The sequence below is a fragment of the Lysobacter sp. HA18 genome (genome assembly GCF_054057595.1).
The window spans coordinates 870001-925252 of the sequence record NZ_JBSRZL010000001.1 but is presented as its reverse complement, the minus strand read 5'-3'; the positions used below and the strand labels follow the sequence as shown (position 1 = coordinate 925252).

Genomic DNA, 55252 nt, shown 5'->3' with positions numbered 1-55252 from the left:
GTCTGCAGGTCGAGCGTGCACCGCACGACGCGATCGCGTGGGTCGTGCTGGCGGAAGCCGAGCTCGACGCGGGCGATGCGATTGCCGGTGAACGTGCGTCGCGACGAGCGTTGCAGTTGCGACCAGGTCATCCCGAAGCGTTGGCTCGACTCGGTCGTGCGCAGTCGATGCTCGGGCGGATGGACGAAGCGGTCGACAGTCTGCTGCGTGCCGCGCATGCCGCGCCGGGGCATCCGGGTATCGCCGTGTGGCTGGGACACGCGCTCGAGGACGTGCAGCGCGTTGAGGAAGCGGCCGACGCGTTCGCTCATGCATACCGGTTGATGCCGGATGAGCCGATGGTGGCGTCGTACCTGCTCGGGGCGCGTCGTCGGCTGTGCGACTGGCGTGATGTCGATGCCTTGTCGTCGCAGGTACGGAACGCGGTGCGTACGCGCCAGGCGCCTGTCGAGCCGTTTTCATTTCTCAGCGAGGACGCGACGCCGGCCGATCAGCTGCAGTGCGCGCAGCTGCGTGCGTCGATCATCGCGAACACGGTGCATCCGCTTCCGCCGGTGGATCGGGCGACACGTGCAGGCGAACCGCAGCGATTGGGCTTCCTGTCGAACGGCTTCGGCGCACATCCGACCGGATTGTTGACGGTCGCGTTCTTCGAGGCTTTGTCCGGCATCGAAGGCATCGAAACCCATACGTTCGCGTTGACGCCGGACGATTCGAGCCTGATCCGGTCGCGACTCGCCGCCGCCACGCAGCTGCACGATGTTTCGCATCGTTCGCACGGCGACATCGCGCAAACCATTCGCGACGCGCACATCGACGTGCTGTTTGACCTGCGCGGCTGGGGTGGTGGCGGCGTGCCCGAAGTCCTCGCGATGCGGCCTGCCCCCGTGCAGGTGAACTGGCTCGCATATCCCGGCACGTCGGGCGCGCCGTGGATCGACTACGTGATCGCCGATCGCAACGTGCTACCGCGCGAGCTCGTGCCGCACTTCAGCGAGCGCGCCGCATGGATGCCACATGCATTCCAGCCGTCCGACACGACGCGCGAGCCGCTGCCGGCGCCGAGCCGTGCGGAATGCGGACTGCCCGAACACAGCCTCGTGTATGCCTGCTTCAACAACAGCTACAAGCTCAATGCCGCCAGCATGCGCCGCATGTTCGAGGTGCTCCGCGCAGTCGACGGCAGCGTGCTGTGGCTGCTGCGCGGGCCGGGTCGCGCGGACGATCGCCTGCGGGAAGCAGCACGCGCGGCCGGCGTCGATCCATCGCGCCTGGTGTTCATGCCGAAGCAGCCGCAGCCTGCGTATCTCGCGCGTCTCGGCGTCGCGGACCTGTTCGTCGACACCTCGCCGTACAACGCGCACACCACGGCATCCGACGCGCTATGGGCGGGCTGCCCGGTGCTTACGCGTCCGGGAACGACGTTCGCATCGCGGGTCGCCGCGAGCCTGCTGCATACGCTCGGGCTCGACGAATTGGTCGCTTCGGATGACACGCAGTTCGTCGCGACGGCCATCGCGCTTGGTCGTGACGCCGATGCGCGTACGGCATTGCGACGCCGCCTCTACGATGCGCGGCGCACCTCGCCACTATTCGACATGCCACGTTTCGCTCGCGACTTCGCAACGCTCGCATCGCGAATGGCGACCCTGTGGCGCAACGGCAATGCGCCGCAGCCGATCCTCGACTAACCCGCGCCTTCGCGTTCGGCCAGCTTTCGGTTACGCCGGTAGATCAGCTGGCCGACCACGCCGGTGAGCAGCAGCACGGCATTCGTGAACACGAACACGCCGTTGCCGAGCATCCAGCTGTAGATCACGAAGCCGACGCTCGCGCACATCTGCCCGATGAACAGCCAGCGCGACACGCCTTCGGTCGTGCGCTCGCGCCACTGCGTGTAGACCTGTCGAGCGAGCGTGGCGATCAGCACTGCGGACGCGGCCCAGCCGATGGCGTCGGTGAGATTCATGGATGTCGTGGGCGGATTCGCATGCAGCGAGCGTCGCCGGCGCGACGTCGGAACACGGTGAAGCGTACTCAGCCGATCGAAAAGCCGGCGGGCGTGGATGTTGCGTTGAGCGATTCGCGATGCAGTGCTTCGACGCGTGCAAGCGGCGGCCCGTGCGCAAGCCATGCGGCAAGTTCATCGATCGCAGCGTCGTCGCCATGCGCGATCACTTCGACGCGGCCATCAGGCAGATTGCGTGCGTGACCGCTAAGCCCGAGACGCTGGGCTTCGTGCCGCGTACAAGCGCGGAACGCCACGCCCTGCACGCGTCCTTCGACGAAAAAGCGTGCCGCGCTCATCCCTTCGCGTCGGGCTTCGCGGTGACGACTTCGTCGATCGCAGCGATCGTCACCGGGCCGAGCACCTTCTTCGCGACATGCCCGTCCGGCGCGACGATCACAGTCATCGGCAGGCCTTGCGGCGTGTCGAAGTCGCGCGGTGGGCTGAAGGTGTCGAGGATCGCGATCGGATACGTTGGCGCATGCTGCTTGAGGAAGGCCTGCATGTCCGCCTTGGTGATGTCCTCATACGCGAGGCCGAGCACATCGACGTCGCCGCGCTGCGCGAGCTTCGACAGCTCCGGCATCTCCTTCAGGCACGGCCCGCACCACGTCGCCCAGAAGTTGACGACGACCCAGCGCCCGCGATGCTGCGCGAGGTCGTAATGGCCGCCGTCGACGAGGTCGATCTTCAGCTGCGGATGTTCGCGATCAGGCTTCGTTTCGGCGGGCTTGGCGGCTGCGGGTTTCGGCGCGGTGTTCGACGTAGGCGTCGTCGACTGCGGGCTGCATGCAGCCGCGCAAAGCGCGAGCAGCAACGGAAGGATTCGACGGTTCATGGCGCGTCTCCGGACCAGACGGTGTTGACGCGACGCTTGAGCAGGTCGCGGAGCGGGATGCGCAGGTCGTCGATGGTGCGCGTGACCTGCGCGCCGAGCGGGTCGTCGCGGCATGGCAGATGCGCTTCCGCGATCGGGATGCGCAGGTGGCAGGCGTCGTAGAGCTCGGCAAGAGTGAGCTCATCGAGGTCACGCGAGAGCAGCCATTCGCCGTCTTCCGCGCGTCGCACCACGTTGATGGTGCAGAGCTGCGCGAGCATCTGCTGGACGAGCGCGTCGGTCAGCATGGGCTCCATGCGCAGGATGTCGTCGGCATGCAGGCCACGCCCGTTATGACGCGCCTGGTCGAACCGCGCCAGCATGCGCAGCAGACCGTAGATCTCGTAGCCCGGTGGCAGGCGCTGGCTGACGGGCTGGTAGCGGAAGGCCGACAGCGACGCCGCGAACGACGCGCCGAGCAGTATCGCCACCCAGCCCACGTACACCCACAGCAGGAAGATCGGGATGATCGCGAGCTGCTGGTAGATGCGTGCGTAGCTGTTGAAGCTGCCGAGATACCAACCCATGCCCCACTTCGCCATCTCGAAGCCGAACGTGGCGAGGATCGCGCCGGGCAGCGCATGCCGCCATTTGACCGTGCGATGCGGCACGACGCGATACATCGTCGCGAATGCCGCCACTTCCAGCGCGAGCGGCGTGAGCTGCAGCATCACCGACTCGAGCACGTGGCCGGCGCGGGTCGCGAACATCGCCATCGCGAAGAAGCGCGCCGAGATCGCCAGGCTCGCGGCACCGAACAACGCGCCGAGCGTGAGCACCGTCCAGTAGACGAGGAAGCGACCGAACTTCGGCCGCGCCGCCTTGACTCGCCAGATGTTGTTGAACGTGCTTTCGATGCTGGTAAGCGTGACCAGTACCGAGACCACGAGCGCGACCACACCGGTCGACGTGAGCTTTCCGGTGTTCGCCGCGGCGGTTTGCAGCAGGTAGTCCTGCGCGGCGCGCGCGACGCCGGGCACGTAGTTGGCGAACACGTAGTCGGCCAGCCCGCGCGACAGCGGACGCAGCGCGTCGAACGCGGAGAGCACGCCGAACACCACCATCGACAGGGGCACCAGCGCGAACAGCGTGGTGAATGCGAGCGCGCCCGCGGCCTGGAACAGCTCGTCGTCGAGGAAGCGTCGACCGAGGAACCTGAAGAACGCGATCGCCCGCGCACGATCGCGCAGGCGCGGGCTCACGAGACTCAAGAGATAAGGCAGCTCCATCGCGGCGCAGCCTAACCGAACGGCCGGTGGCGCGGCGTCAGGCCGCTGCCGCGCTATCCTCCGCGTCCACCAACGCCACGCCTTCCGATGCCCGACGTCCTGATCGTGTACTACAGCCGCAACGGCTCGGTCGCGCGCCTTGCGCGGCATGTCGCGCGTGGCGTGGAAGAGGTCGAGGGCATGCAGGCGCGGTTGCGCACCGTGCCTCCGGTCGCGGTGGTCACCACCGCAGCTGCGCCGCCAGTACCTGAAGACGGTGCACCGTATGTCGACGCACGCGACCTGCAGGACTGCGCGGGTCTGCTGATCGGCAGCCCGACGCGGTTCGGCAACATGGCCGCGCCGCTGAAACACTGGATTGACGGGCTCGGTGGCGACTGGGCGAGCGGCACGCTGGTCGGCAAGCCCGCGGGCGCATTCACCTCGTCGTCGACGATGCACGGCGGGCAGGAGTCGACACTGCTGTCGATGATGCTTCCGCTGCTGCACCACGGTTGCGTGATCGCCGGTATTCCGTACACCGAGCCGCGCCTGAGTTCGACGCGCAGTGGCGGCACGCCGTACGGCGCGAGCCACGTCGCAGGCGTGCGCGACGATCAGCCGGTTGACGAGGACGAAGCGCATCTTGCGCGCGTGCTCGGGCGTCGCATCGCGATGCTCGCGGCGAAGCTCGCATGAATGCGCGCATGGTGCTGATGGTCGCGCTCGCGGCGCTCGCGCTGCTGTTCGCGGCATGGTTCGGAACGCGCGCCGAATGGGTCGCGCTGGCGGTGTTCGCGATTCCGCCCGTGATGTGCATCGCCGCGCTGATCGCGCGTGGCCGCACCGCGGCGTTCTGGTCGGGCGTGCTGGCGCTGCTCTGGTTCAGCCACGGCGTCATGGTGGCCTGGACGCGCCCGGCCGAGCGCGGCTACGCCTGGGGCGAGGTCGTGCTGTCGCTGGTGATCGTGGCGGCCGCGAGCATTCCGGGCCTGCGCTCGCGCTTCGCGCGGCGGGGCTGAGCGGGCGGCGTCCTATAATTCGCGTCCCCGACGTCTGGACCGCGCCATGGATTCGCTCTGCATCGTCACCACCGGCGGGACGATCGACAAGATCTACTTCGACGACAAGTCGGATTTCCAGGTCGGCGAGCCGCAGATCGGGCGCATCCTCGAGGAACTGGGCGTCGCGTTCCGCTTCAGCGTGATCCCGATCCTGCGCAAGGATTCGCTGCACATCACCGAGGCCGACCGTGAGCTGCTGCGCGCGACGATCGCAGCGCAGCCGTCGCGCCACGTGCTGGTGACACATGGGACGGACAGCATGGTGCAGACCGCGCGCGTGCTGGCGTCGCTGACCGACAAGACCATCGTGCTGACCGGCGCGCTGAATCCGGCGCGCTTCCGTGGCTCGGATGCCGAGTTCAACATCGGTACCGCGGTCGGCGCCGTGCAATGCCTGCCGCCGGGCGTCTACATCGCGATGAACGGGCGCATCTGGGACCCGATGAAGGTGCGCAAGAACGTCGACGCGAACCGGTTCGAATCGATCGATTGATCGCGTGAACAGGCGACATCAAAAACCCGGCCATGTGCCGGGTTTTTTGTGTGCGTCGCGCACGGGCATCCAGCGCACGCTGACTGCAACGCGAGTTCGGTTGCGCTGCGCGAGACGACACGCCGTGTAGTTCACTCATCGCGCCCACAAAAAAGACCCCGGCCGCGAGGCCGGGGTCTTGATGTGCAGCGACGGGGCCGGCCGAAGCCGGCGCCCGGTTACATCAGTTGATGGTGCCCTTCAGCGTGACACCCGAGTACGCAGCGTAGGCGCGGACATTCACGTAGTACGTGCCAGCAGCCGGCGCGTTGATCGTGCAGGTCTCGGCGTTGCCGCTGAGGTACGGACGGCAGGTGTACGACGTGGTCGTCGGGGCGGAACCCGCCTTGACGTACAGGTCGGCATCACCCGTGCCACCCGAGATCGTGAACACGACGCTGGTCTTGCCGGCCGGCACGCTCAGCGTGTAGTTCGACGAGACGCCGCCGGTCGCAACGGACGGCAGGCTCACCGGCACGCCGCTGGTCAGCACCGTGCCGCCACCGCCACCACCACCCGTGGTGTAGCTGCCCTTCAACGTGGCGCCCGAGTAGGCCGCGTAGCCGTGCAGCAGGACGTAGTACGTGCCCGCAGCCGGAGCCGCGATCGTGCAGGTCTCGGCGGTGGTGCTGCCTTCCGACTTGCAGGTGTACGACGTGGTCGTCGGAGCCGAACCGGCCTTGACGTACAGGTCGAGGTCACCCGTGCCACCCGAGGTGGTGAACACCAGGTTGGTCGCACCGCTCGGAACGGCCAGCGAGTAGAACTTGTCGCTGCCGGCCGCGCCGGAGATACCCGTGATCGGCGTGCCGTTGGTCATCGGGGTGGTCGTACCGCCACCACCGCCACCGCCGGCGCAGCTGACGCCCACGACGTTGAACGCCGCGGTGACGTCCGCCTTGTTCAGGCCGAGATCGGTCGCTGCCGTTTCAACACCGCAGGCGCCGGAGTTGAACGTGCTGCTCGCGGTCCAGTACACGGCGTTCGCGCGGGCGAACACCTTGAACGCGGTCGGGACGCTCCAGCCGGCCGTCTTGGCCAGGGTGCAGAACGCCTTGTTGTAGACGCCGGACGAGTAGTGGACGTCGAGGCCGCTGTTGTAGTTCGCAGCGTTGTCGATCGAGCCACCGTCCTGCGTCGGGTTGCACATGTAACGCAGCGCGCCGGTGTTCTTGAAGATTTCGGTGCCGACGTTGAAGTCGGACGAACCCTTCCAGTAGTACTCGGTCGCTTCGCCGCCCATGTCGGAGAAGGCTTCGTTCATGCCGCCCGACTGGCCGGAGTACGTCAGGTTCGAGTGCTGCTCGGTGAAGCCGTGCGAGACCTCGTGACCGGCGACGTCCGCGCTGACCAGCGGATAGAACGTCGTGGCGCCATCACCGAACGACATCGTGGCGCCGTCCCAGAACGCGTTCTCGTAGCTGGACGAGTAGTGCACGCGCATCACGAGCTGGAAGTTCAGCGCGTTGTAGCCGGTGTACGCCGGGTACATGTTGGTGATCACGCCGCCGAAGTAGTGGGCGTCGTTGATCGGCGAGTACGCGCCGTTGATGGCCTTGTAGGTGTTGCGCGGGCAGGTGTACGTGTACGCCGTCGTGCTGGTCGTGCCACCGTTGAGGTTGACCGACTTCACGTTCGTGTTGTTCATCGTGCAGGTCGTGCCCGACTGCGCGACGTCGAGGTAGCCGTAACGGCCGCCCGAACCCCACTCGTACTGGCCGGTCTTGGCGTTGCCGCCAGGGCCCGTGCCGACGAGCGCGGTGGTCAGGCCTTCCCAACGCTTCAGCACCGTGCCGGTGTTGGCGTCGACAATGATGAAGGGACGGGTGGCGTCGCCGCCGGTGCCCGAACGATCGGCGAAGTACGACACGACATACGCGCGGTGCGCGTGGCCGGCGTCGTCGACGTAGATCATCAGGTCCGACTTCTCGTTGCGCGTCGCCATCTTGGCGATGCCCTGGCCGAGGCCGACGCGCTTGCCGACGTCGAGCGCCTGCGCGCTGGAGAGCTTGACCGCACCGGCCGGGATTTCGGCGGCGAGGCCGTCGACCTTGCGGCCGAACATCGACTTGACCGCACCGTTCTGCTCGGAGACCGCGATGTTCTCACCGAACACCGGGATGCCGCGGAACGTCTGCTGGTAGCGGTAGTGCTTGGTGCCGTCGCGATCCTGCACGAGGCCGATCTGGTTGAGCGACGACAGCGAATCCATGCCGATCAGTTCGGCGTGGCGATCCTTTGCAGCAGCGGCGACGCCGAGCGTCGCGGTGGCGGCCTTGTACTGGCCGGCAGCCTTGGCGATCGAAACCTTCTGCAGGTCGATCCGGGTAGCGGCGCCTGCGCTGCCCGCGGCGAGCGCGAGGACCAGCGGGGACAGCGCGAGGAGACAGGAGCGGGAAGTCGAGTGCGACATCGGAGAGAAATCCTTGGACGTGGGAACGCCGGAAGGTGGACGGCGAAGCCCCGGGTCTGACTCATACGAAGCAAACTGGGGCACGGGCGGACGCGATCCGTCTGCGTCCGTCCAGCGAAGGTGGATGCGTCCCCGGCCCTTCACGCAAAAAAGTTTGAAATTTTTTGTCCGGTCCGATGAGCGGTTTACGTTACCGAACGTAACCTGCTGATTTTCAAGACCGTCGCCGCGCCCGTTATGGCTTTGTGAAGCCTTTTGCGCGCCGTTTTATGGCGCGTCGCAGCATGAAATTGCGACAGTAGCGTGTCCGGCGTCCACAAATTTTGCCGTTGTCGTTCCAGATCGGGCGACCGCGCGTCCGGCCGCTCAAGCGTGCTGACGAACGGCTTTATGCGGCCCTTCTGCCTATCCGACGCAAGCCGCGAAAGGCTTTTGGCGACACGGCTACCCCGCCCGCACATCGAGCATGCGCCTTTCGCCCCCGGGAGGGGCCGCCGCAAAACCGAGGGCACAGCCGACGCGTGCAGCGACACACCAGCGCGAATGAATCGCGCCGGTACGTTCGGACATGAATGGATCGCTGCCGGCGTGTCGCCCGGCTCCACTGCCTCAGAGCATCCCGGTCTCGAGACGCGCGACCTCGGACATCATCGAGCGGTTCCACGGCGGGTCGAATACCAGCTCGACGTCCGCGTCGGTCACCGTCGGGATCAGCTCGAGCTTGTCGCGGACGTCGGCGACCAGCACGTCGCCCATGCCGCAGCCCGGCGCGGTCAGCGTCATCTCGACGCGCACAACGCGCTCGCCGGGCTTTTCGTCGTTGCGCTCGACGTCGACGTTGTAGACCAGGCCCAGGTCCACCACGTTGATCGGGATTTCCGGGTCGAAACACGTCCGCAGCTGCTGCCAGACGAGCTTTTCGACCGCTGCGTCGTCGGCGCCTTCCGCGAGTTCCAGCGGGGACGGCGGCTCCTTGCCGATCGCGTCGGCGTCGCGGCCGGCGATGCGGAACAGGTTGCCTTCGACGAACACGGTGAAGCTGCCGCCCAGCGCCTGGGTGATGTAGCCGACGCTGCCGGCCGGCAGGTTCACGGCCTCGCCTTGCGGCACGAGCACGGCGGCGCAGTCGCGCTCGAAGCGGACGGGTTCGCTGGAACGGGAATACATCGGACGTGTCACCTTTTAACTCGGACCATTCTAGTCCACTTTCGCGGCCCTTCCCTGTCCGCCGGCTATCCTGTGCGGCCGCTGTCCACGACGATCCGATGCCCCTGCCCCGCTCCGCCTGGCTCGCCTGGTTCCTGCTTCCGCTCGTCGTGTTCGGCTTCGCCGCGCTGTGGACACTGGCCGCGCTCTATTCCAGCCGCCAGTGCAGCTTCATGGCGGTAGTCGGCGCGGTGGACGTGCTGTGGGTGCTCGGGCTCGCGCCGACGCTGCGGCCGGGCATGCGCGCAGTCGCCGCGACGCTCGCCACCGTCGTGATGGTCGCGCTCGCGAACTGGGCGATCATCGCGATCAACGTGGGCGTGCCGCTGGGCAGCGGCACGATCGAGGCGCTCGGCAAGCTCGGCGTGCATCACGCGCAGACGCTCGCGGGCCTCGCGAACGACTGGCGCGACGCGGTGTGGGTCGTGCTCGCGCTCGCCGTCGCCTGCGCCTGGCCGGCGATCAGTGCCCGCCGCCGTCCAGCGTCTTCAGCTCACTGACAAGCGCCGCCGCCATCTCGGCGCCGTCGCCGAACAGCATTCGTGTGTTGTCCGCATAGAAGAGCGCGTTCTCGATGCCCGCGAAGCCGGTGCCGCGGCCGCGCTTGATCACCACGACGTTCTTCGCATCGATGACATCGAGAATCGGCATGCCGTAGATCGGGCTCGCCGGGTCGGTCTTCGCGACCGGGTTCACCACGTCGTTCGCGCCGATCACCAGCGCGACGTCGGTGTTCTTGAACTCGGGGTTGATGTCGTCCATGTCCGCGATGAGGTCGTACGGCACGCCGGCTTCCGCGAGCAGCACGTTCATGTGGCCCGGCATGCGGCCCGCGACCGGATGGATTGCGAACTTCACCTTGACGCCGCGATCCATGAGCTTCTGCGAGAGCTCCCAGATCTTGTGCTGCGCCTGCGCGACCGCCATGCCGTAGCCCGGCACGATCACAACGCGCTCGGCGAAACCCATCAATGCAGCGACATCGCCGGCTTCGATCGGCTTCTGGCTGCCGGTGATTTCCTGCGCTTCGCCGCCACCGCCGAAGCTGCCGAAGATGACGCCGCTGATCGGGCGATTCATCGCCTTGGCCATCAGTCGCGTCAGCAACATGCCGGCCGCGCCGACCATGGTGCCGGCGATGATCAGCGCTTCGTTGCCGAGCACGTAGCCTTCGAACGCGACGGCAAGACCGGTGAACGCGTTGAACAGCGAGATCACGACGGGCATGTCGGCGCCGCCGATCGGCAACGTCATCAGCACGCCGACCAGCAACGCGCCGACGAAGAACGCGATGATCGGCGCGAGGCCGTACGACGTGCCATCGACGGTATTGCCGAGCCACATCACCGCGAGCACGCCGGCTGCGAGCGTCGCGAGGAACACCAACGCGTTGAACGCCTGCTGGCCCGGGAACGTGTAGCGCTTGTCCATGCGCCCGTCGAGTTTGGCCCACGCGATGACCGAGCCCGACAGCGACACCGCGCCGATCAATGCACCGATGACTGCGAGCACAACCGACGTCATCGACGTCGCCGGCTCACCCGCGTTGAGTCGCAGCAGTTCGACCGCACCGATCGCCGCCGCCGAGCCGCCGCCCATGCCGTTGTAGAGCGCGACCATCTGCGGCATGTCGGTGATCGCCACCTTCTTGCCCGACACCCACGCCGCCAGCGTGCCGATCACCAGCGCCAGCACGATCAGCGGCAGGTTGTGCAGGCCGGGCAGAAGGAACGTGGCCGCCGTGGCGATCAGCATGCCGGCGCCGGCCCAGCGGATGCCGCTGCGCGCGGTCACCGGCGAGGCCATGCGCTGCAGGCCCAGCAGGAACAGCGTGGCGGCGACGAAATAACTTGCGGACGCGAGCAGCACGCGCGGATCCATGGCGCCGCTCATGCGCGACCTCCGGGCTTCCGCGAGGCCTTGAACATGTCGAGCATGCGCTCGGTCACCACGTAACCGCCGGCGGCGTTGCCGGCGCCGAGCAGCACGGCCAGGAAGCCGATGGCTTTCTCCACCGTCGTGTCGGCCTGCCCCAGCACCACGATCGCGCCGATCAGCACGATGCCGTGGATGAAGTTCGACCCCGACATCAGCGGCGTATGCAGGATCACCGGCACCCGCGAGATGATCACGTGGCCCGCGATCGCCGCGAGCATGAAGATGTACAGCGCCACGAACCCGTCGCCCATGCTCCCCTCCACTGCCCCGTTCGTTCCATCATAACGATGGCTGAATTCTTCCGGGCGTTCGTCAACCCGGGTCGAGGCCGGGCGTTTCCGTATGTGCTGCGCGGCACATCACCGGGACGCCGGTCCACGACATGACCAAGGAGAGAACGCCATGAAGAAGATCGTCGCTTATGCCCTGCCCGCGCTGATCGCCGTGCTGCCGGTCGCCCATGCCCAGTCCACCCAGGACCGTGGCGACCGCATCGAACACCGCCTCGACCAGAAGGGCGATCGCATCGAGGACCGCCTGGACGCCCGGGGCGACCGCATCGACCAGCGCTTCGACAACAAGGGTGACCGTGTCGAACAGCGCTTCGACAACCGCGCCGCCAAGGCCGAAGCCGCGGGCCACGAGCAGCGCGCCGCGCGTCTGGAGCGCGAAGGCGACCGCGCCGACGCCCGCCTCGACCGCCGCGGCGACCGCGCCGAGAACCGCCTCGACGCCCGCGGTGACCGCATCGACCACCGCCTCGACCGCAAGGGTGAGCGCATCGACCGCCGCTGGGATCGTCACCACGGATGACGCTCCCGATGGCGCAGGCCCTCGAGGCCGAGGTGGATGGCGGTGAGCCGCAGACGCTCGATGCATTCCTTGCATCGATCTCCGGCCGCGCCTTCCGCTTCGCCGAGATGGGCCTGCGTCATCGCGACGACGCACTGGATGTGGTGCAGGACGCGATGGTGAAGATGCTCGCCTACGCGAACCGGCCGCCGGCGGAATGGACGCCGCTGTTCTGGAGCGTGCTGCGCAGCCGGATCATCGATCTGCAGCGCCGCCGCACGTTCCGCCTGAAGTGGCTCGCGCCACCGCCGGCGGACGACGAAGGACCGATCGACTGGGCGGATCCGGGACCGGATCCGTCACGGGCGAACGATTCGCGCGAGGCGTACGAACGCCTCGTCGAAGCCCTGCAGGGCCTGCCCGCGCGACAGCGCGAAGCATTCACCCTGCGGGTGCTGGAAGAACTGGACGTCGAAACGACGGCACGCGTGATGGGTTGCAGCGATGGCTCGGTCAAGACGCACCTGTCGCGCGCGCGAGACGCCCTGCAAAAGAAACTGGAGGATTTCCGATGAGCATGCACGACAACGCCGGTGACGCTTTCGACGCGCGCGCCCGCAGCGTCCATGCGGCGTCGCTCGACCAACTGTCGGCGCGCGTCAATGCGCAACTCGCGCAGCGTCGCCGCGCCGCGTTGAAGGGCGAGACGCGGCGCAGTTCGCACGGCGTGCTGCGCTGGGCAGGCGTCGCCACTGCGGGCCTCGCGCTCGCGCTGGTCGTGCAGCTGCGTCCGCCGGGGTCCGGTGCGGGCGGCGTGTCGCATCGCCAGGTCGCAGCGACGAACACGCGCGTTGCGGTGAATGCATCGCAGCCGCGCATCGCTGCGGTCACGCCGTCGCCGGCGACGCGCCTGCCGACCGCAACGGACGCGGACGTCGTCGCACCCGACCTCACCGAAGATCCCGAGTTCTACCTGTGGCTGGGCGCCGAGCGCTCGGCGCAAACGGAGTAAGCCATGAAGCGTTTCGCCCTTTCCCTCGCCCCGGTCGCGCTGCTTCTCGCGGCGCTACCGTCGCACGCGCAGAGCACGACGGCCGCACTGCCCGACTGGGATCACCTCACGCAGGCGCAGCGCGACATGCTGATCGCGCCGATGCGCGAGCGCTGGAATGCGAGTCCGGAAACGCGCCAGCGCATGTTCGGCCACGCGCAGCGCTGGAAGACGATGACGCCGGACCAGCGCAAGCAGGCGCGACACGGGCTCGCGAAGTTCCAGGACATGTCGCCCGCCGAGCGCGAGCAGGCGCGCGCCGCGTTCGAGCGCTTCCGCTCGATGTCACCTGAAGACAAGAAGGCGTTGCGCGAAAAACTGCGCGGGATGACGCCGGATCAGCGCAAGACGTGGCTGCAGTCGCAGTCGGCGCAGCACTGATGCATCGCGACGGCTCGATCGTATCGATCCGTCGCTGATCGGACTCAGGCCGCGGCGATCGCGGCCTCGGCGGCGCGTTCCGGCCACACGGTTTTCGCGAGCAGCTCGTCGCTCCAGTCGAACGACATCGCGCCGCCGTCGAGAAACAGGCTGACGAAGTTCAGCACATTGCGTGCGTACATCTCGCTCGCATGCACCGCGCCCATGCTGGCCAGCCCGAGCGGCCCGTCGACGACGACGCCACCGACGTCGACCGTCTGACCGGGCACCGTCGCCTCGCAGTTGCCACCGCTTTCCGCGGGCAGATCGACGATCACGCTGCCGGGCTTCATGCCGGCGACCATCGTCGACGTCACGATCTTCGGCGCGGGTCGGCCCGGGACCGCAGCGGTACAGACCACGACATCGACCGAGCCCAGATGCGCACCGAGCCGCTTCTGCTGCTCGGCGCGTTCCTCGTCGGTGAGCGCACGTGCGTAACCGCCCTCGCCTGCCGCACTGACGCCGAGGTCGAGAAACTTGCCGCCCAGCGATTCGATCTGCTCGCGCGTTTCGGGGCGAACGTCGAAACCTTCGACCTGCGCACCGAGGCGTTTCGCAGTCGCGATCGCTTGCAAACCTGCAACGCCAGCGCCGATCACCAGCACCTTCGCCGGCCGGATCGTGCCCGCGGCGGTGGTCAGCATCGGGAAGAACCGCGGGGCAAGCGTGGCGGCGATCAGCACCGCCTTGTAGCCCGCCATGCCGGCCTGCGAACTCAGCACGTCCATCGCCTGAGCACGCGTGGTGCGCGGCAGGCGCTCCAGTGGGAACGCGACGATGCCGCGATCGCGGATGAGCGTGCCGCGCGATTCCGACGCTTGCGGCGCCAGCAGGCCGACCAGCGTCGCGTCGGGCTTCATCGCGGCGAGTACGTCGTCGCCGGGCGACTGCACCGCGAGCAGCAGGTCGCCGTCGCCGATGATGGATGCAGCGTCCGCGATCGTCGCGCCGGCCTGTACGTAGGCATCGTCGACGAACCCCGCGCTCGCACCGGCAGTCGATTCAATGCGGACCTGCGCGCCGCGTGCGACCAGCTTGCGCACGGTCTCGGGCGTCGCCGCCACGCGTCGTTCGCCGGGCGCGCGCTCGCGCAGGATGCCTACTGTCACTGCCGTCATGCGCATGCTCCGTCGGTGCTTCGACGCATCGTAGCGGGCAATCGCGGCGGGCGGCAGTTCGTTTCCGATCGCCACAAAACGAAAGGGCGGCCGAAGCCGCCCTCCGTACCCCGAACGCCGAGGCTCAGTTGCCGCCGACGGCCTGCAGCTGCTGCTGCAACTGCTCCATCGCGGCTTCGAACGGCGACTGGCCGGTGGCGACCGTCAGGCGGCCTTCGGCGCCAAGCAGCGCGAGTTCCTCGACGCTGGCAGCCAGCACGCGCATGCCGCGACGGTTGACCAGCAGCAGGCGCGAGGTCAGCGGGCTGACCCAGGCGACCTTCGCCGAGATCGGCTCGCCCTGCGCATCGGACATGCGCACCCACGAACCGACTTCGAGCTTGCGGATCTTCGCCACCCACTGCGGATCGGCGCGCAGTGCATCCGTGCCGCCAGCGAGCCAGAGACGCGTTTCCTGCTCGGGCTCGTCACGCACCGGTGCGGGCATGGCGCGCACGCGACGCGAGGCATCGGGATCGGCCAGGCCGCGCACGATGCCGGCAAGGCCGTGGCTCGCGGCGGTGGCGTCGAGACCGGACGATGCGAGGCATTCGGTCAGCGGCTCTTCGAGTTCGAGCAGCTGGCGTACCAGCGCATCGCCATCGGCGCGCGAGGCCAGCATGTCGGCGTGTGCAAGCGCGTCGCCCATCGCGATCGCGTCACGGAAGCGCACGCTGTCCTCGCCGTCGCGCAGAAGCGTCTGCACCAGATGGTGGCGCCACGGCGTGACCAGGAAATCGCCGACCGCCTGCGTCAGCGGCGTCTGAGCAAGACGACGCTGCAGCACGGTGTCGGCACGCGTACGCGCCTGCGCCAGACGCTCGCGGCCGTAGCTCGCCTTCGCTGCGCGCTGCTCCTGCAGCTCGACGCGACGACGCTGCTGCGACAGCAGGTCCTCGAGTTCGGCGTAGGCCATCTCGAAGACCGAGAGGTCCTCGTTGAATTCGACGACGATGCGCTGCGACACGGCCGATGCGCGCTCGAGAAGCTCGCGCTCCTGCGGCGTCGAACCGGTGTTGTCTTCGCAGGCCTCGGTCAGCGCATCGAGCAGTCGACGCGCCGGATGGCCGCGCTCGACAAACATCGAGTCATCGTTGATCGCGACCTTCAGGTACGGCAGCACCAGGCGCGCATAGACGCGACGCGCACGGTCCTGCAGCGCATGCGTGCGGAACAGGGATTCGAACAGCAGCGCGACCATGTCGACCGCGTCCTCGTCCTCCGCGGACAGCGCGGTGTATTCGGGATGCAGGCCCATGCGACGTGCGCCTTCGGCGAGGTAGCTGCGCATTGCATCGGAAAGCTTGCCGGTGACGCCAAGCGCGCGAGCGAACACATCCGGCGGCTCGGCCTGCAGCACCGACGCGATGCTGCTGATCTCGCGCGGCTGGAATTCGCGTAGCGCGGGCGCCGCACCGAAGCCGCCTGCCCCGATGCCTGCGCCAGCACCCGTCGGTGAGAAACCGGGAACGCCGTACTGCAGCCCGACCGGCGCCTGCGCCAGCGTGCGCACGCCGCCATGCTGACGCTCCATGCGCCAGATGCGCAGCTGCTCACGCAGCGGCTCGAGTTCGGTGGCATGGCGATGGCCGCCAAGGCCATCGCCCAGCGCCCGCTGCTGCGGCGCCTGCGAATAGGACGGCGCCTGCGGATGCATCGGCATCTGCGGCGCGTACTGCGGGCTTGCCTGCGGCGCACCGTAAAAAGACGGCTGCGTCTGCTGCGTCTGCTGCGGAGCTTCGACTTCCGGCTCCGGCAGTGGCGCGGGCTTTTCGGCCTCTTCGCGGTCGAACTTCGCCAGCACGGCCGGCGACCACGCCGACATGCCGTAACCGGCGCGCGAAAGCACGGCGCCCAGGTTCGGATAGAGCGCGTCGAGCAGCGGCACGAGCTGCTGCTGGAACTGGCGGAACAGCACGCGGCCGAGCGGTTCGGACACGCCGGCGTTGCTGACGGATGCGATCAGCGTCGAGCACAGCTTGCTTGGCGACACCGGATTGGCGCCGGCCGGCACGCGCATGGCCAGCGCGAGCTCTTCCATCTGCGTGCGCAGCGCCTGCAGAGGCTGCTGATAACGCTTGTCGAGGATTTCGGTGAGCGCCTGCGCCTGGAGGTGCAGGTCGATCATCTCTTCCTCTATCAGGCCGAGCGTGATGCCCGACCGGATGAAGGGATTGCGGAATTCGTCGAACGCCTGCGCGATCTGCTGGCGGAAGTTCATCGTGTCGGACGCACTGCGCGTGCGCAGGACGTTGAGCCCGGCGAGCTCGTGATACGCGTCGGGGCCGGCCTCGGCGAGTTCCTTCTCCGCGGTGACGTAGAGCGCGGTCGGGAAGGTTCCCAGGCGCTCGACCGCAAGCCGCTTCAATGCTTCGAGCACGCGCGCCGGGTCATGGCGCGGATCAATTCCCTGATCGAAAAACGGGCTGGTCACTTTTGCTACTCCAGCAGGTGTCGCCGCTATAACGGGTTCGACTGGATATGCAGGATAGTGGCAATCTGCGTCACTTCCTGACTTCCTTTACCGATCTGTGCGCCATGTCCCAAGCGACCGAAACGACGCCGACAGGCGGTGATTTCCAAGCGTTGAACGTGCTCGACGCGCGACGCTCCGTGCCTGCGATGCAGTTATGTGACCCCGGTCCCGATCATGCGCAGGTGATGCGCATGCTTCGCTCCGCGGTTCGTGTCCCCGATCACGGAAAACGCGTGCCCTGGCGTTTCGTGCGCATCGAAGGCGCGGCGCGCGAAGCGCTGGGCGAGCGCCTGGCCACGCGAAGCCGCGAGCGCGATCCGGGTGCCAGCGATGCGGTGATCGAGAAGGATCGGCAGCGTTTCCTGCATGCGCCCGTGATCATCACCGTCGTCGCCGACCAGGGCGAGGACGCGAAGATTCCGCCCGGTGAGCGTCTGCTCAGCGCGGGCTCCGTATGCTTTGCGTTGTTGCAGGCGGCGCAGGCGCTCGGGTTCGGCGCCGTCTGGCTGACGGGCTGGGCCGCCTACGATCCCGCGATGCGTCGCGTGCTCGGCGTCGCGGACCACGAAGTCGTCGCCGGCTTCATCCATATCGGATCGATCCGCCAGCACGCGCCCGAGCGCGACCGCCCCGACCCCGCGCTTCTGCTCACCGACTGGACACCCTAATGACACCCGCGTCGACGACGCTCCGCACCCTGCATCTCGTCGACGCCAGCGTCTACGTGTTCCGCGCGTGGCATTCGATGCCCAACGAGTTCACCGACTCGGACGGCTGGCCCACCAACGCCGTGCACGGCTTCGCGCGTTTCCTTCTGGAATTGCTCGAACGCACTCGCCCCGAGCATGTCGTGATCGCCTTCGACGAAGCGCTCGACAGCTGTTTCCGCAATCGCGTCTATCCGGCGTACAAGGCGAATCGCGACCCCGCGCCGGACGAACTCAAGCGCCAGTTCGCGGCCTGCAAGTCACTGTGCGTGGCGATGGGCCTGACCATCCTCGGGCACACCGATTACGAAGCGGACGACCTCATCGGTAGCGCGTTGCATGTGGCCCGTGCGCATGGCTTCCGCGGCGTGATCGTGTCGGCGGACAAGGATCTGTCGCAGTTGCTCACCGACGACGATGAGCAATGGGACTTCGCGCGCGCTCAGCGCTGGAGCGCGGCGGGCGTGCCGGCGCGTCACGGGGTTCGCGCCGACCAGATCGCGGACTACCTTGCACTCACCGGCGACGCGATCGACAACATTCCTGGCGTGCCCGGCATCGGCGCGAAATCGGCGGCGATTCTGCTTGGACACTTCGGCACGCTGGACGAACTGCTGCGTCGCGTCGAGGAAGTGCCGTATCTCTCGTCACTACGCGGCGCCGCACGCTGCGCGCAGCAGCTGAAGACGCATCGCGAGCAGGCGTTGCTGTGCCGCGAGCTCACGACCATCGCGCTCGACGCGCCCTGCGAAGGTGCCGATGCGCTGTTCCGTCGCGGCGAGCCGCAACGCGAAGCGCTGCTCGATCTCTGCGAACGCCTGCGCTTCGGCCCGCTCACGCGCCGCCGCATCCACGCCGCCTGCGGCATCGATTTCATACCCGTGGCATCCGAGACCGTCTAGCATCGGCTGCAGGAATCGAAGCCTGCAGACCATGACCGACGATCGCGACGCCCCGCTCGAAACGCTGCACGAAGGCCGCTGGCTGCGACTGGTCAAGCGCGGCCGCTGGGAATACGCCGAGCGCGTGCACGGCCATGGCATGGCGGTGATCATCATCGCGGCGACGCCGGACGACGAGGTGCTGTTCGTCGAACAGTTCCGCATGCCGCTCGGCAAGTCGACCATCGAAATGCCGGCCGGCCTCGTCGGCGACGTGCAGGACGACGACACGTTGATCGACGCCGCACGTCGCGAACTCATCGAGGAAACCGGCTGGGACGCCGCGCATCTCGAAGTGCTGCTGGTCGGCCCCACCACCGCCGGCATGAGCAGCGAGCGCATCGCGTTCGTGCGTGCCACCGGACTTGTTCGCGTGGGCGAAGGCGGCGGCATCGACGACGAAGGCATCACCGTGCACCACGTGCCGCGCACCGAGGCGCCGGCGTGGCTGATGCGAAAGTACGCGGAAGGCTTTGAAATCGACCTCAAGCTCTGGGGCGGGCTGTGGATGCTCGAGCGCAATCCAGACGGCTCGCCGCTCGCGCCTTCGCGGGCTGCTGACGATACCGCCGCCTAGAATCCGCACGCCTCACACGGAAGCGACCATGCACATCCTCGTCTGCGGCGGCGCCGGCTACGTCGGCTCGCACGCCTGCCTCGCGCTCTCGCGCGCCGGGCACGAAGTCACCGTCCTCGACAACATGCTCACCGGCCATCGCGAAGCGGTGCGCTGGGGACGCCTCGTCGATGCCGACATCCTGAAGCCCGAAACGCTCGACGCTGCGTTCGATCGCAAGGTCGATGCCGTCATGCATTTCTGCGCGCGATCGCTGGTCGGCGAATCGGTAATAAACCCGTACGCCTACTACCAGAACAACGTGACCGGCACGATCAACATGCTGGAGGCGATGCGTCGCCATGGCGTCGACCGGCTCGTGTTCTCGTCGACCGCCGCGGTGTTCGGCAACCCCGTCAGCGATGTGATCGACGAGACGCATCCGACGAATCCGATCAACCCGTACGGCGCGTCGAAGCTGATGGTCGAGCGCGTGCTCGCCGACGCCGCGAACGCGTATGGCCTGCGGTCGGTCGCATTGCGTTACTTCAACGCCGCGGGCGCGGCGGCGGACGAAGGCATCGGCGAATCGCATGAGCCGGAAACGCATCTGATCCCGAACGCGCTGAAGGCGGCGAACGGGGAAGGCGCGGGCCTCAAGGTGTTCGGCAATGACTACCCGACGCCCGACGGCACCTGCGTGCGCGACTACGTGCACGTGCTCGACCTCGCCGACGCGCATCTGCGCGCACTCGACTGGATGGCCCGCGAACCCGGCGCGCACCGCTTCAACCTCGGCAACGGCAATGGTTTCTCGGTGCTCGAAGTGATCGAGGCCGCGCGCAAGGTCAGCGGTCGCGACATTCCCTACGAGATCGGCCCGCGCCGCGCGGGTGATCCGCCGGTGCTGGTCGCATCGAGCGCGCAGGCGCGCGAGAAGCTCGGCTGGACGCCGAAGTTCGATCGCATCGAACCGATCATCGAAACCGCATGGGCGTGGCATCGCTCGCCGGCGTACTGATCGAACAAAAAAGGCGAGCTGCGGCTCGCCTTTTTCTTTGCAGCCGCGATGCAGTCGTCAGCTCGCGAAGCGATCCGTGGCGGCGATCAGCGCATCGATGTTCTCGACCTCGAACGCCGAATGCCCCGACGCCGGCGTGATCACCAGCTGCGCGAGTGGCCACGCCTGGTGCAGGTCCCATGCGTTCTGCACGGGGCAGACCACGTCGTAACGGCCGTGCACGATCACGCCGGGAATGTGTGCGATGCGGGGCGTGTCGCGCAGCAGCTGGTCGTCGGTTTCGAAGAAACCGCTGTGCACGAAGTAGTGGTTCTCGATGCGCGCGAACGCGAGCGCGAACTCGGCTTCGTCGTGCGCGGCGGTGAAGTCGGGGTCGTAGTGCAGGAACGATGTCGCGCCTTCCCACACGCTCCATGCGCGCGCAGCGGCGAGGCGCGTCGCCGGATCGTCGCTGGTCAGCCGCCGGTGGTAGGCGCTGATCAGGTCATGGCGTTCGACCGGCGGAATCGCGGCGATGTACTGCTGCCACGCTTCGGGGAACAGTCGCGATGCACCCTGCTGGTAGAACCATTCGAGCTCCCACCGACGCAGCATGAAGATGCCGCGCAGCACGAGCTCGGTCGCGCGATGCGGATGCGTCTGTGCGTACGCGAGTGCGAGGGTCGAACCCCAGGAACCGCCGAACACCTGCCAGCGATCGATGCCGAGCTTCTCGCGCAGCGTTTCGATGTCGGCGACGAGATGCCACGTGGTGTTGTTGATGAGGTCCGCATGCGGTGTCGAACGACCGGAGCCGCGCTGGTCGAACAGCACGATGCGGTACTTCGCGGGGTCGTGGAACTGCCGCATCTTCGGGCTGCATCCGCCGCCGGGGCCGCCGTGCAGGATCACCACGGGCTTGCCGTTCGGATTGCCGCACTGTTCGTAGTACAGCGTGTGGCGGTCGTCGACCTGCAGCATGCCGCTGTCGAAGGGTTCGATCTCGGGATACAGGCTGCGCATGGCGATCTGTCTCGGAGGAGTCCGGCAGTCTAGGCGCCCGCATTACGCGGCGGCATGTGCCGTCCGGGCTACGTTGCTCGGCCCAGCGTGACGCGATCGCGATGTTCGAGGTCCTGCGCGGTGTGCACCTCGACGAGGCCTGCGTCGACGAATATCCCGCGCACGGCGTCCCCCTGGTCACAGCCGTGTTCGACGAGCAGCCAGCCGTCCGCGACGAGATGCGCATGCGCACCGCCCGCGATCACACGGACGTCGTCGAGGCCATCGCGGCCCGACGCGAGCGCGGACGCGGGTTCGTGTCGCAGGTCGCCCTGCTGCAGATGCGGATCACCGTCGGCGATGTAGGGCGGGTTGCTGGCAATGACATTGAAGCGCTCGCCCGCCAGCGGTGCATACCAGCCGCCGTGGCGGAAATCGATGCGGTCGAGCTGCAGACGCATTGCATTGCGACGCGCGACGTCGAGTGCATCGGCGCTCGCGTCGGTGGCGATGACTGTCGCGCCCGGTCGCTCGCTCGCCAGCGCAAGCGCGATCGCGCCGCTGCCGGTGCCGAGGTCGACGATGCGCGCGTTCGACGCCGCATGTTCGAGTGCAAGTTCGACGAGACGTTCGGTTTCCGGGCGCGGGATCAGCGTCGCTGGCGTGACATCGAGATCGAACGTCCAGAAGCCGCGTCGACCGACGAGGTAGGCAACGGGTTCGCCGGCGACGCGTCGCTCGACCAGATGCATGAAGGCGTCGCGCTTCGCGTCATCGATGTCGTCGTCGCCGTGGGCGAACAGCCATGAGGCGGGACGGTCGAGCACGTGCGCCATCAGGTGCTCGGCTTCGCCGGCGTCGAGCCGCGTGCGTGCGTCGCGCAGCAGGGCGTCGATGCGCATGCGGCGGCTCCGGAAAAACGGGCGCTTATGGTACGTCGAGCACCACACCGTTCGCGGCGCCCGCGATCGCCGCGGCCTGCGCGGCCGACATCGCGACCACGCGGTTCCGTCCCTCGTCCTTGGCGCGATAGAGCGCGGCGTCGGCGCGACGCATCGCCGCCTCCCAGTCCTCGTGGCCGCGGACCAGCTCGGACACACCGAAGCTCGCGGTAACGGCGCGACCGATCGCGGGGATCGGCGTTTCGCAGATTGCGCGACGCAGGCGTTGTGCTACCGCGACCGCATCGTCGAGCGAGGTCGACGGCAGCAGCAGCAGGAATTCCTCGCCACCGAGGCGGAACGCGGTATCGACGTCACGCAAACCGCACGCGACACGCACGGCGGTTTCGCAGATGACGTCGTCACCTGCGGCATGGCCGTAGGTGTCGTTGACCGACTTGAATGCGTCGATGTCGACCATCACCAGCGCCAGCGGGGTGCCGTAGCGTTCGCTGCGGGCCTGCTCGCGCTGTGCGTAGTCGAACAGCGAACGTCGATTGAAGAGACCCGTCAGCGGATCGGAATGCACGAGGCGGCGCAGTTCCAGCTCCTTCGAACGGAACATCAGCAGCGCCAGGCCCATCGTCAGCACGGCGATGAAGACCAGGCCGAGCACGAAGACCAGCGTCTGGAACGGATCGCGGTCGAAGATGCCTACCGGCGTGCGGTAGACCAGCGCGTGCACGATGCGCATCGCGAGCACCGCGCTGTTGAACAGGAAGGACGCCGCGGCGAGGTTCTGGAAGCGCTCGCCATGCGAGGTGCCGGCGCGCCAGAGCATCAAGCCAGCCACGAGGTCGAGCGCAAGGTAGATCGGCGCCAGCACCAGCACGCGATTGGAGAGGACGGTCCACTCCTGCGGTGCGATGTAGCCAGCGCTTCCGGTCGCGATGGCGAGCAGCGCGAGTGGGAACCAGTACGAGCGCTTGCCGAGGAACACGCGCACGCCGGCGAGCAGCGAGACATGCACCAGCGTCACCAGTGCATTGGCGACGGCCAGCGATTCGCGGCGCGGCAACTGGATGTGGAAGCCGAGCGTCAGGTGGGCGAGCAGATGGGCGATGCCCGCGGCCAGGCCGGCGATGCCCCAGAACACCAGCGCGTCGTTGCGCATGCCGGCGGTGCGGATGCCGGCCATGGTCGCGGCGAGCAACAGCCCGGCCAGCCCCGTGACGAAGGCGAGCGTCGCGCTGTCGAGTTGGCCGATCAGGTCCATCCGGCTCCTTGGTTCCCGCCGGATGCGATGCAATGTTTGTGCCGAACGGCTGCTTGACGCGCCATCTGGCACCTCCGAACCGCCAAACGACGACGGGCGACCCGAAGGCCGCCCGTCGCGGGACAACTTGCCGGCGATCAGCGCGTCGCGAAGTCCAGCGGCATGCCGTTGCGGGCCTTCGCCTGGGCGGCGCAGAGGCGGATGCCTTCGACCGTCTGCTCCAGTTCGCGCGGGCCGCCTTCGACCTGCGCCATGCGCGGCGTGAACTTCGCCTGCAGGGCGTCGGCATCGGCATCGCTGCACATGCCGGCCGAGTACAGACGGACCAGCGACGCACCCGCCGGGGCGAGGCGCGCCTCGAGTTCGGCGAAATGCGCGTCGACCCAGTCACGCAGCGCGGTGCGCGTCGCCACCGTATCGGTCTGCCCGCCGACGATCGGGAAGATCTCGTTGCGACGCAGCAGGCCCTTCTCGAACACCAGCGCGCGGGCACGGTCGTCGAGCGCCGGCACGTGCGTCGCGCCCATCGCGGTCAACAGCTCGCTGCGCAGCACCGCGTCCTGACTGGCGCGGAAGTACTTCTCCGCGGCATCGAACGCGGGGGCGCCGCCTTCCTGCAGCGCGACGACGAGCGCGGTGTCGCGCAGGTCGCGTGCGGCAGCGTCGGCATGAAGCTGGCCGTCACCGTCGAGGCCCAGCACCTGCCGACCAACGCGGTTCATTTCCTTGCGCACCGCCGGGTCCTTCAGGTTGAGCGCGAAGAAGTCGACCAGCGAGCTGCGCAGCAACGCGTCGTCTTCCGCCTCACCGGGCTTCGGCGTCAGGCCGAGGCGTTCCAGGCGCGGGCGGTAGATCGCCGCGACTTTGGTATGGAACGCATCGCGCGCCTTGTCGTCGCCGAGCAGGCGTTCGCTCATCCATTCCGTCGACCCCATGCCGGCGGTCGCGGTCTGGCGCACGTTCGCGTTCGCGAAGCGCGGCAGTGCGGCGAGCAGCTGCGACGGCGTGAGCGTGCCCGCGCCGTACGCGGCGACGGCGGAGTCGGCGACCATGCGCTGCTCGCGTTCGTCGAGCGTGGCGAAGGCATCGTTGAGCGACGCCTGCAGCTTCGGCGAGAGCGCGAAGCGGTAGTAACCCGCGCCGTAACCGTTCGGCATCACCCACTTCGGGCAGCTCGTGGCTTCGGCGAGTTCCACACGCGACTGCGCGCCGGTGACCAGCGACTTCTGCTCGCGCACGGTCGTGCCGTCGGCGTAGCGGATGGTCATCGGGATGCCCCACTCGCCGGTCGCGCTGGCGGTCGAGCCGATCGGCAGGTAGCGCTGCTGCGTGATCGACAGTGCCGGCTTCGCGCCCGAGCAGTCGAGGTCGACCTTCACGTACGGCACGCCGGGCTGGTCGATGAAGCCGAAGAACGCCTTCGATACCGCGGCCGGATCGTTGCTCTGCGCAGCGACGGCGCTGATGAGGTCCGCGCTCGTCCCGTTGCCGCGCGCATGCGCCTTCAGGTAGTTGCGGATGCCTTCGCGGAACTTGTCCTCGCCGATATAGCGCTCGAACATCGCGAGCGTCGCGCCGCCCTTCTGGTAGGTGATGCCGTCGAACGCGGATTCGATGTCGCGGTAGTCGCGGATCGGCTCATGCACGCGGCGCGTCGACGCCAGGCTGTCCGCGCCCATCGCGCCGATCGCACCTTCCAGCAGGCCGCGGTCGGTATGCGCCTGCGGCTGCAGTTGGCCGTGGATCTTGTTGCCCATCCACGTCGCGAAACCTTCGTTGAGCCAGATGTCGTCCCACCAGCGCGTGGTGACGAGGTCGCCGAACCACTGGTGAGCAAGTTCGTGCGAGCTGGTGCCCCAGAAACTCTGGCGACGACCGACCGACGAGGTTTCGTCCGGGAACATCAGCGAATCGCGATAGACGATGAGGCCCGCGTTCTCCATCGCGCCCGCCCAGAAATCCGGCGCCGCGAGGTTGTCGAGCTTATCGAACGGATACGGGATGCCGAAGTAGTTCTCGAGCTCGGTGACGATCTCCGGCGTATGCGCGAGCGTGTACTTCATCTTGCCGCCCTGCCCGTTCGCGGCGACGCCGCGCAGGTGGACGGGCGTGGTGCGATCACCGTTCGGCGCGATATCCGGGCCGGGCACGACATCCCACGGGCCGACCGCGAACGCGACGAGATAACTCGGCAGCGCCTGCGTGCGCTTGAACGTCACCTTCTTCCAGCCGCCGGGCAGCGCCTCGGTCTTCGTTTCCGGGCCATTGGCGACGGCAACGTCGTCCTGCGGAACGATCAGCGTCATGTCCCAGGGCTGCTTGAAGCTGGGTTCGTCGAACGACGGAAACGCGGTGCGCGCGCCGAGCGGCTCCATCTGCGTCATCACGTAGTCGCGGCCGTCCGGCTTGACCTTGTACGCGCCCTGCAGTTCGCCGAACGGCGCGTCGAAGGCGATGTCGAAGGTCGCCTTGCCGGCGGGAAGTGGCGTCTTGGAAACGAGCTTCAGCACGCCCGACGGATCGGCCTCGGTCACCGTCAGCGGATACGCCTTCTTGCCGACATGCGCCTGCGCGCTGGCGATCTTCAGGCCGCGCCCATGCATCCACACCGTGTCGGTCGCTTCCGCGATGTCCGCATCGATATGCGTGCTGCCGCTGAAGTTCGCCTGCTTGGGATCGATCTTCAGTTCGAGCTGCACCAGCGTCGGCACGACGGTGCGCGGCAGCGGGCCAGTAGGGACGGTCGTATCGGCCGCCTGCGCGGCGCCACAGGTGGCGAGTGCGAGGGCGATGGCAAGGGCATGGCGGCGCGGTCGGTGCATCGGTGGTGCTCCCCGGAGATGAACTCCCGAGCGTACGGGGCCGCGCCCACCGGCCGCGTAGGTCGAAAGTCCCGGTTTCGCGGCGGCGGTCACGCTTCGAGCGGGCTCATCCATTGCCCCTGCCTATCGGCCGTATCGGATCAATCGATTTGATCGACCATCCGGTGGCCGATACGATGCTCGTCGGTCCATTTCCCCCATCCACAGGAAGTCGCATGTCCCTGATCAACAAGAAGGTTCCGGAGTTCAAGACCCAGGCGTTCCACAACGGCAAGTTCATCGAAGTCAGCGACAAGAGCCTGCAGGGTCACTGGTCGGTGGTCGTGTTCATGCCCGCCGCCTTCACCTTCAACTGCCCGACCGAGGTCGAGGACGCCGCCGAGAACTACGCCGAGTTCCAGGCGAACGGCGCCGAGGTCTACATCGTCACCACCGACACGCACTTCTCGCACAAGGTCTGGCACGAAACCTCGCCGGCCGTGGGCAAGGCGACGTTTCCGCTGGTCGGCGATCCGACGCACCAGCTCACCCGCGCGTTCGACGTGCATATCGACGAGGAAGGCCTCGCGCTGCGCGGCACGTTCATCGTCAACCCGGAAGGCGTGATCAAGGCCTACGAGGTGCACGACAACGCGATCGCCCGTGACATGAAGGAAGCGCTGCGCAAGCTCAAGGCCGCCAAGTACGTGGCCGAGCATCCGGGCGAGGTCTGCCCGGCCAAGTGGCAGCAGGGCGCCAACACGATCAAGCCGTCGCTCGACCTCGTCGGCAAGATCTGACTCATCGGGGACGCCGCGCGCAGGTCGCGCGGCGTCCATCGACGGCTGACGGCAGCGGCGTCGCACCGACGACACTGCCGCCAGCGTTCGAATCCTCCGCCATCCGCCGACGTCGCCTTGCGCGCCGTTGTGGCGAAGTGCGTCCTGCATTTTCCCGTTCGCCATGGAGTACACCCATGCTCGACGACAGCCTTAAGTCCCAACTCGCCGCGTATCTCGAGCGCCTGCAGCAGCCGATCCGCCTGGAAGCGTCGCTCGACGATTCCGACGCCTCGCGCGAGCTCGAAGGCCTGCTGCGCGACATCGCCACGCTGTCCGATAAGGTCGAATACGACCGCACCGACGACTGCGAGCGTCGACCGTCGTTCGCCATCGTTCGCGACGGCACCGATGTCGACGTGCGCTTCGCCGGCATTCCGCTCGGCCACGAGTTCACTTCGCTGGTGCTCGCGCTGCTGTGGGTGGGCGGCCATCCGCCGAAGATCGAAGACGACGTCGCGCACCAGGTGCGCCAGCTCGAAGGCGAGTTCCGCTTCGAAACCTACATGTCGCTCTCGTGCCAGAGCTGCCCAGACACGGTGCAGGCGCTGAGCCTGATGAGCGTGCTGAATCCGAACATCCATCACGTCGCGATCGACGGCGCGCTGTTCCAGGACGAAGTCGAAGCGCGCGGCATCATGTCGGTGCCGACCATCCTGCTCAACGGCCAACCGTTCGACCAGGGCCGCATGACGGTCGAACAGGTGCTCGCGAAGCTCGACACCGGCGCGGCATCGCGCGCGGCCGAATCGATCGCGACCAAGGACGCATTCGACGTGCTCGTCGTCGGTGGCGGCCCCGCAGGCGCGGCGTCTGCCATCTACGCGGCGCGCAAGGGCATCCGCACCGGCGTCGCCGCCGAACGCTTCGGCGGCCAGGTGCTCGACACCATGGCGATCGAGAACTTTGTGTCGATGTCGTACACCGAGGGCCCGAAGCTCGCGACCGCGCTCGAACAGCACGTGCGCGACTACGAAGTCGACGTGATGAACCTGCAGCGCGCGACGAAGCTCGTGCCCGCCTCGCAGCCCGGCGGTCTGATCACCGTCGAGCTGGAGAACGGCGCATCGCTGCAGTCGAAGTCGGTGATCGTCACCACCGGCGCGCGCTGGCGGCAGATGGGCGTGCCCGGCGAAGACCAGTACCGCAACAAGGGCGTGGCGTACTGCCCGCACTGCGACGGCCCGCTGTTCAAGGGCAAGCGCGTGGCGGTGATCGGCGGCGGCAATTCGGGTGTGGAAGCGGCGATCGACCTGGCCGGCATCGTCGCGCACGTCACGCTGGTCGAGTTCGATTCGAAGCTTCGCGCGGACGACGTGTTGCAGCGCAAGCTGCGCAGCCTGCCGAACGTCGAGGTGATCGTGAGCGGCCAGACCACCGAAGTGATCGGCGACGGCGCGAAGGTGACCGGCCTGGTGATGAAGGATCGCGCATCGGGCGGTGCACGCACGATCGAACTCGAAGGCGTGTTCGTGCAGATCGGCCTGCTACCCAACACCGAATGGCTGAAAGGCACCGTCGAACTCACCCCACGCGGCGAAATCGTCATCGACGACCGCGGCGCGACGAGCATCCCCGGCGTGTTCGCTGCGGGTGACGCGACAACGGTGCCGTTCAAGCAGATCGTGATCGCGATGGGTGCAGGTGCAACGGCAGCGCTGAGCGCGTTCGATCATCTGATCCGGACGTCGGCGCCGGCGGAGCAGTCGCAGGCGCAGTCGCAAGCGGCGTGAAATTGCGCTTGCGATAGCGCCGCCGCGCGCGACGCGCTTGGAAAGCTACGTAGCCCGGGTAAGCAAAGCGCACCCGGGATCGGTTGCGGGTTGGCGCCGCGCGCGCGGACGGCCCCCGGGTGCGCTTCGCTTACCCGGGCTACGCGCTTGCTTAGCCACAACAGTCGAACCAATCGTGAGACCCGAAGGGCGGCGCGCAGGACGCGCGCCGTCCGCACCCGAGCCAGGATGGCGAGTGTGCGGATCGCCGAAGACTGACCCGGTCGCGAGCTGTAGATCCGTCGGGGAAGGTGCTTTCTTTGGTTACTTTCTTTGCACCAGCAAAGAAAGTGACTCGGGCGCGACAGCGCACGAAACGCCTGTGCCCTGACCCGCCAAGCGACATCGCGCCGCATGCCGCCTATCGATGCAATGAATCGATCCACCGCTTTCGATGGAAACCCGCCCCCACCGGCCCTACCATCAAGCAATGAACCTGCGTGACCTGAAATACCTCGTCGCCCTCGCCGACCACCGCCATTTCGGCCGCGCCGCGCAGGCGAGCTTCGTCAGCCAGCCCACCCTCTCCACCCAGATCCGCAAGCTCGAAGACGAGCTCGGCGTCTCGCTGGTCGAACGCGCGCCCCGCCGCGTCATGCTCACGCCCATAGGCCGGGAAGTCGCCGAACGCGCCCGCGGCGTGATCGCCGAAGTCGACCAGATGATCGAACTCGCGCGTCGCAGCCGCGATCCGGAAGCCGGCAGCGTACGACTCGGCCTATTCCCCACGCTCGGCCCCTACCTGTTGCCGCACGTGCTGCCCGGCGTTCGTGCGCGCTTCCCGCGCCTTGAGTTGTTGCTGGTCGAAGAGAAGACCGACCAGATCCTGCAGCGACTGCGCGACGGCCGCCTCGACGCCGCCATCCTCGCGTTGCCGCTGCACGACGACCAGCTGCGTATCGAGCCGCTGTTCGACGAACCCTTCGTGCTCGCCGCGCCGCGCACGCATCCGATCGCCTCGCGCGGCACGCTGCATGGCGACGACCTGCGCGATGCGGATCTTCTCCTGCTCGAAGAAGGCCATTGCCTGCGCGACCAGGCGCTGGACGTCTGCCGCCTTGCCGGCGCGGGCGAGCGCCACGGTTTCCGCGCTACATCGCTCGAAACACTCCGGCAAATGGTTGCAGCCGGCGTCGGCATGACGCTGCTGCCGATGCTCGCCGTGCAGCCGCCGGTGCCACCGTCGCCGGACCTAGTGCTATTGCCGTTTTCCGGTGACGTGCCACATCGGCGCATTGCCATGGTGTGGCGACGCAGTTCCGCGATGAGTACGTTCCTTGAGCAGCTCGCGGCGGAATTCCGTCGGTTGCCGGACGGGCTGCTCACGCCACCCGCGGCGAAGCCCGCGCCGCGACGTCGCAAGAGCTGACGCATGCGTCGCAGCCTCGCCATCGCACTTGCGGTCGTCGCAGTCGGCTGGTGGTTCTCGCCGATCGGACCGAGCCATCATCGTGCGCGCGCTGCGGAAGCGGTGGGCGCAGTCAGTTGCCCGATGCCGCCGAGCGTCACGGCATTCGGCGAGCCGCTGCAGAGTGAGGTTCACTCCGGTGTCGGCCCGTTCCGCTTGCGCGCGGCCACGCTGCAACCGCTCGCGGGTTTCAGCGTCGATGCGCGCGTGCTGTCTCGCGAGGATTATTCGATGGGTCGCGAGTCGGACCTGTCGCCTACCGATCTCGCGCTCGGCTGGGGACGGATGCGCGATGACTCCGTACTCAAAGGCTTGGACATCTCGCAGTCGGGGCGTTGGTACATGTATCGCTGGCGCGGCGATCCGCCGATTCCGGCCGACGAGATCGTGCGGTCGAGCGCGAACATGCACATGATTCCGGCGAATCTCGATGCGGCGTCTGCCTTAGCCGACGTGCATGCCGGGGATCGCGTACGTATCGACGGGTGGCTGGTCGAGGCGGATGCGCCTGATGGGTGGACGTGGCGGAGTTCGATGTCGCGGGATGACAGTGGGGATGGGGCGTGTGAGGTGATTTACGTTTGTTCGTTGCGGACGGTTTCGCGGTGACTGCGCGCCGGTCGACGTGTGACGTCGAAGATTGAGCAAAGGCTTTCGTTCGCTTCGCGACCGAGTCACTTTTCTTTGCGGGCGCAAAGAAAAGTGACCAAAAGAAAGCGCCTTCCCCGACGGATCTACAGCCTGCGATCGGGTTCGCCTGACGCGATCCGCACACTCGCCATCCTGGCTCGGGTGCGGACGGCGCGCGTCCTGCGCGCCGCCCTTCGGGTCTCACGATTGTTGTTGGCGGTTGTAGGGTTTGATGGACTGCAAAACGCAGTCGCGTTCGGATTCGCACGAACGGATGCGGGGAGCGACTACGCGTGTTGCATCACCGCTGCATTCGCATCTCGTCAGCCCGCCTCCACACCCGAACCAATCGGACAACTCACACCCGTCCCGCCCAGGCCGCAGTACCCGTTCGGAATCTTCGACAGGTATTGCTGGTGGTCGTCTTCCGCGTAGTAGAACTCGGGCGCGGGGTAGCGGATTTCGGTGGTGATGTCGGCCAGCCCGGCGTCGCGCAGTTTCGCGGCATAGGCGTCGCGGCTGGCGATGGCGGCGTCGTATTGGGCCTGCGTGGTGCAGTAGATGGCGGAGCGGTACTGCGTGCCGGTGTCGTTGCCCTGGCGCATGCCCTGCGTGGGGTCGTGGCCTTCCCAGAACGCCTTGAGCAGTGCGTCGAAGGTGACCTGCTTGGGGTCGTAGACGACGAGCACGGCTTCGGTGTGGCCGGTCTGGCCGCTGCAGACTTCGCGGTAGGTCGGGTTCGGCGTTTCGCCGCCCGCGTAGCCGACCGCCGTCGTATGCACGCCGGGGATCTTCCAGAACAGCCGCTCGGCGCCCCAGAAGCAGCCGAGGCCGAACTGCACCTGCTCGAAGCCGGCGAAGTCGCCTTGGATCGGGCGGCCGTGGACGTGGTGCGCGTTGTGCACCGGCATCGCGGTATCGCGGCCGGGCAGCGCTTCGCCGGCGCGTGGCAGGCGCTGCTTGTGCGCGCCGATTCCGAGCAGTTTCTCGAGCATGTGGACTCCTTCGACCGGCTCCGCCGGCAATGTGGACAGCGCAGCACCCGCGATGCGAATGCGGCGTCGATGGATACGTCGCGCGGGTGGCGACGGATGCGTCACATCGGCGCGAGGCCGGCGTCCCAGTCGGGCTCGGCGTCGACATCGGGCGGCGTTCCGAAATCGAGCGCACGCACCACGGCGTCGGCTTGCGGCCACGCCATCTCCGGCACGCAGACCTGCACGACGCCGTACAGCGGCAGTTCGCCCATGCCGCCCGTGAGCGCTTCGCCGCGGATGAACACCGGGATGCCCGCGTCCTCGAGCGCATGGCGCACGAGATGGGCGTCGATGAGGTTCGCTGCGTCGTAGACGGGCTTCATGCGGGTCTCCCGCCGGGCCGGAGCGGCCTGCTCCGTTAAACTGCGGGCTTCCCCACGTGGTTGCAAGCCCGCATGTCCGCATCGCCCGAGAACGCCGCGCCCGAAACCGGCGTCAAGAACGACTTCATCCGCCAGATCGTCCGCGAGGACCTCGCGGCCGGGAAGCACCAGGCGATCCGCACGCGGTTCCCGCCGGAGCCCAACGGCTACCTGCACATCGGGCATGCGAAGGCGATCTGCCTGGACTTCGGCGTCGCGGCCGAGTTCGGTGGCGTCTGCAATCTGCGCCTGGACGACACCAACCCGGCGAAGGAAGACTCCGAGTACGTGCGCGCCATCCAGGACGACGTGCGCTGGCTGGGCTTCGAGTGGCATTCGCTGCGCCACGCGTCCGACTACTTCGAGGTGTTCTACCTCGCCGCCGAGAAGCTGATCGCGCAGGGCGATGCCTATGTCGACGACCTCACCGCTGACGAAGTTCGTGCGTATCGCGGCTCGCTGACCGAGCCGGGCCGCCCGTCGCCGTTCCGCGATCGCAGCGTCGACGAGAACCTCGACCTGTTCCGCCGCATGCGCGCGGGCGAATTCGCCGACGGCGCACGCACGCTGCGCGCGAAGATCGACATGTCCAGCGGCAACATCAACCTGCGCGACCCCGCGCTGTACCGCATCAAGCACGTCGAGCACCAGAACACCGGCAACGCGTGGTGCATCTATCCGATGTACGACTTCGCGCATTCGCTCAGCGACTCGATCGAAGGCATCACGCATTCGCTGTGCACGCTGGAGTTCGAGGACCACCGCCCGCTGTACGACTGGTGCGTCGACAAGGTCGACCTCGTCAATTACGCCGAACTGCTGAAGCCGCTGCTCGACAAGGGCTTCCCGCGCGAAGCCGCCAAGCCGCGGCAGATCGAGTTCTCGCGCCTGAACTTCAACTACCTCGTGATGAGCAAGCGCAAGCTGCTCGCGATGGTGAACGACGGCTTGGTCGACGGCTGGGACGATCCGCGCATGCCGACGCTGCAGGGCATCCGTCGTCGTGGCTATACGCCGGGCGCGCTGAAGCTGATGGTCGATCGCGTCGGCATCTCGAAGCAGAACTCTCTGCTCGACATCTCGATCCTCGAAGGAGCGTTGCGCGATGACCTCGACGCCGCGGCGCAGCGCCGCATGGGCGTGGTCGATCCGCTGAAGCTGGTGTTGACGAATCTGCCCGACGGCCACGAGGAATCGCTGACGTTCTCCAATCATCCGAAGGACGAATCCGCCGGCGAGCGGCGCGTGCCGTTCTCGAACGTGCTGTGGATCGAGCGCGAGGATTTCGAGGAAGTCCCGCCGAAGGGTTTCAAGCGCCTCACCGTCGGCGGCGACGTGCGCCTGCGTGGCGCCGGCATCGTGCGCTGCGACGAGGTGGTCAAGGATGCGGACGGCCGCGTCGTCGAAGTCCGTTGCACGCTCGATCCCGAATCGCGCCCCGGCATGGAAGGTGCGAACCGCAAGGTGAAGGGCACGATCCACTGGGTCAGTGCGAAGCACGCGGTCGAAGCGGAGATCCGCCTGTACGACCGCCTGTTCACCGTGCCGGACCCGGACGTCGACGAAGACGGGAAGACCTATCGCGACTATCTGAATCCGGAATCGCGTCGCGTGGTGACGGGCTATGTCGAGCCGTCCGCCGCGCAGGCTGCGCCGGAGACGAGCTTCCAGTTCGAGCGCATGGGTTATTTCGTTGCCGACCGCTATGACCATCGAGCCGATCGCCCGGTGTTCAACCGCAGCGTCACGCTGCGTGACACGTGGTCGGGCAAGGCTTGAGCATTCCCCACCGGAGCATCGCCATGCGCCTGTCGACGTTCGTTCCGATCCTGTGCGCGCTCTTGCTCGCCGCAGGTTGCGCACGTCCGCAAACGGCGAGCGGTGCCCCGGAGGCGATGACGTCGAACGATGCATCGCTTGCATCGCACGATGCGCCACCCGCGCAGTCGACACCCGCAAGCGCGGCGCAGAACACGGCGCCGGCACATCACCCAATCAAGAGCACGGGCCTGCCGCCCCAACGCGTCGAGATGCACGGCGCGCCGAAGCTGGTGACGAGCTGCGCGAGCAATTCGGATTGCACGGTCAAGAACGTCGGCAGTTGCTGCGGTGCGATGCCGGCCTGCGTCAACAAGAACTCGCCGGTCGATCCGGCGGCGGTACAGGCCGACTGCGCGCGACAGGGCATGTCGTCGACCTGCGGCTTCAAGGACATCCAGAGCTGCAGCTGCGTCGCCGGCACGTGCCGCGATTCGGGCAGCAGCTCCACACCGGTGGCTCAATGACGATGATGCTGTACGCACAGGTGCACCTCACGCTTCCCGCGTGGGTGCATGACGCGGTGGATACCGCACGCGCTTACGAAGGGGACGACGCGAAGGTCGCACTGGCGATCGAACTCTCGCGTCGCAATGTCGATGCACGCAGCGGCGGGCCGTTCGGTGCCGCTGTGTTCGGCCCGGACGATCGCGTCATCGCGGTTGGCGTGAATCGCGTGCTGCCGCATACGTGTTCGGTCGCGCATGCGGAAACGATGGCCTACATGCTGGCGCAGCAGCGCACGCAGCGGCCGCGACTCAACGAGAACGGCACCGGCCAGCGCGTCGGCCCAATCACGCTCGCGACATCCGCGCAGCCGTGCTGCCAGTGCTACGGCGCGACGGTCTGGGCAGGCATCGATCGGCTTCTGATCGGCGCGCGCAGCGAAGACGTGGAAGCGTTGACGGAATTCGACGAAGGCCCGCTGCCGGCGGACTGGGTCGGTGAACTCGAACGCCGCGGCATCGCGGTGCTGCGCGACGTGCAGCGCGACGCCGCCTGCGACGTGCTCCGCCACTATTCGTCGTCCGGCGGCGCGCGCTACTGACGCCGCCATGGCCGCCTCCAACACGACCGCTATTGCGCAGCCCGCACTGCTCGGCTACTGCCGCGCAGGCTTCGAGCCGGAACTTGCAGCGGAGCTCAGCGAACGCGCCGGCATGCTCGGCTTCGCGGGTTATGCGCGCACCGAGCGCGGCGCCGGCTTCGTCCGTTTCGTCTGCGAGGATGCCGAAGCGCTGTCGGAAGCATTGCCGCTGCGCGACCTGATCTTCGCGCGACAGAAGCTCGTCGCGTTCGCCGAATTGCCGACGCTGGGTGCGCGACCGGGCGTCAAACCCGATCGCGTCGGCGCGATCATCGATGCGATGGCCGCGACACTCGGCACGCCGGAGCTTCACTTCGGCGAAGTGCATGTTGAACATCCCGACAGCGACGAAGGCAAGCCGCTGGCCGCACTCGCGCGCGCCCTCGGCAATGCGCTGCGCCCCGCGCTGCGCGAAGCCGGCTGGCTCACCCACATCGATTCGCCCGATCGTCCGCACCTGCACGTGCTGCTCCAGTCGGGCGACCACGCGCATCTCGCGGTGACCGCGCCGAAGGATCGCAGCAGCTTTCCGATGGGCATCCCCCGCCTGCGCATGAATCCGCAGGCGCCAAGCCGCTCCGCACTCAAGCTCGAAGAAGCGCTTCTGACGTTGCTCGATGCGGAAGAACGCGAAGCGTGGTTGCGCGACAACATGCACGCAGCCGATCTGGGCGCCGCGCCAGGCGGCTGGAGCTGGGTGCTGATGCGCAGCGGCGTCCGCGTGGTCAGTGTCGACAACGGCCCGCTAGCGCAGCACCTTCTCGACAGCGGTTACGTTGAACACGTGCGCGCGGATGGTTTCGTCTGGCAACCGCGACGCACGCTCGACTGGATGGTCTGCGACATGGTCGAGCAGCCGCGACGCGTCGCCGAACGCATGGCCACGTGGCTGCGCGAAGGCTGGTGCCGCCGCACGATTTTCAACCTCAAGCTGCCGATGAAGAAGCGCTGGGACGAGACGCGGCAGTGCCTCGAACTGTTCGAACGCGAGGTCGGTCGACCGGTCGAATGGCGCGCCAAGCAGCTTTATCACGACCGCGAAGAGATCACGGTATTCGCGCGTCTACACAGCTGACACAACCCTGTCCGGCCGCTGAGGAAGCGACAGCAACGCGCTGGTAAAATGACGTCGAGTTGATCAACGCACGTCTAGCGTCGTCGTGATCCCACCGCGTAGGGCACGACCATGAGCACTCTCCGCAGCAGCACCCTTACTCTCGCGCTTGCGGCGTCACTTGGACTCGCCGGTCCGGCGATGGCCCAGCGTGTAGACCACGCGGCCGCCACTGTGCAGGCCGATGCCGCCACACAGCGCGCCAACGACGCCGCAAAGACTGCACGCGCTGCGTCCGACAACGCCAAGGTAGCCGCCAAGACCGCCGCACAGACCGGCGATGCAGCATCGGCGCAGGCAGCGCATCAGGCATCGGTAGCAGCCGAACATGCAAAGAATGACGCCGTGCAGGCTGCGCATGATGCAACCGGTATGGCCAGCGGCGCGGGGTCCAGCGTTGCGCCGATCGACACTGCGGCTGAAGCGACCGTTGCCGCCCGTGCGAGCGAACAAGCGAGCGCGCGGGCCGACGTGAACAGCCAAGCGGCTACTGACGCCGCCACGCCACCCGCACCGGTGACTACGACGACGCCGTCGATGCCTTCGCCGATGGCATCCGGCACCGCGACGGTCGCAACGTCCGCACCGGGCGCGGTCGCCGACATGCATTCGCCGACGCGCTTCAGCATCGACACGGCAGTGCTCGACGCGAACCACGACGGCTACCTGAGCCGCGAGGAAGCCGCGGGCAACCTCACGCTCAACACCGACTTCGCGACCATCGACACCAATGCCGACGGGCGCATCGGTACCGACGAGCTCCGCACGTGGATCAGCGCGGGCGGCCTGGCGAAGAACTCGCTTCCGGTACACGACATGCTGTCGGGCGTGGGCTCCGCGTCGGCGTTCCAGATGCTCGACGTCAATGGCGACGGCCGCATCAGCAGCAAGGAAGCGGGCGCGCAGGCCAGCCTGAAGTCGCGCTTCCGCACGCTCGACACCAACCACGACGGCATCCTGTCGCAGTCGGAATACGACGCAGCGGGCGCACGCAAGCCATAACGGTTTTCGTTCGATCGAACGACGCCCCGCTTCGGCGGGGCGTTTTCGTTAGAGGCCCGCAGCCTCGCGCCACAGCGCGTGCTGCAGCGGTGGGATGCGACCCGCGATGCCCAGCAACGAGCCTCGCAACATCGTTGGCACCGGGGCATCGTTCGAGAACACGCGATTGATCGCTTCAAAGGCGTACGCGGCGCGCGCGCTCGCGCTGCGTCGTTCGCGTGCCCATCGTGCGAGCCGCGACGTCGCAGGATCCGCATCACGGCCGGTGCGCGGCAATGCCGCACGCAGCGCCGCGATATCGCGCAGCCCGAGGTTCACGCCCTGCCCCGCCAGCGGATGCACGACATGTGCGGCGTCGCCGACCAGCAGCAGGCGACCTTCCCGATAGCGTTCGGCGAGCTGGCGTCGCAGCGGGAAGACGGCGCGCGGCGATGCGGGACGAACACTCCCGAGACGCGCGCCGGATGCATCGGTCAGCGCGACGGCAAGTGCATCGTCGTCGAGATCACGTAATCGCTTCGCCTCATCGATTGGCGCGGACCACACGATCGACGCGCGATGTTCGGCGACCGGCAGGAATGCGAGCGGGCCGGTCGGCAGGAAGCGCTGGTAGCAGGTCGCATGCAGCGGCAACTCGGTTTCGACGTAGGCGACGAGCCCGCCCTGCGCGTAGTCATGCAGCGGCGCGTCGATGTTTGCCAAGGCACGCAGGGATGATGCCGCGCCGTCGGCAGCGACGACCAGCTTCGCCTGCAGGCGACGGCCGTCCTCGAGCCGGAGCGTCGCGCGCGCATCGTCCTGTTCGAAGCCGGCGACCGACGCCGGCACGTGCAACGCCACGTCCTCGCGCTGCAGCGCATTCCACAGGCGGTCGACGAGCAACGCGTGTTCGACGATCCAGCCGAGCTCGCGACGTGCGAAACGGTCGGCATCGAAACGCAGTGCGCCGCCACCCGCGGCGTCCCATACATCCATGCCGCGATACGGATAGGCGCGTGCGGCGCGGATCGACGATCCGACGTCGAGCGTGTCGAACAGCGCCATGCCGTCCGGTGCGAGCGCGTAGACGCGCAGATCGGATTCGTCGTTCCGCCACGGTGGCGGCTCACGCGCTTCCAGCAGCGCGACGCTCCAGCCGTCGCGCGCGAACGCGAGCGCTGCGGCCGCGCCGACCACGCCACCGCCCACGACTGCGATGTCGACCACGTCGCGACGGCTCATGCGCTGCGTCGTCCGTCGTTGCCACGGCACAGCGCTGGCACGTCGCCGCGGTACCCCATTGCGCCGCCGACCAGCCAGGCCTGCAGCCACGACGGATGATCGAGCGACAGCAATGCGAGCGAACGCAGCGGTCGCACGAACACGCCGCGTGCGGTGCCGATGCGCAGCAGCCGGTCGGAAAAAGCGAGCGTGCGACGGCGATCCTCGACGCGACGCTCGGCGTAGCGATGAAGAAGCGCGTCGTTGCCGATCGCGTCGCGGCCGTCGCGCAATGCAGCGCCGACTTCCTCCGCCAGCGTGAGCGCGTCGCGCAGGCCGAGGTTGAAACCTTGGGCACCGAGAGGATGGATCGTCTGCGCGGCATTGCCGATCAAGACCGCGCGCTGTGCGACGGTAGCGTTCGCGATCACGCGATGCGCCGCGTAACGACTACGCGCACCGCAGCCGAGCAGCCGTCCATGGCGCCAGCCCAGGCGCTCCTGCAGGCGGGCGATGAACGCGTCGTCGTCGAGCGCTTCGACAGCGTCCGCGTCGTCATGCGCGACGCCGTGCACGAGCCCGTAATGGCGATCGGCACGCGGCAGCAATGCAGTCGGCCCGTCGTCAGTCAGTCGTTCGTACGCGGTGCCATCCGGCGCGCGCTCGGTACGCAGGCGCGCGACGAACAGGGCATGGCCGTAATCCGTTTCCCTCGTGCCGATGCCCAGCGCCTCGCGCATCGCGCTCGCGGTGCCGTCCGAACCGACGACCAGCGGCGCAGCGAGTTCGACCGCGCCATCCGAACCCTGCAACGTAATGCGACGCATCGCGCCGTCGAGCGACGTCGCCACCAGTCGCGCAGGGCGATAACGCGTGAGTCCGCGCACCGTCTCCAATCGCGCTTCCAACGCATGTCCGAAATCGCGTGCGACCACCACCTGCCCGAACGCGGTGCGTCCGTAGCGTTCGGCGTCGAGTCGCGCCTGTCCGAAATCGCCCTGTCGGCTGACCACGATCCGGCGGATCGGGCCGCCGGCCGCGCGCAGCCTCGGCATGACACCGAGCGCGTCCAGCGCGTTGACGGTCGCCTCGGCAAACGACAGCGAGCGCTCGTCGAACACCGCGGGCATTTCGCCGGCCGGCGTCGCGTCGACCAGCGCGACATCGAGGCCCAGAGGCTCGAGCGCGAGGGCGAGGCTCGCGCCGACCAGGCCGCCTCCGACGATGACGAGGTCGTGCGTGCGCAAGGCGGCGTCGTTCATGCGGCCATGATACGGCCTGCCCGCGCGGGGTCCGTTAGAATGCGGGGCTCGCCGGCTCCGCGCCGGCCCCGTTTTCCCGGAGCGACCGATGACTGCCACCGCCCAGCGCACCCTGATCCTCACGCTGCTCGCCGCGCTGATGGCGGCCACGCGCATCAATCATTTCGCGCCGATCCCGGACGCGTCGTGGGCCGTGTTCTTCATCGGCGGCTTCTACCTGTCGACGTGGACGCGCTGGGCGTTCCCGGCGCTGATGGCGCTGGCCGTCGTCGTCGACTACGCGGTGATCACCCGCAGCGGCCAGAGCTTCTGGCAGGCGTACTGCGTGTCCGCCGCGTACTGGTGCTTGGCGCCGGCATACTTTGCGATGTGGGCGGGCGGCATGTGGCTGCGCCGTCGCAATGTCGCGACCGACGTGCGTTCGCTTGGCCTGCTCGCGGTGTCGGTGGTTGCGTCGTCGATCGTCTGCCAGCTGATCGCGCAGGGCAGCTTCTACTGGGTGTCCGCTTCGGTGTCGTCGCCGTCGTTCGCCGGCTGGTGGCAGAACTACGTGCAGTACCTGTTCCCGTACATGCAGACGGCCGCGATGTACGTCGCCGGCGCGGCGGTGGTGCACGTCGTCGCGACCTCGCTGTCGCGTGACCGCGCGCTCGCCGCGGGCTGATGGGCAACCGCCTTTCGAAGATCTACACGCGCACCGGCGACGACGGCACCACCGGCCTCGGCGACGGTTCGCGCACGGGCAAGGATTCGCCGCGCGTCGATGCGTATGGCACGGTGGACGAGGCGAATTCCTGCATCGGCCTGGTGCTTGCTACGCAACTGCCCGACGACGTCGCGCAACTGCTGACGTCGATCCAGCACCAGATGTTCGACCTCGGCGGCGAGCTGTGCATTCCCGGCCACGCCGCAATTTTCGATGCCGACATCGACCGCCTCGAACGCGAGCTCGACCGCTTCAACGACCCGCTGCCGCCGCTGAAGGATTTCATCCTGCCCGGCGGTGGCGAGGCCGCGGCGCGTTGCCATATCGCGCGTACCGTCGTTCGACGTGCCGAGCGCGAATGCGTGGCGCTGGCCCGCGTGGAAACCGTGCGGCCGGAAGCGGTGCGCTACCTCAATCGCCTGTCCGACCTGCTGTTCGTGCTCGCGCGCGTTCTCGCGCGTGCGAGCGGCCACGGCGAAGTGCTGTGGAATCACGAGCGTCGCCACGGCTGAGCGTTGCTGCATCGACTCCGCGTCTTCCTCAGAGGAACGCCGCCATGGCAGGACCCGCACGCGCCGGATTGGTCGTCTACGCCAAGGATCTCGAACGCGTCGCGTCGTTCTACGAACGGCTGCTCGGGATGACGCGGCTGCATGCGCGCGATGAGATCGTCGTGCTCGATACGCCCGACCTGCAACTGCTGGTGCATCGTATCCCCGACGAATACGCAGCGGACATCGTCATCACCTCGCCGCCCGAGCGTCGCGCTGACACGGCGCTCAAGTTCTTCTTCACGGTCGCCAGCCTCGAAGCCGCCGCATGCACGGCGGCTGACCTGGGCGGCGCGCTGTTCGACGAACGCTGGAGCGGCCCGGGCTTCGTTGCCTGCAATGCGATGGACCCGGAAGGCAACGTGTTCCAGCTTCGCGAAGCCGTGGGCTGAACGGCCCGCGACGCGCGCGAACGTTCGAGCGAGAATCCGCCGATGGCCGACACCCTCCCGCTTCTGCTGCTCACCCACCCCGCCTGCGCCGCGCACGTGCCGCCACCAGGCCACGCCGAGCGTCCCGAGCGGCTCGCGGCCGTCGTCGACGCGATCCGCGACACCTATCCCGACCTGCCCTGGGCGGAGGCACCGCTCGCCACGCGCGAGCAGCTCGCTCGCGTGCACGACGACTCGCTGATTGCGCAGGTGCTCGATAACGCCGTCGCGGAAGGCACGGTCCAGCTCGATCCCGACACCTTCCTCTCGCCGGGCGCTGCCGAGGCCGCGCTGCGCGCCGCGGGTGCGGGCGTCGCCGCGGTCGATGCGGTGATGAGCGGACAGGCACGTCGCGTGTTCTGCGCAGTGCGACCGCCCGGCCACCACGCCACGCGCGACACCGCGATGGGCTTCTGCTTCTTCGATTCGATCGCGGTTGCCGCCGCACACGCGCTCGATGTGTACGGGCTCGAGCGCGTAGCGATCGTCGATTTCGACGTGCACCACGGCAACGGCACACAGGCGATCTTCGAGAACGATCCGCGCGTCGTGTTCTGCAGCTCGCACCAGCTCCCGCTGTATCCGGAAACCGGGCATGCGCATGAGCGCGGCATCGGCAACATATTCAACGCACCGCTGCCGCCGGGTACGAGCAGCGAAGGCTTTCGTCGCGCGTGGAGTGAAACGCTGCTGCCGGCAGTCGATGCGTTCGCGCCGCAGCTGCTGCTGATCTCGGCCGGTTTCGACGCGCATCAGCGCGATCCGCTCGCACAGCTCGAACTCGAAGCGGTCGACTACCTGTGGATCACCGGCCAGCTGCGCGAGATTTCGCGTCGCCACTGCGACGGCCGCATCGTGTCGATGCTCGAAGGCGGTTACGACCTGCAGGCGCTCGCCGAATCGGCCGCCGCGCATGCAGGCGCGCTGGTCGCCGATGGCGCGAGCTGGTGACGCTCAGTCCAGCGGCTTGACGTACTTCAGCCACTCCGGCGCATAGCCGACGCGCTCGTACAGCCGGCGCGCTCCGTCGTTCTCCGGGAGCACATAGAGCTGGATCAGCGCGAAGCCCTGCGCCTTCGCCCAGTCTTCCGCCGTCGCCATCAATGCACGACCGATGCCGCGACCTTCCGCTTGAGGCGCGACGACGACGTCGGACACATGCGCTATGTCCGACTGCGTGTAGTAGTCGCGAATGCGGCGCACGTGGATGAATGCGCCGATCGCGCCATCGAGTTCGGCGACGAAGAATGCGCTGCGCCCGTCGGTTTCTTGCAGAGCTTCGGTAACGGCGGCAATGTCAGCTTTGCGCACCTGTTCGGTATCGCGACCGGCCGGCGTTCCGGTTGCCGCAAGTCGCGGAACCAGCGCGAGGATCGCGTTGTGATCGTGTTCCGTCGCGGCGCGGATCGCGAAATCCATGCGATCAGGCGAGCTTGCGTGCGTCGGCCATGAAGGCTTCGATTTCATCGGCTGAGCGTGCAAGCGCATCGGTCAGCACGCGCGGTGCGGCCTTCGTCACCAGCACGTCGTCTTCGATGCGGATGCCGATGCCACGCCATTTCGCATCGACCGTCGCGTCGTCCGCATCAACGTAGAGACCGGGCTCGATGGTGAACACCATGCCCGGCTCCAGAACGCGCGATTGCCCGTCGACGCGGTAGTCGCCGACGTCGTGCACGTCGAGGCCCAGCCAGTGGCCGGTCTTGTGGCGATAGAAGCGCTTGTAGCTGCCGTCAGCGATCACTTTCTCGAGCTTGCCTTTGAGCAGCCCGAGTCGCAGCAGGCCCTCCGCAAGCGTCGCGACCGCCGCTTCGTGAATCGCATCCCAGGGCGCTCCCGGCATTGCTTTCGCTAACGCGGCGGACTGCGCGTCCCGCACGAGGTCATGCAATGCACGCTGAGGCGGCGTAAAGCGGCCGCTGACGGGGAACGTACGCGTGATGTCCGCGGCATAACCGTCGACTTCCGCGCCCGCATCGATCAGCACGAGGTCGCCGTCGCGCGCACCCCCACGATTCGCGTTGTAGTGCAGCACGCAGGCATTCGCGCCGGCGCCGACGATGCTGTTGTACGCGGGCACTGCCGCATGGCGACGAAAAACGTATTCGACTTCCGCCTGCAGTTCGTATTCGGTGATGCCGGGCCGCGCGGCGCGCATCGCGGCCTGGTGCGCGGCGACGCTGACATCGGCGGCCTTCTGCATCAGCTTCAATTCGCCGGCGTCCTTGAACAGGCGCAGCTCGTCGAGCAGATGGCCGAGTTCGAGGAACTCGTGCGGCGGCTGCGCGCCGCTGCGCACCTGCGCGCGCACGCGGTTGAGCCAGCCGATGAGCTTGAGATCGAACTCGGCGTCGCGACCGAAGTGGTAGTACACGCGCGACCGGCCTTCGAGCAGGCCCGGCAGGATGTCGTCGAGATCGGTGACCGGATACGCGTCGTCGAGGCCGAATGCGTCGACCGCACCATCCGGACCAAAACGCGGGCCGTCCCAGCCTTCGCGCTCGGGATCGCGCTCGCGGCAGAACAGGATCGCCTCGCCGTGCTTGCGGCCCGGAATCAGCGCGAGCACCGCGTCAGGCTCGGGAAAGCCCGTGAGGTACAGCAGGTCGGAGTCCTGCCGGTACGGGAAATGGGTGTCGCGGCTGCGCACGCGTTCCGCGGCAGCGGGCACGATCACGATCGCGTCGTCGCCCGCCATGCGCATCAGCTGGCGACGGCGGCGGGCGAACGGGGACGCGGGCGTTCGCGTCGTCGTACGGGGAGTGGACGGTTTGGCCATCGCGCCGATGGTAGGTCCAGCGCGGCGCGAATGGCTACGCGATCAGTTCAGGCGCTGGCGGTGTTCGCGGGCGAGCACGCAGTCGCCATGCAGCAGCAGCGCGGCGACACGGACGAACTCCTCGATCTCGACCAGCGCTTCCTCGTCCTCTTCGTCGCCCTCGTCCTGCGGCTGCGCAGCGGCGAGCTTGGCGAGGTCGGCGAGCGCTTCGCTGCTTTCGTCGGACAGCGGCGCTTTCGCGCCCGAAGCCAGCCCGAACGCGCTGACGAAGCCGCGGCACCAGTCGAATACCGCACCGCTGCGCTCGATCAGCGGCGCGTCGGAGTCGGGCAGCAGCAGTTCGAACTCGAAGCTGCGATCGGCCAGCTGCGCGGCGGTCGCTTCGCGGAGTCGATCCAGCGGCGAACCCGCGCCGGGCGCCGGCAGCTGCGGGTCGGCGAAGACGGGCGCGAGCCAGGCGCGGTCGTTCTGGCCGCCACCGGCGAGCCAGCCGCAGAGCGCACCATGAAGTTCAAAAGGCGACGTCGCGAGCCCGTAGCGAACGGATTCGGCATCGATGTCGGCAACGGACGGCAGTTCGGATTCGGACACGGGCGAACGAAAGCGCGACGGGGTTCGCGAGTGTAACAACCCCGACCCGTTTGCCGGTTGAGGCTGCGCGCTGGCGACGCCTACATTGGCTCATCCTCCCGGTCGCGAGTGCCGTGCGCACGCCTGTCACCGTTCGGCTCCGGGCTTTCCTCGCTCCGCTGCTCATCGCTGCGCTGCTGGGTGTGCCGCAGGGGCCGGCCGTCGCGGCGACGCGCGAGTTCTACTTCGAACCGATCGGCAGCGACCGCGGCCTGACCCAGAACTCCGTCGGCGCGATCGCGCAGGACCCGCTGGGCTTCGTCTGGGTCGGCACGCAGGGCGGCCTGCATCGATACGACGGCGAGCGCTATCGCGTTTACCGCCACGACCCGCGCGACCCCAAGAGCCTGCCCGACAGCTTCGTCACCGCGCTCGCGGTCGACGAGTCGCCCGCGCTGTGGGTCGGCACGTTCTCGCAGTACGTGGCGCGGCTCGACCTGCGCACCGGGGAGATCCGCCGCTACCTCGGCGTGGTGCCCGATCGTCGCGACGACCGCCAGGTGCTCGCGCTGCAGCCCGATCGCGATGCGCTGTGGATCGGAACGGTCAGCGGTCTGGATCGGCTCGACACCAAGACCGGGACGCGTCGACGCGTGCTGGACCTGCCGCCTCGCAAGCCGAGCGGCGTCCCCAACCAGCGACTCGTGCGCGACCGCGCCGGGCATCTCTGGTACGCGACCGGCGCCGGGCTGTTCCGCATCGACGGCACGCAGGTCATCTCGGTGGCCGGCGCGCAGCCCGCCTATGCCGCGCAGGAAGGCCACGACGGGCGCATCTGGGTCGGCGGCGACAACGGCCTCGACCTCGTCACCCCGGCCGGCCGCACTCACGTCTGGCCCGCCGACAACCAGCCCGCGCAGATCCGCGCCATGGTGCAGACGCCGGATGGTCGTCTCTGGTTGTCGGTCTACCCGCACGGCCTGCGCCGTTTCGACCCCGCCGCCGGCGAGGCGCTCGCGCTCAACGAGGATCGCTCCGTCGCCGGCACGCTTCCGGAGAACAGCGTCAACACGATGCTGGTCGATCGCAGCGGGCTGCTCTGGCTGGGCGGGCAGTTCCGCGGTGCGGCGGTGGGCGATCCGCGCGGCGCCGAGTTCGCGTTCATTACCGACACTACCCCGCGGAACGACGTCAACGCCGCGGCCGACGACAGCGTGCGCTCGGTGATCGGCACGCCTGGCGCGCTCTGGTACAGCACCGACGGCGACCGCCTGGTCCGCTACGACTTCGCCACACGCACGCCGCAGGACATCACCGACCGCCTGCCCGGCGGGCCGACGCGCGTCGCCGCGTTCCTTCGCCAGCCCGACGGCCATCTGCTGCTCGCAGCCGCGAATGGGCTGATGGATCTCGATCCCGCGACCCGGGGCATCCATCGCATCGCTCTGCCGAACGGCGTGCAGTTGGTCGCACGCTCGATCTATCGCGGTGCCGACGGCGTGATCTGGATCGGAACGTCGGGCGACGGCGCGTATCGCTACGACCCCGCGCGCGCAACGGTCGACCACCTCGCACCCGGCGCGCAGCTCTCGCATCCGAACGTGCATGCCCTGCTGGTCGACCACGCAAGCCGCGTGTGGTTCGGCACCGGCGACGGCCTCGACGTGCGCGCAACCGACGGCACAATCCGTCACTACCGCCACGACCCCGATCGCGAGGATTCGCTGCCGAGCAACGTCGTGCGCGCGTTGTACGAGGACGCCGCGGGGCGCATCTGGGTCGGCACGCATGCGGGCCTCAGCCAGGCGGTGCCGGATACCGCGAACGGACTGCTCTTCCGTCGCCCGCTCGACACCGCCCTGCCCGACCGCCGCACCGTCACCATCTTCTCGTTGCGCGAAGCGCCGGCCGGCACGCTGTGGGCGGGCACCGACGCCGGCCTGCTGCGCTTCCGTCCCGACCGCGGCGACGCGCGACTATTCGGGCTCGGCGAAGGCCTTCAGGACCTCGAGTTCAACGGCGGCGCGTCCGGCACGCTCGCCGACGGCCGCCTCGCGTTCGGCGGTGTGCGCGGCATCAACCTCGTCGACCCGCGCCGTCCCGATGCTCCAACCTACGCCGCGCCGCTGCGCCTGCTGTCCGTACGCGTCGGCAATCGCGAAAGCGCGGAAGGCGCGCTATGGCCGCCGACGTCGCTGCACATCGGCGCGGGCGAGGACATCGTGCGCCTCCGCATCGGCGCGCTCGACTTCGCACCATCGACGCGTCCGCGCTACCGCTATCGCATGGACGGTTTCGACGCCGACTGGATCGACAACGGCACGCAGCGCGAGATCACCTATACGCATCTGCCGCCGGGGCACTACACGTTCCGCGCGCAGGGCCACCGACCGCAACGGACGCTGGTCGCCGGGGGAGCTCACGCTGCCGCTCGACGTCGCACGTCCGCTGTGGCGGCACCCGCTGGTCATCGCGTTGGCGTCGTTCCTGCTGCTCGCACCGCTGGTGTTCGCGGCGTGGCAGTGGGTGCAGCGTCGTCGCCGCGAAAGCGTGCACCTCGCCGATCTCCGCGAACGCGAGGAGCGCCTCAAGCTCGCGTTGTGGGCGTCGGGCGAACAGTTCTGGGATTACGACCTCGAACGCGAACTGATGCATCGCACGCAGGCGCGCGTGGGCGACGTCGGCGAAGCGGACATCGGGGTCGACACCATCGAGGAACAGGCGCATCGCATCCATCCCGACGATGCCGAACGCGTGCTCGGCCAGTTGCGTCGACACCTGCGCGGCGAGTTGCCGGTGTTCCAATCGCAGCACCGCGTGATCGGCGAGAACGGCGAATGGGTCTGGGTGCGTGCACGCGGCCGCGTGGTTGAGCGCGACGATACGGGACGCGCGCTGCGCATCGCCGGCACTGCGCGCGACATCACCTCCACACGCCGCGCCGAACGCGATCGCCGCGTCGCCAGCGAAGTGTTGCGCAGCATGGCGGAAGCCGTCGCGGTGTTCGACGACGAGTTCAATTTCATCTCGGTCAATCCGGCGTTCACCCGCATGACGGGCTACACCGAAGCGGAACTCGCGGGACAGAAAACCAGCCTCATCGACAGCCGCCAGCACGACGAAATCGTCTACCGGCAGATGCGCGATGAATTGCAGCGCGAAGGTCGGTGGTCGGGCGAGCTGTGGCAGCGTCGCAAGGACGGCAGCGAGTTCCTGTGCTGGCTGCAGGCGAGCGTGGTGCTCGACAACGCGGGCCAGCGCGGTCACTGGGTTGCAGTGTTGTCCGACATCACCGACCAGAAGCGCGCCGAGCAGGAACTGCGCTACCTCGCGAACTACGACACGTTGACCGGCCTGCCGAATCGCGCGTTGCTGCTCGAACGCCTGTCGCGTGCGATCGCACGCGCCAAGCGCCAGGAGACGCGCATCGCCGTGCTATTCCTCGATCTCGACCGCTTCAAGGACATCAACGATTCGCTCGGCCACGCGGCGGGCGACGCGATTCTTCGAGCCACCGCGGGCCGGCTGCGTCATGCGCTTGGTGGCCGGCATGTGGTCGCGCGACTCGGCGGCGACGAGTTCACCGTGGTGATGGAACACGTCGAGGACGCCGAGGAAGCCGAGACGGTCGCGCGGCAACTGCTCGCCGCATTCGAAGCACCTCTCGACGCCGGCGACCTGCGCGACGTCATCATCTCGCCGTCGATCGGCGTCGCGCTGTACCCGGACGATTCGGACACGCCGTCAGATCTTCTGAAACACGCCGACACCGCGATGTACCAGGCGAAGGCGCTCGGCCGCCGCACCTACATGCGCTACAGCGGCGCAATGGACATGGACATTCGGCGCCGTGCCACGTTGTCCGCGGCGCTGCGCAAGGTGATCGATCGCGAGGAGCTGCATCTCGTCTACCAGCCACGGCTGTCGCTGTCGCAACAGCGCATCGTCGGCGTAGAAGCGCTGCTGCGCTGGAATTCGTCGGAATTCGGCGCGGTGTCGCCGGCGCAATTCATCCCGCTCGCTGAGGAATCGGGCCTGATCCTCGAGATCGGCGAATGGGCGCTGCGCAATGCGTGCGAACAGTTGCAGGCATGGCGCGCGGATGGCCTCGACATCGCAATGGCGGTCAATGTCTCCGCATTGCAGTTGCGCCGCGGGCACCTTGCCGGCGTGATCGAACGCCTGCTTGCCGACACCGGCCTGCCGCCGGACCGCCTGGAACTCGAGCTCACCGAGAGCGTGATCATGGCGGAGGAAACGTGGTCGGCCCTGCAGGCGATTCGCGACCTTGGCGTGCACATGTCGATCGACGACTTCGGTACCGGCTACTCGTCGTTCGCCTACCTCAAGCGCCTGCCGATCAATGCGCTCAAGATCGACCGCGAGTTCATCGGCGATCTCACCCGCGACCCGGACGACGAAGCCATCACCAGCGCAGTCATCGCGATGGGCCATTCGCTGGGCCTTAACGTCGTCGCGGAGGGTGTCGAGACGGACGGCCAGCTCGAATTCCTGCGCCGCCACGGCTGCGACGAGATCCAGGGCTACTGGCTCGCGCGTCCGCTGCTGCCCGACGACTGCGAGCGCTTCATGCGCGAATGGCGCTGGGAAGACGGCGTGCCGCCCGCGCCTTGATTCGGGCGGTCGCGCTGCTATCGTGGCGGCATGGATGACAGGCCCCAGACGCTCGAGCTGATCCACCGGCTGGCCCGGCGCATCGACGAACTCGGCGATCGTCTTCGTCGACTGCAGGACGAGAATCGCAGTCTGCGGCACCAGCAGAACGAACTCGTCGCAGAACGCGCGTCGCTGCTCGCGAAGAACGAACAGGCACGCGTACGCGTCGAAGCGATGATCGCGCGCCTGCGTTCGCTCGAGCAGCACACGTGAGCGACATGAGCACGAACTCGACGACAGAGCCGGTCAACATCCGTGTGCTCGATCGTGAGTACACGGTCGGCTGCACGCCCGAGCAGCGTGAAGGCCTGCTCGCAGCCGCGAAACTGCTCGACAAGCAGATGCGCGAGGTGCGTGGCAGCAACAAGATGGCGGCGGTCGACCGTATTGCAGTACTCGCCGCATTGAACATCGCGCACGAGTTGCTGCAGGTGAAGCAGGACACGCACAGCGAGCGCGATATCGCGCATTCCCTCGGCATGCTGAACCGTCGCCTCGACGACCTGCTCGATCTTCCGGCCGGTTGAGCGACGGTCATTCCGCGCTGCGCCCGCGTTTCACGACGCGACTGAATTACACCCGAGTCGGTACGACGAATGACCGGTTGCACACGACATCGGGCGGTATACTTCTCGCACGTCCTCTGCTGTGTGCGACGGCGTGTGCAAACATTCGCCTTGGCCCTTAAAAACGACACCGGGAACGTGACCGTCATCCGGAGTGCATGCCCGCCCGCGAGCGGGAAGCCCGAAGGTGACCGAGCGTTCCCACTTGAACCCAGGGTTCAAGGTCGTTTCGCACGCATCGGCATGGTGGAGGACACTCTTTTCCGTTCGTCGCGTCGCGCCCTCCTGGGCGCCGCGCGATGACCGTCGCCACCGACGACCTGCGTCGTCTCCGGCGCGACATTCGCTCGCGCCGCGCGGCACTTTCTCCCGCTCATCGCATCGCCGCGGCGCAGCAGGTTGCTGCGCGATTGCGCGCTCTGCCTGCTCATCCGTCGTCGGGTTACGTTGCGGGCTACTGGGCGGTCGACGGCGAAATGCCATTGCATGTGTGGCAGCTCGGTCTGCCGGCCGACTGCGTCTATTGCCTGCCCGTGCTCGGCGAAGACGCGCGGCTGCGTTTCGCGCCGTGGCGTAGTGGCGACGCTTTGGTGTCGAACCGTTTCGGCATCCCGGAGCCCGACGTCGCGCCGTCGTCGCTGCTCGAACCTGCCGACCTTGCACTGATCGCGATGCCGCTGGTCGCGTTCGACACCGCATGCAACCGCCTCGGCATGGGCGGCGGCTGGTACGACCGCAGCCTCGCGGGCCTGCGCGAACGCGCGACGCGGCCTCTGCTGGTCGGCATCGCCTACGAACTCCAGCGCGTCGACGCGCTCACACCCACCGAGTGGGATGTCCCGCTCGATGCCGTCTGCACTGAATCCGACACCTACATGGCGAACGAATGACGACCCGCCGCCGACACTGGCTCATGAAGTCCGAGCCCGACGCTTTTTCGATCGACGATCTTCAGCGTGTTGGCACCGAGCCGTGGACGGGCGTGCGCAATTACCAGGCACGCAACTTCATGCGCAACGGCATGCGCGTTGGCGATGGCGTGCTGTTCTATCACTCGAATTGCAGCCCCCCGGGCATCGTCGGAGTCGCGACGGTCGCGACGAACGCCTATCCCGACCCGACGCAATTCGAGCGCAAGTCGCACTACTTCGATCCGAAGGCCACGCAGGAAGAACCCCGCTGGTTCAACGTCGACGTGAGCTTCGAGCGCAAGCTCTCGCGAATCATTCCGCTCGACGAGATTCGCTCGCACGCCGAAGAACTCGGCGAGGAATTCGAGTTGATCCGTCGCGGCAGCCGCCTGTCCGTCCTGCCGGTCTCCGCCGCGCAGTGGAAACTTCTTCTTTCCCTCGAGTAAGCCCGTGACCGAAGCGAAACGCCTGGCCGCCGAAAAGGCGATGGACTACGTCGAGGACGGCATGATCGTCGGCGTCGGCACCGGCTCGACCGTCGCCTATTTCATCGACGCGCTGGGTCGTGAGCCCGACCGCATCCGTGGCGCAGTTTCGAGCTCCGACCAAAGCACCCAACGCCTGCGATCCCACGGCATCGAAGTGCTGGATCTCAATGCGACTGGCCCGCTCGCGCTCTATGTCGACGGCGCGGACGAATGCGACCCGTCCAAGCGCTTGATCAAGGGTGGCGGCGCAGCGCTGACGCGCGAAAAGATCATCGCCCAGGCGAGCGACCGCTTCGTCTGCATCGTCGACCCGAGTAAGCAGGTCGACGTGCTCGGGCGTTTCCCGTTGCCCGTCGAAGTCATCCCAATGGCACGCAGCCTCGTGGCACGCGCGATCGTCGCGATCACCGGCGGCCAGCCCGTCTGGCGCGACGGCGTCACGACCGACAACGGCAATTGGATCCTGGACGTGCACGGCCTTCGCATCTGTGACCCAGTCGCAATGGAGACGGCGCTGAATCAAACGCCGGGTGTGGTCAGCGTCGGGCTGTTCGCGCGACGGGCGGCGGACATCGTCATCATCGGCGGCGAGACGCCGCGCGTCCTCTGATCTGACACGCTCAGCTCGACCTTGCCCGGCCAGGCTGCTGCACCTGTCCCGGCCTGATGCTGGTTGAAATAGCGCGCCGTTTTAACGCCACTGCATAGTAAATGCTTAGCAAATCGAATATCCGCTAGGCGCCTAGGCGCAATGCGCGACCGGACGCTTGACGTTTGCTCCTTCGTTAGGGCGTCGCAGAGTCATGGACTTTTGGCGCGGTCGTGCATTACCTAGCCCTGACACTCGACATTACTTCTGCCCAACTAGCCGCGGACATTTAGCCGCAAACATTTCCGCCCGCGCAAAGACAAACCCCCGCCTGTTTTCACAGGCGGGGGTTTGCGGGATAAAGACCCTGGCGATGACCTACTCTCGCATGGGCAAATGCCACACTACCATCGGCGCGGGTGCGTTTCACTTCCGAGTTCGGGATGGGATCGGGTGGTTCCACACCGCTATGGTCACCAGGGAGAGGGTGGAGGGTCGCCTTTCGGCGCCACGCTCTCGACGGTTACCGGACAGACCTTGCGGTCTGAGCGGAATAAGTTGGATGTAGCGAGCAGTGAATGTCGTGACGTGTCACGAGGGTAAGGTGCTTTGGTTAACCCAAAGCGTCTTGAGGTTATATGGTCAAGCCGCACGGATCATTAGTACAGGTTAGCTCAACGCATTGCTGCGCTTACACACCCTGCCTATCAACGTCGTAGTCTTCAACGTTCCTTTAGGGGAGTCAAGCTCCCGGGAGATCTCATCTTGAGGCGCGCTTCCCGCTTAGATGCTTTCAGCGGTTATCGCTTCCGAACATAGCTACCCGGCAGTGCCACTGGCGTGACAACCGGAACACCAGAGGTTCGTCCACTCCGGTCCTCTCGTACTAGGAGCAGCCCCTCTCAAATCTCCAACGCCCACGACAGATAGGGACCGAACTGTCTCACGACGTTCTGAACCCAGCTCGCGTACCACTTTAAATGGCGAACAGCCATACCCTTGGGACCGACTACAGCCCCAGGATGTGATGAGCCGACATCGAGGTGCCAAACACCGCCGTCGATATGAACTCTTGGGCGGTATCAGCCTGTTATCCCCGGAGTACCTTTTATCCGTTGAGCGATGGCCCTTCCATACAGAACCACCGGATCACTAAGACCTACTTTCGTACCTGCTTGATCCGTCGATCTTGCAGTCAAGCACGCTTATGCCTTTGCACACAGTGCGCGATGTCCGACCGCGCTGAGCGTACCTTCGTGCTCCTCCGTTACTCTTTGGGAGGAGACCGCCCCAGTCAAACTACCCACCATACACGGTCCCCGCGCCGGATAACGGCGCCAGGTTAGAACGTCAAGCACATCAGGGTGGTATTTCAAGGATGGCTCCACCGAAGCTAGCGCCTCGGTTTCATAGCCTCCCACCTATCCTACACAGACGAACTCAACGTTCAGTGTAAAGCTATAGTAAAGGTTCACGGGGTCTTTCCGTCTTGCCGCGGGAACGCTGCATCTTCACAGCGATTTCAATTTCACTGAGTCTCGGGTGGAGACAGCGCCGCTGTCGTTACGCCATTCGTGCAGGTCGGAACTTACCCGACAAGGAATTTCGCTACCTTAGGACCGTTATAGTTACGGCCGCCGTTTACTGGGGCTTCGATCAAGAGCTTCGCCTTGCGGCTAACCCCATCACTTAACCTTCCAGCACCGGGCAGGCGTCACACCCTATACGTCCACTTTCGTGTTTGCAGAGTGCTGTGTTTTTGATAAACAGTCGCAGCGGCCTGGTCACTGCGGCCCTTCTCAGCTATTAACCAAAAAGGGCGCACCTTCTCCCGAAGTTACGGTGCTATTTTGCCTAGTTCCTTCACCCGAGTTCTCTCAAGCGCCTTAGAATTCTCATCCTGCCCACCTGTGTCGGTTTACGGTACGGTCTGCGTAAGCTGAAGCTTAGGAGCTTTTCCTGGAAGCGTGATATCGGCAGCTTCGCCCTAATGGGCTCGTCCTTAGTCTCAACGTTGCTCCCCCGGATTTGCCAAAGGGAACCGCCTCAACTCTCTCACCCGGACAACCAACGCCGGGCCTGCCTAACCTTCTCCGTCCCTCCATCGCACTTACGCGAGGTGCTGGAATATTAACCAGCTTCCCATCGACTACGCTTTTCAGCCTCGCCTTAGGGGCCGACTCACCCTGCGCCGATTGACGTTGCGCAAGGAAACCTTGGGCTTTCGGCGTGCGGGGTTTTCACCCGCATTATCGTTACTCATGTCAGCATTCGCACTTCCGATACCTCCAGCAACCTTCTCAAGTCACCTTCAACGGCTTACGGAACGCTCCTCTACCGCGCATACAGAAGTATGCACCCCAAGCTTCGGTTCATCGCTTAGCCCCGTTAAATCTTCCGCGCAGACCGACTCGACCAGTGAGCTATTACGCTTTCTTTAAAGGGTGGCTGCTTCTAAGCCAACCTCCTGGCTGTCTGTGCCTTTCCACATCGTTTTCCACTTAGCGATGAATTTGGGACCTTAGCTGTGGGTCTGGGTTGTTTCCCTTTTCACGACGGACGTTAGCACCCGCCGTGTGTCTCCCATACAGTCCGTCTCGGTATTCGGAGTTTGCAATGGTTTGGTAAGTCGCAATGACCCCCTAGCCATAACAGTGCTCTACCCCCGAGAGGATACATATGAGGCGCTACCTAAATAGCTTTCGAGGAGAACCAGCTATCTCCGGGTTCGATTAGCTTTTCACTCCTAATCACACCTCATCCCCTACCTTTGCAACGGGAGTGGGTTCGGGCCTCCAGTCGGTGTTACCCGACCTTCACCCTGGGCATGACTAGATCACCCGGTTTCGGGTCTACTGCCCGCGACTATGCGCCCTTATCAGACTCGGTTTCCCTTCGCCTCCCCTATACGGTTAAGCTCGCCACGAACAGTAAGTCGCTGACCCATTATACAAAAGGTACGCCGTCACCCTTGCGGGCTCCGACTGCTTGTACGCACACGGTTTCAGGATCTATTTCACTCCCTTCACCAGGGTTCTTTTCGCCTTTCCCTCACGGTACTGGTTCACTATCGGTCGGTCAGTAGTATTTAGCCTTGGAGGATGGTCCCCCCATGTTCAGACAGGGTTTCACGTGCCCCGCCTT

The 55252-nt window shown here is 66.9% G+C and carries 54 protein-coding genes, 2 rRNA genes, 1 other RNA gene and 1 pseudogene (2 of these 58 running past the window's edge); 34 read left to right on the top strand and 24 right to left on the bottom strand.

Features of this window, described 5'->3' with window-relative positions; translation table 11 throughout:
- Positions 1 to 1691 carry the 3' portion of an O-linked N-acetylglucosamine transferase family protein gene (locus tag ACVWWW_RS04590; protein ID WP_036141729.1) on the top strand. It extends 22 nt beyond the left edge of the window, so only the last 1691 of its 1713 coding nucleotides appear in the window; its start codon lies off the left edge, out of view; its stop codon occupies positions 1689 to 1691.
- Here ACVWWW_RS04590 and ACVWWW_RS04585 read toward each other — a convergent pair.
- From ACVWWW_RS04585 to ACVWWW_RS04570, 4 genes are all read right to left on the bottom strand, one after another.
- The gene (locus tag ACVWWW_RS04585) at positions 1688 to 1969 is read right to left on the bottom strand and encodes a SemiSWEET family transporter (protein ID WP_027082394.1); all 282 of its coding nucleotides are present in this window, start codon (positions 1967 to 1969) and stop codon (positions 1688 to 1690) included. The two genes, ACVWWW_RS04590 and ACVWWW_RS04585, sit on opposite strands and share 4 nt — an antisense overlap.
- A 68-nt stretch (positions 1970 to 2037) precedes the next feature.
- Positions 2038 to 2307 carry an acylphosphatase gene (gene yccX, locus ACVWWW_RS04580; protein WP_027082393.1) on the bottom strand — a complete coding sequence of 90 codons (270 nt, stop codon included), beginning with the start codon at positions 2305 to 2307 and terminating at the stop codon, positions 2038 to 2040.
- Positions 2304 to 2846 (bottom strand): TlpA disulfide reductase family protein, encoded by a 543-nt coding sequence (locus ACVWWW_RS04575; protein ID WP_027082392.1) that lies wholly within the window; start codon positions 2844 to 2846, stop codon positions 2304 to 2306. Before ACVWWW_RS04575 ends, yccX begins: the two co-directional genes overlap by 4 nt.
- Complete coding sequence (locus tag ACVWWW_RS04570) at positions 2843 to 4114, bottom strand: YihY family inner membrane protein (protein ID WP_027082391.1); 1272 nt, start codon at positions 4112 to 4114, stop codon at positions 2843 to 2845. The genes ACVWWW_RS04575 and ACVWWW_RS04570 overlap by 4 nt, the downstream gene beginning before the upstream one ends.
- Before the next feature lie 87 nt (positions 4115 to 4201).
- Between ACVWWW_RS04570 and wrbA the strand changes: the two genes are divergently transcribed.
- From wrbA to ACVWWW_RS04555, 3 genes are read left to right on the top strand one after another with little or no spacing between them, the layout of a single operon-like run.
- Positions 4202 to 4792 carry an NAD(P)H:quinone oxidoreductase gene (gene wrbA, locus ACVWWW_RS04565; RefSeq protein ID WP_027082390.1) on the top strand — a complete coding sequence of 197 codons (591 nt, stop codon included), beginning with the start codon at positions 4202 to 4204 and terminating at the stop codon, positions 4790 to 4792.
- Entirely contained in the window at positions 4789 to 5115 is a 327-nt protein-coding gene (locus tag ACVWWW_RS04560) for a DUF2069 domain-containing protein (RefSeq protein WP_027082389.1), read from the top strand. Before wrbA ends, ACVWWW_RS04560 begins: the two co-directional genes overlap by 4 nt.
- 46 nt (positions 5116 to 5161) lie before the next feature.
- Complete coding sequence (locus tag ACVWWW_RS04555; protein ID WP_027082388.1) at positions 5162 to 5650, top strand: asparaginase domain-containing protein; 489 nt, start codon at positions 5162 to 5164, stop codon at positions 5648 to 5650.
- Positions 5651 to 5873: 223 nt separating this feature from the next.
- Here the strand turns inward: ACVWWW_RS04555 and ACVWWW_RS04550 are convergent, their stop codons facing one another.
- Positions 5874 to 8102 carry a pre-peptidase C-terminal domain-containing protein gene (locus ACVWWW_RS04550; protein ID WP_081671990.1) on the bottom strand — a complete coding sequence of 743 codons (2229 nt, stop codon included), beginning with the start codon at positions 8100 to 8102 and terminating at the stop codon, positions 5874 to 5876.
- 609 nt (positions 8103 to 8711) lie between these two features.
- Entirely contained in the window at positions 8712 to 9269 is a 558-nt protein-coding gene (sufT, locus tag ACVWWW_RS04545; RefSeq protein ID WP_027082386.1) for a putative Fe-S cluster assembly protein SufT, read from the bottom strand.
- Between the two features lie 98 nt (positions 9270 to 9367).
- On the opposite strand from sufT, the gene ACVWWW_RS04540 reads away from it, so the two are divergent.
- On the top strand, positions 9368 to 9808 hold the full coding sequence (locus tag ACVWWW_RS04540; protein ID WP_051234914.1) for a hypothetical protein: 441 nt from the start codon (positions 9368 to 9370) through the stop codon (positions 9806 to 9808).
- Here the strand turns inward: ACVWWW_RS04540 and ACVWWW_RS04535 are convergent.
- Together ACVWWW_RS04535 and ACVWWW_RS04530 are read right to left on the bottom strand one after the other, a co-directional pair.
- Positions 9771 to 11201 (bottom strand): NAD(P)(+) transhydrogenase (Re/Si-specific) subunit beta, encoded by a 1431-nt coding sequence (locus tag ACVWWW_RS04535; protein WP_155914194.1) that lies wholly within the window; start codon positions 11199 to 11201, stop codon positions 9771 to 9773. The genes ACVWWW_RS04540 and ACVWWW_RS04535 overlap by 38 nt on opposite strands.
- Positions 11198 to 11497 (bottom strand): NAD(P) transhydrogenase subunit alpha, encoded by a 300-nt coding sequence (locus tag ACVWWW_RS04530; RefSeq protein WP_027082384.1) that lies wholly within the window; start codon positions 11495 to 11497, stop codon positions 11198 to 11200. The genes ACVWWW_RS04535 and ACVWWW_RS04530 overlap by 4 nt, the downstream gene beginning before the upstream one ends.
- A 151-nt stretch (positions 11498 to 11648) precedes the next feature.
- Between ACVWWW_RS04530 and ACVWWW_RS04525 the strand changes: the two genes are divergently transcribed.
- From ACVWWW_RS04525 to ACVWWW_RS04510, 4 genes are read left to right on the top strand one after another with little or no spacing between them, the layout of a single operon-like run.
- Positions 11649 to 12059, top strand: coding sequence for a hypothetical protein (locus ACVWWW_RS04525; protein WP_027082383.1), 411 nt, complete (start codon positions 11649 to 11651; stop codon positions 12057 to 12059).
- Between the two features lie 8 nt (positions 12060 to 12067).
- Positions 12068 to 12613 carry an RNA polymerase sigma factor gene (locus tag ACVWWW_RS04520; protein ID WP_456998641.1) on the top strand — a complete coding sequence of 182 codons (546 nt, stop codon included), beginning with the start codon at positions 12068 to 12070 and terminating at the stop codon, positions 12611 to 12613.
- The gene (locus ACVWWW_RS04515) at positions 12610 to 13050 is read left to right on the top strand and encodes a hypothetical protein (RefSeq protein WP_027082382.1); all 441 of its coding nucleotides are present in this window, start codon (positions 12610 to 12612) and stop codon (positions 13048 to 13050) included. The genes ACVWWW_RS04520 and ACVWWW_RS04515 overlap by 4 nt, the downstream gene beginning before the upstream one ends.
- A gap of 3 nt (positions 13051 to 13053) precedes the next feature.
- Positions 13054 to 13470: a DUF3106 domain-containing protein gene (locus ACVWWW_RS04510; protein ID WP_027082381.1), complete on the top strand. Its 417-nt coding sequence runs from the start codon at positions 13054 to 13056 to the stop codon at positions 13468 to 13470.
- A gap of 44 nt (positions 13471 to 13514) precedes the next feature.
- Here ACVWWW_RS04510 and ACVWWW_RS04505 read toward each other — a convergent pair whose 3' ends face one another.
- Positions 13515 to 14630, bottom strand: a complete 1116-nt coding sequence (locus ACVWWW_RS04505; protein ID WP_036142226.1) for an NAD(P) transhydrogenase subunit alpha — start codon at positions 14628 to 14630, stop codon at positions 13515 to 13517.
- Between the two features lie 124 nt (positions 14631 to 14754).
- Positions 14755 to 17103, bottom strand: a complete 2349-nt coding sequence (locus ACVWWW_RS04500; protein WP_027082379.1) for a DUF1631 family protein — start codon at positions 17101 to 17103, stop codon at positions 14755 to 14757.
- Between the two features lie 104 nt (positions 17104 to 17207).
- Between ACVWWW_RS04500 and ACVWWW_RS04495 the strand changes: the two genes are divergently transcribed.
- From ACVWWW_RS04495 to galE, 4 genes are read left to right on the top strand one after another with little or no spacing between them, the layout of a single operon-like run.
- On the top strand, positions 17208 to 17813 hold the full coding sequence (locus ACVWWW_RS04495; protein WP_051234910.1) for a nitroreductase family protein: 606 nt from the start codon (positions 17208 to 17210) through the stop codon (positions 17811 to 17813).
- A complete protein-coding gene (locus ACVWWW_RS04490; protein ID WP_027082377.1) occupies positions 17813 to 18754 on the top strand; it encodes a 5'-3' exonuclease H3TH domain-containing protein in 942 nt (313 codons plus the stop codon). Before ACVWWW_RS04495 ends, ACVWWW_RS04490 begins: the two co-directional genes overlap by 1 nt.
- Positions 18755 to 18785: 31 nt before the next feature.
- The gene (locus tag ACVWWW_RS04485) at positions 18786 to 19370 is read left to right on the top strand and encodes an NUDIX hydrolase (RefSeq protein ID WP_027082376.1); all 585 of its coding nucleotides are present in this window, start codon (positions 18786 to 18788) and stop codon (positions 19368 to 19370) included.
- 28 nt (positions 19371 to 19398) lie between these two features.
- On the top strand, positions 19399 to 20370 hold the full coding sequence (galE, locus tag ACVWWW_RS04480) for a UDP-glucose 4-epimerase GalE (protein ID WP_027082375.1): 972 nt from the start codon (positions 19399 to 19401) through the stop codon (positions 20368 to 20370).
- A gap of 57 nt (positions 20371 to 20427) precedes the next feature.
- On the opposite strand, the gene pip is transcribed toward galE, so the two are convergent.
- From pip to ACVWWW_RS04460, 4 genes are all read right to left on the bottom strand, one after another.
- On the bottom strand, positions 20428 to 21372 hold the full coding sequence (pip, locus tag ACVWWW_RS04475; RefSeq protein WP_027082374.1) for a prolyl aminopeptidase: 945 nt from the start codon (positions 21370 to 21372) through the stop codon (positions 20428 to 20430).
- A 68-nt stretch (positions 21373 to 21440) separates the two neighbouring features.
- Positions 21441 to 22253, bottom strand: coding sequence for a peptide chain release factor N(5)-glutamine methyltransferase (prmC, locus tag ACVWWW_RS04470; RefSeq protein ID WP_027082373.1), 813 nt, complete (start codon positions 22251 to 22253; stop codon positions 21441 to 21443).
- A 25-nt stretch (positions 22254 to 22278) separates the two neighbouring features.
- A complete protein-coding gene (locus ACVWWW_RS04465; protein WP_027082372.1) occupies positions 22279 to 23508 on the bottom strand; it encodes a GGDEF domain-containing protein in 1230 nt (409 codons plus the stop codon).
- Between the two features lie 137 nt (positions 23509 to 23645).
- Entirely contained in the window at positions 23646 to 26330 is a 2685-nt protein-coding gene (locus tag ACVWWW_RS04460; RefSeq protein WP_027082371.1) for a M1 family metallopeptidase, read from the bottom strand.
- A 215-nt stretch (positions 26331 to 26545) separates the two neighbouring features.
- Here ACVWWW_RS04460 and ahpC point away from each other — a divergent pair, with 215 nt between their 5' ends.
- From ahpC to ACVWWW_RS04440, 4 genes are all read left to right on the top strand, one after another.
- Complete coding sequence (ahpC, locus tag ACVWWW_RS04455) at positions 26546 to 27109, top strand: alkyl hydroperoxide reductase subunit C (RefSeq protein ID WP_027082370.1); 564 nt, start codon at positions 26546 to 26548, stop codon at positions 27107 to 27109.
- 176 nt (positions 27110 to 27285) lie between these two features.
- Positions 27286 to 28881, top strand: coding sequence for an alkyl hydroperoxide reductase subunit F (gene ahpF, locus ACVWWW_RS04450; protein ID WP_027082369.1), 1596 nt, complete (start codon positions 27286 to 27288; stop codon positions 28879 to 28881).
- 469 nt (positions 28882 to 29350) lie between these two features.
- A complete protein-coding gene (locus tag ACVWWW_RS04445; RefSeq protein ID WP_027082368.1) occupies positions 29351 to 30289 on the top strand; it encodes a LysR substrate-binding domain-containing protein in 939 nt (312 codons plus the stop codon).
- Positions 30290 to 30292: 3 nt separating this feature from the next.
- The gene (locus ACVWWW_RS04440) at positions 30293 to 30937 is read left to right on the top strand and encodes a hypothetical protein (RefSeq protein ID WP_036141724.1); all 645 of its coding nucleotides are present in this window, start codon (positions 30293 to 30295) and stop codon (positions 30935 to 30937) included.
- A gap of 344 nt (positions 30938 to 31281) precedes the next feature.
- On the opposite strand, the gene msrA is transcribed toward ACVWWW_RS04440, so the two are convergent.
- Together msrA and ACVWWW_RS04430 are read right to left on the bottom strand one after the other, a co-directional pair.
- Positions 31282 to 31941, bottom strand: coding sequence for a peptide-methionine (S)-S-oxide reductase MsrA (gene msrA, locus ACVWWW_RS04435; protein ID WP_027082367.1), 660 nt, complete (start codon positions 31939 to 31941; stop codon positions 31282 to 31284).
- A gap of 113 nt (positions 31942 to 32054) precedes the next feature.
- On the bottom strand, positions 32055 to 32318 hold the full coding sequence (locus ACVWWW_RS04430) for a putative signal transducing protein (RefSeq protein ID WP_027082366.1): 264 nt from the start codon (positions 32316 to 32318) through the stop codon (positions 32055 to 32057).
- A gap of 72 nt (positions 32319 to 32390) precedes the next feature.
- Here ACVWWW_RS04430 and ACVWWW_RS04425 point away from each other — a divergent pair, with 72 nt between their 5' ends.
- Genes ACVWWW_RS04425 through rlmM form a run of 4 tightly spaced genes read left to right on the top strand, consistent with a single transcriptional unit; the run spans position 32391 to position 36337 of the window.
- Positions 32391 to 34136: a glutamine--tRNA ligase/YqeY domain fusion protein gene (locus ACVWWW_RS04425; protein ID WP_027082365.1), complete on the top strand. Its 1746-nt coding sequence runs from the start codon at positions 32391 to 32393 to the stop codon at positions 34134 to 34136.
- 23 nt (positions 34137 to 34159) lie between these two features.
- Positions 34160 to 34642: a hypothetical protein gene (locus tag ACVWWW_RS04420; RefSeq protein WP_051234908.1), complete on the top strand. Its 483-nt coding sequence runs from the start codon at positions 34160 to 34162 to the stop codon at positions 34640 to 34642.
- Between the two features lie 5 nt (positions 34643 to 34647).
- Positions 34648 to 35223 carry a nucleoside deaminase gene (locus tag ACVWWW_RS04415; RefSeq protein ID WP_027082364.1) on the top strand — a complete coding sequence of 192 codons (576 nt, stop codon included), beginning with the start codon at positions 34648 to 34650 and terminating at the stop codon, positions 35221 to 35223.
- A gap of 7 nt (positions 35224 to 35230) precedes the next feature.
- Positions 35231 to 36337, top strand: coding sequence for a 23S rRNA (cytidine(2498)-2'-O)-methyltransferase RlmM (gene rlmM, locus ACVWWW_RS04410; protein ID WP_051234906.1), 1107 nt, complete (start codon positions 35231 to 35233; stop codon positions 36335 to 36337).
- Positions 36338 to 36493: 156 nt separating this feature from the next.
- Here the strand turns inward: rlmM and ACVWWW_RS04405 are convergent, their stop codons facing one another.
- Positions 36494 to 36736 (bottom strand): hypothetical protein, encoded by a 243-nt coding sequence (locus ACVWWW_RS04405; protein ID WP_196804336.1) that lies wholly within the window; start codon positions 36734 to 36736, stop codon positions 36494 to 36496.
- Between the two features lie 177 nt (positions 36737 to 36913).
- Here ACVWWW_RS04405 and ACVWWW_RS04400 point away from each other — a divergent pair, with 177 nt between their 5' ends.
- The gene (locus ACVWWW_RS04400; protein WP_196804335.1) at positions 36914 to 37378 is read left to right on the top strand and encodes an EF-hand domain-containing protein; all 465 of its coding nucleotides are present in this window, start codon (positions 36914 to 36916) and stop codon (positions 37376 to 37378) included.
- Between the two features lie 48 nt (positions 37379 to 37426).
- On the opposite strand, the gene ACVWWW_RS04395 is transcribed toward ACVWWW_RS04400, so the two are convergent.
- Complete coding sequence (locus ACVWWW_RS04395; protein ID WP_027082362.1) at positions 37427 to 38599, bottom strand: FAD-dependent oxidoreductase; 1173 nt, start codon at positions 38597 to 38599, stop codon at positions 37427 to 37429.
- Entirely contained in the window at positions 38596 to 39840 is a 1245-nt protein-coding gene (ubiH, locus tag ACVWWW_RS04390) for a 2-octaprenyl-6-methoxyphenyl hydroxylase (RefSeq protein ID WP_027082361.1), read from the bottom strand. The genes ACVWWW_RS04395 and ubiH overlap by 4 nt, the downstream gene beginning before the upstream one ends.
- Before the next feature lie 88 nt (positions 39841 to 39928).
- Here ubiH and ACVWWW_RS04385 point away from each other — a divergent pair, with 88 nt between their 5' ends.
- From ACVWWW_RS04385 to ACVWWW_RS04370, 4 genes are read left to right on the top strand one after another with little or no spacing between them, the layout of a single operon-like run.
- Positions 39929 to 40504 carry a hypothetical protein gene (locus tag ACVWWW_RS04385; protein ID WP_027082360.1) on the top strand — a complete coding sequence of 192 codons (576 nt, stop codon included), beginning with the start codon at positions 39929 to 39931 and terminating at the stop codon, positions 40502 to 40504.
- Positions 40504 to 41058: a cob(I)yrinic acid a,c-diamide adenosyltransferase gene (locus ACVWWW_RS04380; protein WP_027082359.1), complete on the top strand. Its 555-nt coding sequence runs from the start codon at positions 40504 to 40506 to the stop codon at positions 41056 to 41058. The genes ACVWWW_RS04385 and ACVWWW_RS04380 overlap by 1 nt, the downstream gene beginning before the upstream one ends.
- Before the next feature lie 44 nt (positions 41059 to 41102).
- A complete protein-coding gene (locus ACVWWW_RS04375) occupies positions 41103 to 41489 on the top strand; it encodes a VOC family protein (RefSeq protein WP_027082358.1) in 387 nt (128 codons plus the stop codon).
- Between the two features lie 42 nt (positions 41490 to 41531).
- Positions 41532 to 42479 carry a histone deacetylase family protein gene (locus ACVWWW_RS04370; protein WP_027082357.1) on the top strand — a complete coding sequence of 316 codons (948 nt, stop codon included), beginning with the start codon at positions 41532 to 41534 and terminating at the stop codon, positions 42477 to 42479.
- A 3-nt stretch (positions 42480 to 42482) separates the two neighbouring features.
- On the opposite strand, the gene ACVWWW_RS04365 is transcribed toward ACVWWW_RS04370, so the two are convergent.
- From ACVWWW_RS04365 to ACVWWW_RS04355, 3 genes are read right to left on the bottom strand one after another with little or no spacing between them, the layout of a single operon-like run.
- A complete protein-coding gene (locus tag ACVWWW_RS04365) occupies positions 42483 to 42947 on the bottom strand; it encodes a GNAT family N-acetyltransferase (protein WP_027082356.1) in 465 nt (154 codons plus the stop codon).
- Between the two features lie 4 nt (positions 42948 to 42951).
- On the bottom strand, positions 42952 to 44307 hold the full coding sequence (locus ACVWWW_RS04360; protein ID WP_036141720.1) for an aminopeptidase P N-terminal domain-containing protein: 1356 nt from the start codon (positions 44305 to 44307) through the stop codon (positions 42952 to 42954).
- A gap of 42 nt (positions 44308 to 44349) precedes the next feature.
- The gene (locus ACVWWW_RS04355) at positions 44350 to 44898 is read right to left on the bottom strand and encodes a UPF0149 family protein (RefSeq protein ID WP_027082354.1); all 549 of its coding nucleotides are present in this window, start codon (positions 44896 to 44898) and stop codon (positions 44350 to 44352) included.
- Between the two features lie 113 nt (positions 44899 to 45011).
- Between ACVWWW_RS04355 and ACVWWW_RS04350 the strand changes: the two are divergent.
- The 8 genes and pseudogenes from ACVWWW_RS04350 to rpiA form a co-directional block, all read left to right on the top strand.
- Positions 45012 to 47249: pseudogene (locus ACVWWW_RS04350) on the top strand (ligand-binding sensor domain-containing protein); the annotation flags it as partial.
- A 277-nt stretch (positions 47250 to 47526) separates the two neighbouring features.
- A complete protein-coding gene (locus ACVWWW_RS04345) occupies positions 47527 to 49512 on the top strand; it encodes a putative bifunctional diguanylate cyclase/phosphodiesterase (RefSeq protein ID WP_456998640.1) in 1986 nt (661 codons plus the stop codon).
- A gap of 30 nt (positions 49513 to 49542) precedes the next feature.
- Complete coding sequence (locus tag ACVWWW_RS04340; RefSeq protein ID WP_051234900.1) at positions 49543 to 49767, top strand: TIGR02449 family protein; 225 nt, start codon at positions 49543 to 49545, stop codon at positions 49765 to 49767.
- A 5-nt stretch (positions 49768 to 49772) separates the two neighbouring features.
- Positions 49773 to 50081 (top strand): cell division protein ZapA, encoded by a 309-nt coding sequence (locus ACVWWW_RS04335; protein ID WP_036141718.1) that lies wholly within the window; start codon positions 49773 to 49775, stop codon positions 50079 to 50081.
- 110 nt (positions 50082 to 50191) lie between these two features.
- Positions 50192 to 50377, top strand: a non-coding RNA gene (gene ssrS / locus ACVWWW_RS04330) — 6S RNA.
- Positions 50378 to 50419: 42 nt separating this feature from the next.
- Entirely contained in the window at positions 50420 to 51010 is a 591-nt protein-coding gene (locus tag ACVWWW_RS04325) for a 5-formyltetrahydrofolate cyclo-ligase (RefSeq protein WP_027082351.1), read from the top strand.
- On the top strand, positions 51007 to 51477 hold the full coding sequence (locus tag ACVWWW_RS04320; RefSeq protein ID WP_027082350.1) for an EVE domain-containing protein: 471 nt from the start codon (positions 51007 to 51009) through the stop codon (positions 51475 to 51477). The genes ACVWWW_RS04325 and ACVWWW_RS04320 overlap by 4 nt, the downstream gene beginning before the upstream one ends.
- Positions 51478 to 51481: 4 nt before the next feature.
- On the top strand, positions 51482 to 52129 hold the full coding sequence (gene rpiA / locus ACVWWW_RS04315) for a ribose-5-phosphate isomerase RpiA (RefSeq protein WP_027082349.1): 648 nt from the start codon (positions 51482 to 51484) through the stop codon (positions 52127 to 52129).
- A gap of 344 nt (positions 52130 to 52473) precedes the next feature.
- Here the strand turns inward: rpiA and rrf are convergent.
- Both rrf and ACVWWW_RS04305 read right to left on the bottom strand, forming a co-directional pair.
- Positions 52474 to 52589 (bottom strand): 5S ribosomal RNA (gene rrf / locus ACVWWW_RS04310).
- Positions 52590 to 52746: 157 nt separating this feature from the next.
- Positions 52747 to 55252, bottom strand: a 23S ribosomal RNA gene (locus ACVWWW_RS04305); it runs 359 nt beyond the window's last position.

Coding starts and splice junctions, on each gene's coding strand:
- ACVWWW_RS04585 (WP_027082394.1), bottom strand. CDS start 1,969: ATGAATCTCACCGACGCCATCGGCTGGGCCGCGTCCGCAGTGCTGATC.
- yccX (WP_027082393.1), bottom strand. CDS start 2,307: ATGAGCGCGGCACGCTTTTTCGTCGAAGGACGCGTGCAGGGCGTGGCG.
- ACVWWW_RS04575 (WP_027082392.1), bottom strand. CDS start 2,846: ATGAACCGTCGAATCCTTCCGTTGCTGCTCGCGCTTTGCGCGGCTGCA.
- ACVWWW_RS04570 (WP_027082391.1), bottom strand. CDS start 4,114: ATGGAGCTGCCTTATCTCTTGAGTCTCGTGAGCCCGCGCCTGCGCGAT.
- wrbA (WP_027082390.1), top strand. CDS start 4,202: ATGCCCGACGTCCTGATCGTGTACTACAGCCGCAACGGCTCGGTCGCG.
- ACVWWW_RS04560 (WP_027082389.1), top strand. CDS start 4,789: ATGAATGCGCGCATGGTGCTGATGGTCGCGCTCGCGGCGCTCGCGCTG.
- ACVWWW_RS04555 (WP_027082388.1), top strand. CDS start 5,162: ATGGATTCGCTCTGCATCGTCACCACCGGCGGGACGATCGACAAGATC.
- ACVWWW_RS04550 (WP_081671990.1), bottom strand. CDS start 8,102: ATGTCGCACTCGACTTCCCGCTCCTGTCTCCTCGCGCTGTCCCCGCTG.
- sufT (WP_027082386.1), bottom strand. CDS start 9,269: ATGTATTCCCGTTCCAGCGAACCCGTCCGCTTCGAGCGCGACTGCGCC.
- ACVWWW_RS04540 (WP_051234914.1), top strand. CDS start 9,368: ATGCCCCTGCCCCGCTCCGCCTGGCTCGCCTGGTTCCTGCTTCCGCTC.
- ACVWWW_RS04535 (WP_155914194.1), bottom strand. CDS start 11,201: ATGAGCGGCGCCATGGATCCGCGCGTGCTGCTCGCGTCCGCAAGTTAT.
- ACVWWW_RS04530 (WP_027082384.1), bottom strand. CDS start 11,497: ATGGGCGACGGGTTCGTGGCGCTGTACATCTTCATGCTCGCGGCGATC.
- ACVWWW_RS04525 (WP_027082383.1), top strand. CDS start 11,649: ATGAAGAAGATCGTCGCTTATGCCCTGCCCGCGCTGATCGCCGTGCTG.
- ACVWWW_RS04520 (WP_456998641.1), top strand. CDS start 12,068: ATGGCGCAGGCCCTCGAGGCCGAGGTGGATGGCGGTGAGCCGCAGACG.
- ACVWWW_RS04515 (WP_027082382.1), top strand. CDS start 12,610: ATGAGCATGCACGACAACGCCGGTGACGCTTTCGACGCGCGCGCCCGC.
- ACVWWW_RS04510 (WP_027082381.1), top strand. CDS start 13,054: ATGAAGCGTTTCGCCCTTTCCCTCGCCCCGGTCGCGCTGCTTCTCGCG.
- ACVWWW_RS04505 (WP_036142226.1), bottom strand. CDS start 14,630: ATGACGGCAGTGACAGTAGGCATCCTGCGCGAGCGCGCGCCCGGCGAA.
- ACVWWW_RS04495 (WP_051234910.1), top strand. CDS start 17,208: ATGTCCCAAGCGACCGAAACGACGCCGACAGGCGGTGATTTCCAAGCG.
- ACVWWW_RS04490 (WP_027082377.1), top strand. CDS start 17,813: ATGACACCCGCGTCGACGACGCTCCGCACCCTGCATCTCGTCGACGCC.
- ACVWWW_RS04485 (WP_027082376.1), top strand. CDS start 18,786: ATGACCGACGATCGCGACGCCCCGCTCGAAACGCTGCACGAAGGCCGC.
- galE (WP_027082375.1), top strand. CDS start 19,399: ATGCACATCCTCGTCTGCGGCGGCGCCGGCTACGTCGGCTCGCACGCC.
- pip (WP_027082374.1), bottom strand. CDS start 21,372: ATGCGCAGCCTGTATCCCGAGATCGAACCCTTCGACAGCGGCATGCTG.
- prmC (WP_027082373.1), bottom strand. CDS start 22,253: ATGCGCATCGACGCCCTGCTGCGCGACGCACGCACGCGGCTCGACGCC.
- ACVWWW_RS04465 (WP_027082372.1), bottom strand. CDS start 23,508: ATGGACCTGATCGGCCAACTCGACAGCGCGACGCTCGCCTTCGTCACG.
- ACVWWW_RS04460 (WP_027082371.1), bottom strand. CDS start 26,330: ATGCACCGACCGCGCCGCCATGCCCTTGCCATCGCCCTCGCACTCGCC.
- ahpC (WP_027082370.1), top strand. CDS start 26,546: ATGTCCCTGATCAACAAGAAGGTTCCGGAGTTCAAGACCCAGGCGTTC.
- ahpF (WP_027082369.1), top strand. CDS start 27,286: ATGCTCGACGACAGCCTTAAGTCCCAACTCGCCGCGTATCTCGAGCGC.
- ACVWWW_RS04445 (WP_027082368.1), top strand. CDS start 29,351: ATGAACCTGCGTGACCTGAAATACCTCGTCGCCCTCGCCGACCACCGC.
- ACVWWW_RS04440 (WP_036141724.1), top strand. CDS start 30,293: ATGCGTCGCAGCCTCGCCATCGCACTTGCGGTCGTCGCAGTCGGCTGG.
- ACVWWW_RS04430 (WP_027082366.1), bottom strand. CDS start 32,318: ATGAAGCCCGTCTACGACGCAGCGAACCTCATCGACGCCCATCTCGTG.
- ACVWWW_RS04425 (WP_027082365.1), top strand. CDS start 32,391: ATGTCCGCATCGCCCGAGAACGCCGCGCCCGAAACCGGCGTCAAGAAC.
- ACVWWW_RS04420 (WP_051234908.1), top strand. CDS start 34,160: ATGCGCCTGTCGACGTTCGTTCCGATCCTGTGCGCGCTCTTGCTCGCC.
- ACVWWW_RS04415 (WP_027082364.1), top strand. CDS start 34,648: ATGCTGTACGCACAGGTGCACCTCACGCTTCCCGCGTGGGTGCATGAC.
- rlmM (WP_051234906.1), top strand. CDS start 35,231: ATGGCCGCCTCCAACACGACCGCTATTGCGCAGCCCGCACTGCTCGGC.
- ACVWWW_RS04405 (WP_196804336.1), bottom strand. CDS start 36,736: ATGCGCAGCCTGCACGGCGTCATTCTTTGCATGTTCGGCTGCTACCGA.
- ACVWWW_RS04400 (WP_196804335.1), top strand. CDS start 36,914: ATGCCTTCGCCGATGGCATCCGGCACCGCGACGGTCGCAACGTCCGCA.
- ACVWWW_RS04395 (WP_027082362.1), bottom strand. CDS start 38,599: ATGAGCCGTCGCGACGTGGTCGACATCGCAGTCGTGGGCGGTGGCGTG.
- ubiH (WP_027082361.1), bottom strand. CDS start 39,840: ATGAACGACGCCGCCTTGCGCACGCACGACCTCGTCATCGTCGGAGGC.
- ACVWWW_RS04385 (WP_027082360.1), top strand. CDS start 39,929: ATGACTGCCACCGCCCAGCGCACCCTGATCCTCACGCTGCTCGCCGCG.
- ACVWWW_RS04380 (WP_027082359.1), top strand. CDS start 40,504: ATGGGCAACCGCCTTTCGAAGATCTACACGCGCACCGGCGACGACGGC.
- ACVWWW_RS04375 (WP_027082358.1), top strand. CDS start 41,103: ATGGCAGGACCCGCACGCGCCGGATTGGTCGTCTACGCCAAGGATCTC.
- ACVWWW_RS04370 (WP_027082357.1), top strand. CDS start 41,532: ATGGCCGACACCCTCCCGCTTCTGCTGCTCACCCACCCCGCCTGCGCC.
- ACVWWW_RS04365 (WP_027082356.1), bottom strand. CDS start 42,947: ATGGATTTCGCGATCCGCGCCGCGACGGAACACGATCACAACGCGATC.
- ACVWWW_RS04360 (WP_036141720.1), bottom strand. CDS start 44,307: ATGGCCAAACCGTCCACTCCCCGTACGACGACGCGAACGCCCGCGTCC.
- ACVWWW_RS04345 (WP_456998640.1), top strand. CDS start 47,527: ATGCATCGCACGCAGGCGCGCGTGGGCGACGTCGGCGAAGCGGACATC.
- ACVWWW_RS04340 (WP_051234900.1), top strand. CDS start 49,543: ATGGATGACAGGCCCCAGACGCTCGAGCTGATCCACCGGCTGGCCCGG.
- ACVWWW_RS04335 (WP_036141718.1), top strand. CDS start 49,773: ATGAGCACGAACTCGACGACAGAGCCGGTCAACATCCGTGTGCTCGAT.
- ACVWWW_RS04325 (WP_027082351.1), top strand. CDS start 50,420: ATGACCGTCGCCACCGACGACCTGCGTCGTCTCCGGCGCGACATTCGC.
- ACVWWW_RS04320 (WP_027082350.1), top strand. CDS start 51,007: ATGACGACCCGCCGCCGACACTGGCTCATGAAGTCCGAGCCCGACGCT.